Below are 56783 nucleotides of genomic sequence, written 5' to 3'. Positions count from 1 at the left end.
TGACGGTTTCGATGCTGCGATTGCCGACCAGCTGGTAGTCGGCAAGAAGATTTTTTGTCATTTCGTCGAGCGTCACTTTCTCAGCAACGGGACCGATCACCTTACCGCGAGAACTCTCGCGCAAGCGTTTCTTCAGGAGATTCACGGCCTTCTGGCGCGCACGCGCAATGGAACGCGCCGATTCGCGATATGATTTCCCGCTTTTGCAATACTGAATCCACCAAGTGCTGCCGCTCTTGTAGACGGTGCCGTGGCCCCGAAGCTCTCTGCTCATGGCCGAACCTCCCTTCGGAGGCAGGCCACCAGAGCTTCAGTGGACAGGTCCTTGGGAGGAAATTCCTTCCCCGACGCGATGCTGGCGATTCGTCGAAAACTAGCGCGTAGTCGTTTGAGTGTTGGCTTCAGCATGGGGCGCTCCCTTTCGGGCCGGACCTCATGCCATGCAATGCTTGGTCATTGCAACTCGGGAAAGCGGCCGTTCTGCGCCTGCGTCGAATAGCGATTTTCCCAGTATTTTCGCGTATGTAGCCCTCCAGGGCCCTGTTCGAGAAGCGCAGCGTGCCGTCGCCCAATTTGACCGCTAGCCCAAGTCTCTTGCCGCGCCGGTAGAGCCATTCCGGCTTGACGGCGAGCTTGGTTGCAGCGTCGCCAACGGTGAGCAACCTGTCTTCTTGGTTCTGCGCTTCCGCGGACTCGTTCGAAGAAGCGAGTGCTGCGAGCAAGGCGCCCTGCGCGCCCCCGCACTGCGCCAGGAGCGTCGCGATCGTGTCCCGCGATAGTCCCCGAGCGCGCAAGGGTTCGCGCGATAAATCCTCGAGCGTCACGATACCCGCATCTACCCGCCCAACTTCCACTCTCTACCTACGCATCGGCTTGATGGTCCGGGACCGATACAAGCCGATCACCTTGGCCATTCCTATTTTGATCTCGCGTCCCGATCCTGTTCTTCAGCGATGCCATTGCTCGCCCTGTAAAATTCCCGCGTTCCCGCCACTGCCTTGGCGATGGTCGCCTCGCCGTAAGTCTCACCACCGGCATAGTGCTCTACGTCCCACTTTTCTTGACGAAACAAGGCCGAGAGCCTGAACAGCCTATCGATTTGTTGCGCGTCTCCGCCGGTCCAGAATGCCAACAGTCCGCAGAGAGCTAGATCCGCTTCGCTGGCCGAAGGATATGCGCTGATGTCGCCGCGATCGTACAATGCGCAGAATTTCTCGCGGTTCTTTGCCGCCCGTGCTTTCGCGAGCAACTCGTCATCCGTCCGGCTGGTGCAGCTGCGCCTACTGCCGGTCGCCACGCGAGCGCTACGAGCCGCACTGCCAAAGAGGCGCGCGTGAAGTTCGGCCATCTCGTTCTGGCGCTCCTCGATCGTCGCGGGTGCACCGGCCATATGGTTGCCGGTCATCGTCATGTAACGAACGCGATCATAGAGCTCTATGCCGCCGCCGCTTCCCATGCCGCGCTTTCGGCGGCCCGGCGGTAGCATCGCTTTCACGATCACTCGTAGACCCTCGCCCGAAGGTGTGATCTCTGTGTAGCTGCGAAGCTGATCGACAATCTCTGCAGCCCAGGCTTTAACGCTTCCGCTGGCGGAGTCGCGGCAATGGTCGAGGTCGGCCATCGCGTATGGATCATTGTCGGTCAACACGAATCCGACACCGTGAAAGTAGCCGTTTTCGAACGCCGCGACTGCTTCCCGGAAGGAGACCCACGTCGCGGGGTCGTTCGACTTCGCAGGACTGCCGCTTGGCTGGTAAGGCGGTTTGTTCCATTTCCCTTTTCGCTTCTCCCACCGCCATAGGACCCACTGCTCGCGCGATGTGAGTTCTGCGGGAATCGCAGCGCGATCTACGGTTGAGCGTCGTTCTAGTTCACAGAGAGAAGCGCGCGCGGGAGCCTGTGTATTACTTGATCTCTTTGTATTGGTCTCTCTTGTACTAATATGGGGACATATCTGGCCCTGAGTTGGGGGTCGTTTCCGACCCTCAGAGGAGTCACCGCCGTCCCTTAAGGCTCTGAGCTTCGCGGTCACTCGCAATCGACGCCGATTTCTCCCCGTCATCACGATTTGAATCCATCCGCGCGCCGCGAGCCGCGCGATATATCGTCTGATTTGCCGAGGGCTGAGCTGAAAAAACGCCGCGAAATAGTCGTTACTCGCGAAACATCCAAGCGGGAGTTTGTCTAACGATTCAATCTCGCCCAGCAGAGCTTTTTCTGTACGGCTCATGTCGGGGTCGAGCCAGATCTCCCGGCGTGTCCAGACACCTTCGAATCGCATCCGTTGCATGCCTGGACGTTCAGACTCCGCGCTCATCGCCAACATCCACTCCCGCTTCGCGGAATCAACTCGGTCGCAGCGGGCGCCTTCAGATCGCGAATCAGAGTCGACTTTTCTGGATCGGCATGGCTACCCTTTTGCTTTCGGCAAGAGAAATCGCGTGCAATGTCTGCGATGCTGCTTCTTCCTGCTATAGCAACAACTTCCTCTCTTTCATCTCCCGCTTTTCGCATCCCGACTCTCCTGAGAGTCCTACGAGCAGTATGCGCATACGCACCCGCTGCTTGACAACATTCATCATCCTGATTAGTGTTACAATAAAAATGGGTGTTGCTAGACGAAGATGAAAATTACATCGACACGCGAGTCGCGCGGGGCACGTCGAAGTGGACGCCGCTCGGATGCAGACCGGCTCCTATTTGCCGAGCGAACACACAGAGCGTATGAGCGCGTGGGGAAAACGTGGATTGAGGAATTGCAGTGGCTGGTTGATTTTGCACAGCGGCCACGTGAGCGGTTGACCCATGAGCTATGTGATGCGGAATCTACCCTCGTCTACGAAGTTGCTTGGTTCGGCAGAGAAATGGGCATTGGCTACGAGAAGTCGTATCGATCTTGGATTGTCAAAGTCGCAGAGTCTCTAGAACGGGAGCTTAGATCGTTGCTTGAACATGGCCATGCGGTTTTCCAAGCAGCCGAGGTGACGTTTGTCCTGAACAGACGAACCGACGAGGGATGGAAGCGGTCCGGCCGAGCTAACAGACTCGAAGCGTTTCATCGCGCGAAGGACCCCATAACCAGGTTCATACTGGGCGCATATAGGATTCTTGAGATCGAAGGCGTACGGCTGCGAGAATGTGCCGCGCCCGGCTGTCGGCGGATATTCGTTAGGCAGAAGCGAGGAATTTTCTGTAGCAAGAAGTGCTCTCAGCGAGAGCAGATCAGGCGATACCGAGAACGTCACCCCGAACACGCCAAAATTCGGCAGCGTCAGTACTACGAACGCAAATCAACGCGGAAACGGGCGGCGGTCATCGTGCCGCAGAACCCGCGCAGAAACGAATCAAAATGAAAGCTCGTAGACGTGGCCACAACCTATTACCCGTCAGACGGACATCGACGTGAGAGGTGGTGGGAAAGTCGTCCTCGCGCGTCCAAATCAAGCGAAACTGCGGGGTTTTATTTCCGCCCGCGTACCCTTCATCCGCCCTTGTCCAAGCCCGTGGCTGTCAAATTGGCTGTCAAAACCATCGCGCAAGAACGCATCAGATTATCAATGTCGCGGACCAGATACCGGTACCGCGGGTTCGAATCCCTCTCTCCCCGCCAACGAGTCTGCGATTATGGCGAGACACAGGACCCGCTGTGTGGCGCGACACATGGTCTGATCCAAAAACGACACTTAGTTTGATCCAACCCCCGGCCATGTCACAGTTTTGCCGCGTCAAAAGGGCTATTAGCTGCCCTGATTTATCGACGGATCACTCGCGCGCGAGGACCAGGTAAACGTATCGCTCAGCGCAGTGCAAATGTCGTGCGATTTCGACGGGCGTGAGCATCTCGCGCCGGAGCCTTCCGATCTCTTCGTCTAGCGGCACCAATCGCTGCGGGAAGGTGACTCGGCCTCCAAACGCCGCGCAGACCTTGCGCGCGATCTCTTCGCCGAGCCTCGCGGCTAGCCGTGAAAATGCCGGATCTGCGGCCGCCGGAACATCAATTCTCTTGCCGCCGAGTACCTCGACGACGCGCGCGGCGTCCGCTTGACCGAGCGTTCTGATCAGCGCTTCGCGCGAGACCCAACCACGACTACCGCCCCGCTTTCCCGCCAATCTTGAACCCCACCGCGAGGATCGCTTTTCTGCTCGAAACTTTTATCCGCCCGACGCGGGCGCGTCGGAACTGAAGTTCAGCGCGCGCGCTTGCGGCGCGGATGCTCATCCTGCCACGCGGCGTTTCGACACGCGCCGCCCGGACAAAATTTCTGATTCGATCGCGGCCGGCTGATCGCCTTGCCGCATTTCGCGCATTCCCCTGTTTTCCCATCCACTCCACACCATCCCCCATCCGTAGCGTTGCCAACGGCACCTAAGTCACGCTAGCCGCCCGCGCGGGCCATCGCCGGCGCGCTCTCCCATCTCCAAATGAAAAAAAGGCTGGCGGCACCGGAAAGGCCCCGCACTCTACCCCAAGGCCGCCCGGCCGCCTCGTCGAGGCGATGCGCCAATCCCTTAACGCACGCCGCCAGCGAGACCAATGAGAAAAAACGCGCGCGCCGCCGGGGAATCCCCGGAACGTCGGACCGAGCTGGCTGGCAACGGCGACATTTCGACGCGCGACACGGATGCCGGCCGGGAACGAAGATGCGCGCAGCGCGGGCAAGCATTGCACCGCGCGCGCTGTGCGCGGCGAGGGTAGTTCAAACCCTCGTTCCCGCTTCCCGCCGGCAATACTCATTTTCCGATTTAGCTCGCCAACGCCGATTGCCGATCAAAGTTGACCCAGATACCGCCGGCTGCGTCGATTTCCTCAACCCGGCCCGCAACGCTCTGCGTGCCAACGCCGTCGCCGTGCGAGACGGTGTGATCGTCCACGATGAAACACGGCTCACCGATATCGCCCGCGACAACCGGATCGCCGCTCGAATTATTGAACCTGAAGATTCCCCGGCGGCATTCGACGGACATCGCACCGGCCGCATGACCGATTCGCGTGTTGTCGATAAAATTGCCGGGCGTCAGGGGCCCAAAACTGGAATTTCCGGGTTGCGCCTGATAGCCCAACGCCGCGACGCCGACGCATTTCAAGCCCGTCGCGCTGACACCAGGATTGGCGTTGCCCTGCGCATCTAGCACGACCATCGAGCCCAGGTAGACGATCACGTTGTCGGCCAGCGGATAGACGAAGCGTCCGCCGGCATCTTCCGAGATGTTGCGATTTCCTGTGAGTCCAGCCATTTGAATTTACCTCGCGGCTTAGACGCCGAGTTGTTTTGAACCCTTCATTCCTTCTTCCCGGCGCTCTTGATGTCCGCGTAGGCGGGCGCGACCCGGTTGAGAAGGCGCATGAGGTACACCGAACCGTTGAGCAATAGATCGTATGCCTCGTCATCGTCCTTGGTCGGATCGTAGGCTTCCAGCGCCGCGATCGCCGCGTCGAGCAGCTCGCGATCCGAAGTATTTTCCGCCGACGAATGGTAGCCAACCGCGTCGTACGCGGCTTTGTGCGCGCGATCGACTTCCTGATGCGCGCGAACCAATCCGGGTTTGTCCTCGCGGTCCTGATCGCCCGCCGCGATCGCTGTCTTGCTGCGCGTGAGGACGCTCAGCTCGCGGGCGAATGCACGCGGGCTCATACCGGCGGCTCGCGCGACCGCCAACTGATCATCCGTCAGACCATGCGTATTTTTGGCTTGCGACAGCCGGGCCTTTTTCGTCGCAAACTCATCCGCCGACATGCCGGCAGCCGCCGCGACCTTCTTTTCCTGATCGCTAAGGGTACTCATCCTAAACTCCTTCTTAGCAGCTCGCGCGGTTCCGGCTCCGGGACGGCCCGGAAAAAGCGGAATATAGATCGCGTCAAAAGCTGTCTCCCAGTAAATTTCATCGGCTCGGCTCACCCGACTTGCTCCAAACAACCCGCGCGCGGGTTGCTGGCGGCCCGTGCCGCCGTTTTCAGTTCAGGGCGGGGGTTGGGTGCGCCCCGCCCGAGATCAAGCCAGCGCGGGCAAGCTAGGCGGCTTTGCGCGCGCGATCGTGTCTCCTGGTAGATTTCATCGGCTCGGCTCACTGACTTGCTCTCCGCTGCCCTCTACCACGCGCGATGGCGCGGCTCCTCGCCGCGCGCCTTGCGCTCCTTGTTCTCGGCCTCTAGCTCAAGAGCCTCGCGTTCCCGCTGCCTGGACTCCTCCGCTACGCTGGCCATAAGGTTTTTCCGAACCTCAGATCGCAGGATCTCGCGGTCACCCACCTTCACCGACGTGATGCTCACGGCGCTGATCCGGCCGCCGGAGCCCCAGAGCCGTCCGAGCGCATCGATCTCTTCGGGCATCCAGCTCGCGTTACGCAGCACGGGTTCCGTTCGCGCTATCTCCTCTTCGAAGCTGGGCGTCTTTTCGGGAATAGCGAGTCGTCGGCAGTTTTCCTCCAGTTCAGCGACCGCGCGCCGGATGGTATGTAGATCGGCGCCGCTCCGGATCAGCTCGTCGATTGACTTCGAGTGCTCAGCAACTTCGCGCGCGGCTTGCCGCTCCCGCTCGTGGGTCGAAAAGGGCATCTGCGCGATGCGAGCGCGCGCCGCGCAAGCAGTCTCTGTCGGATCGAGCGATTGCCGCAGCGCGGCCGTTTTCGCATCGCATTCCGCCGCGGCCGCTTTGATTACTGTGTTCTCTGGAGCCTGGTTGTTCTCTTTCGCCGTCATAGCGAATCACCTCTCGTATTTTTATTCCGCGAACGCGCGGAGGCGATCGCCGTTTCAGTCTCGCCGGCCTCGGCCTTCAGCGTGGCGCGCATGCCCTCGGCAATTTTCAAATCCAAGTCCGCCACGCGCCCGACGAGCCAAAGCAGCTCAGTCCGCACCTTCCGGTAATCCCATCGCAGCAACGCTTGCCGCGCGCGCTCGCCAAATTCTCTGATCAGCTCGGCGACCTGGGCGGCGATTTGCACATCGCTGAAATTCTGCGAGTCGAGCAGGACCAGGACATTGCGAATCCCGTCGATCGGTCCTCTCGCTTCACCGACCAGGCGCATCGCGTCGAATACGCCGGCCTTCACGATCGCATTGGCCGGGATCGCGACGGCGGCCGGACGATTCTCCGCGAGCGGATGTTTGAGCAGGAATCTTTGCCGCCAGAACTTTAGTCCCTCGATAACCTTGTTGCAGTCCGTCGCGTCCAGCCATTGAAGCGAATCAACGCCGGTAATTTTCTTGACGAACTTGCGAAGCCAAACTTTAGTCGAGCCGGTTTTCACCGCGCCGATCCGCTCCAGCTCGTACGCGCACGCGAGCAACTTCCTCAGATGCGCCGCGCCCGGATGATTCGGGCTGATCGTGATCCAATCGTCCTGGCGCGAGATCGGGGGCGCCGGCCTGAATCCTTTGCGCGCAAACTCGTCGAGCAGCGCGAGCCGCTCCGCCTCGGTCATCTCGCCCGAGGAATCGGTGCGCCCCTTCGTGATGCGCTCGATCACGGCGCGGTAAGTGTCATCGTCCAGGCCGAGCTGCTTTTTCGCTAGATGAATTTTTGCCAGCTCAGACTGGCGGATATTTCCCGGCGCCGTTCTCACGGTTTCGATTCCTTCGAGTTCTCGATCTGCTTGACTTCCGCGCCTTCCACGCTGCGCGATTGCAGCCATTCCAGCACGCGCGTCTTGCTGTACCGCACGACGTGCCCGCTGACTCTGAAGTATGGCGGTGCGGTCCCCGCTCGCCGCATATTTGTCAGCGTCGTCTCTGCCAGGCCAAGCAGGCCCGCGCATTCACGCTCGCTCATAATGCGATCATCGAGCGGCAGCGGCGACGTTTCTTTCAGCATCATCAACAAGCCTGCCTAAGCGTGGATGCCCCGGTAATCGCAAAACTCTTCTTCATCAGTTTTGCCCTCCAAGTTTCTGGCGTTCGACGAACGCGCCCAATCGAGCGAGTCGTTTGTCGCACGCGGTGATCTGTGCCATGAGATTCGCCCGCAGTTCTCTTATCCGCGTGATTTCAAGGTTAGGGTCCAGCGCCAGACCCTTTCGCCCGCACCGCGGCGCGAAAGGTCCGGTGTTTTTGATCAGCACGTACACGCTGCCCTCGCAGCCCCGCACTCGCTCCTCGATTCTGAGATAACCGGCGCCCGTCAGATCCCGCAGGTAGAGCTCGGCCGCCTTGCGCCTCGCGATCTCGGCGACTTGAAGCAGCTCGCCGATTTGGAATCGCCGCAAAATGCGCATCGCCTTCCACATCCGCTCGCGCGCCGCGCTCGGCGCGCCCGCCAGATTCACTCCGGCGCCACGCCCGCGAGGATTTTTGATTGTTTCCATCAAGCCGCCGCCGCGAGATCAGACCGCCTGTTGACCGGCGGTGTTGGCGTCGAATCGTCCATCGGATAGTCGGCCAGCGCGATCTTGTTCAGGCCGCACCGGTGACAGAAAGCTTCCGCCGCCGCCAGCTCTTTGACGAACAGGCCAGCCGAGCCACGCGACCGGCGATGGAGCGCCTCGATCAAGTCATCGGCGAGTAGCACTTCGGCCAGCTCCGCCGCGAGCAAGCGGCTGTCATCCAGGGTCGAAGGCTTAAAATCAACGGCGCGCAAAATCCGGCGCTCTATTTGTGGCCTGCGCATGACCTTCCCGCGAAATTCCGCGGTCCCGCCGATCAGAACCAAAGGAACCGCCGTCATGTCGTGAAGTATGCGCAGCGTTTCGAGGAGACCTTTTCTCTCCGAGAGGAGAGCATCGGCTTCATCTACGTAAATCGGACGCGGGCGCTCGGTAAGCTCCCTCGCGATGAACTCGAACATCGGCGCCAGTTGGCTTCCCGGCTTCTCGCCCATCTCTTCAACGATCTTGCCGAGCATCCAGCGCGCGCTCCAAATCGGCAACGCCGTAAGAAAAATGGCGTGCTGTTTTACAGCGATATGCGCGGTCACACAAGTTTTTCCCCGGCCGGCCTCTCCATGAATCAGCACGATTCCGGGCAATCCGGGATCGCGGCCGGTCGCGGCAGATTGGGCACTCACAAAGGCCCGGTAATTCGCGGTCAGGCAGATTTTAGTGCGCATAACTTTTGCCCTCGTCGTGAGCTTGCCCCTCGTCGGCGCTCCATCGCTCCAAATCGAGTCCGGCCTGATAATCGGACGTGCTCTCGTAAGAGATTGCCCAGCTCTCAGCCGTGTTCCCGAATCGAGAAAGGAACGCCTGCTCACGTTCAGTCAACGGCCGCCCCGCCCGTCGAATTGCAATCCACAAATCCCATAATTGGTCACGGTTCAAAAGGGCCTCGCGCCGCGTCTTGCGATTCATCAACTCTCGCAACGCTTCCGCGCCTTCGCGGAGATCGGATTCGTCGTGCGGTGCCGGTTCTGCCGGCGCGTCGAGAGCCTCAAGCGCAGCCGCCGCCGCGGTCAGCGCCGCCGAACGATACGGCAACGCCACGGCGCCAGCTTCGGCCGGCGCCGGCAGCATCGCTGCCGTTTTCGCGACCGCGTGATCGAGGATCTCGCGATAGAGTTTGTCAGGCCGGTGTTTTCTCTTGAGCGCGCGCAGCTCATCCATGCCTTGGCGCATGACGACGGTCTGCCGCTGCTTGGCGGCGATCGCGAGCACTTCGCGGTCGAGTCCGAGCGCTTCGGGATCAACCGCGATACAGATGAAGCGCGGCGCCGCGTCGGCCGTGTAAACAATCAGCTTGCCGGCGTCGCGCGTGCGCACGAATTGCACCGTCCCGCCGACGTGCTCGACCAGCGCATCATCCCAATAGAAAACGTTGCCGACGCGCAACCCCTTCTTGCCGACGACGGCCGCGCCGTCTTCGCCCAGGATCAGATCGAGCAATCGATCGTCGGCGACGCGCCGGACCTGCCCGCGCCGCTCGGCCTCGGCAAAAACCTCGTTCGGAGTTCGGCCGCCGAGCCCGCGATGCTTCCGATTTCCGTAAAGGTGCTCGAGCCACCGGTCGAGCAGCCCTTGCAGCTCCGGCCCGGTCAGCTCGACGCGGTACAACTTCGCGAGATTCTGGCCGCGGCGCTGTGCGAATGACGCACGCTTGCGGATCGCGCTGGCCTCTGCCGGCGAATGGCCCGAATAGCCGGGCACGTTCTCGAAGAATCCGTGGAGCACGCTGCCCATGCCGCCGCGCTCGATGAATGGCTTTTTTTCGCCGCAATAGGCGCGCACCGCCGTCCACTTGATCCCGAGCCGCGCCATCGCGCGCTGCGTCCGCTCGCTCAGGAACGCCGCGCCGCGATCGGATTTGATCTCGTCGGGAATACCGAGAATCGGAAACGCCTTGATCAGCAGCTCGGCTATCGCCTGACTCGACTCGCTCGGCGCCAGATGCGCAACCATCCGGCGCGACTTCACGTCGAGCACCGCGATCATCTGCATCTTGCCGGTTTTAGTTTCGATCTCTGTCAGAACAAACGCATCGCTCTTCGTGCCGTCGATCTCGAATAACTGGCCGACGCGCGTAATTCCGGCATCAGCATCGCCCAGCGCCAGCATGTGCCGGCTCTTCCACAAGTCTGGATCGGCGACGCGCTGAAACAGCGAGCCGTTCTTCCGCTTCCAGTCGCGGATAAAACGCTCGACCGATCTGAGATCAGGAATGCGATCATTCGCGAATCTAACTCCGATTCCATCGAGCACGAATCGCGCGCGCACGCGCGGGTTATGCGCGATCTGCGCGATGACGAACTCGCGCATCAACGGGATGCGCGCGATTATCGTGTCGCCGCGCCGCCCGCCGTAGCCGGGAATCAGACCCGAAATTCCCGATTTCTCGAATCGCCGCCAGTCGCGCTGCAAGCTCGGCCACTCGATCGTCGGATAGAGCGCGCGCGTTTCTGCCGAAACTTTTTCGTTCTCTGAATTGTACCGCTCGACGAACGATGCGCCCGTCGCGTTCAGCGTCCGGCACGATCGGCCCCGACAAGCGCGGAACGCGGCGACGATCTCCGCCTTCGCGAGAGCGCGCGCGATCAAGGCGCGCGGTATCCCGTCGAGAGGATCAACCGGCGCGGTGACTACTGGCAGCGCCGCGGCGTCCATCAGCGCCGGAACTGCGAGCTGCTCGCTGCGCGCCGCCTCGCTCATGAAACTTTAGCCACCCTCTTTCGATCGCGATTGCGCTTGCGACGCCGCGCGTACCGGCTCGGCCAAATTTTCGCGGGGTGAAGCCCGAGTGCCTTGGCGATGATCGCCTCGGCCTTCGGATAGGATCGATCGAGCGCATCTAAGAGGGTGTTTCGGGCGTAACCATTTCTGAAAGAGAGTGCGCGAAGGCTCAGTCCGCGGCGATGCAATTCGGCGATGAGGTACTCTCTCGGCCAGTCTGTTTCCTCACCGGCCGCCGCTGTGTTATGAATGCCGAACGGCGATGATGATCGTAGAGCGTCCACGGCCCAAATATAGGCAGGAAACCCGAACGAACGCAAGCTATTCCGAACGTTATGCCAAGTAAGGCGCACAAGCCGAAGCGGAGGAGTCCGAAAGTCGCGGCCAAGGATCAGACTCAGACTCGCGAGGCCATGCTGACTGATAGTCGGCGAATCGCGGTCTCGGAATTTGCCGCGCGGCTCAAAGAGGCGATTTCCGGCCGCAGCATCACCGCGATCGCCGCAGAGTTGGGAGTATCCAGGACCGCCTTTCACGACTGGATAGCTGGGCGGGCCGCGCCGGACGTGATCACCACTTCCCGCTTGGCATCAGAACTCGATATTTCGATCGAGTGGCTGATGACGGGCCGCGGTGATATGCGGGCCGGCGCGGCGGGATACATTGTGCCCGCATGGCCAAACGACCGCGCGCCCGTGCTCTTCGAACTCGATTGGTTCCGAAAAAATATCGGTCAAGTCTCCGTGCCCGACGACGTGCGGAACGCTATCGGCTCGCGAGAATATGAGGAGGCATTTCCTCCGCTCCTCTTCGAGGTTCGGGCGGACGACTCGATGGAACCGACCTTACGCAAAGGAGATCTGCTTCTAGCTGGGACAATTGAAATCGATTCGCCTATGAACGGTCTCTACCTAATTGCGCGGAAGGGGGCTGAACCAGGCGAACGGCTCTTTCCTCGGCGCGTCGAATGGTCAGGGAACTCGATTGCCAGGCTCAAGTGCGACAACACGGCCTATCCCACTGTCATTGAAATCAGCAAATCGAACGACAAGGGGCTGTTGATTTACGCTCGCGTGATCTGGCACGGCCGCATTCTCTGAACCCTGTTTTCAAAGAGGGGGATTCCATTGAAAGCAAAACAGGTCGTTAAACTCGCGGCGGCGATCGCTTTCCTGTTGATGGGCTGCTGCACGGCAGCAGCTCGCCGCACGATCGGCTCAATGGCACCTGGACCAGCAACATCATGACCGTGACGATCGATTTTCCCGCCCACAAGTATTCGGGCGTCGCGATGGGCGAGCAGTTCTCGCACTACCTGGACCTGGTGAGCGAGAATGCCAACGTCGTGGTCTTCAAAGAGAGCGACGCGACGATCGTTTGCCAGATTCAAGACGACGGCAGCATCATGATCACCAAGCAGGGCTCCGAAGGCGGAATCCCGCTGATCCTGCACCGCGCCAAAGAGCCCGCGAGCTAAAAAGTGAAATCACGGTCCCGCTCGGGAACCGTGATCCCAAAAATCACGGTCGCCGGCCACGACCGTGATCCGCTTAATCCTCGTGGCCCACGAGTATTTCCTTTAGCCCGCCAAAGCGCGCCTAGAGATGAATTTTCAAATGTCGTGGCCCACGACATTTCTCTTGATGCGCCAAAGCGCGCTTAGAGTTGCATTTTCAAATGTTCCCGCCCGGCGCATTTGAGTTCAAGATCGTGGGCCACGATCTTGAACGGGAGCACAGTTCCGATCCCGGCACCGTGATTTTAGGTGTCGTCGAGCACGACACCTAAAATTAAGTGTCGTCGCCCTCGACACTTATTCGCCGAGCGCGGAGAATGGTCGTGCTCGACGACTATTTCCAAGGCGCGTCTATTTGCTTCAAGGCGCCGTATGTCGCGAGCAACGACATACCGGGGCGCCCGCATCATGTTCCCGAGCGGAACGTGAGTAGCCTATTAGCCTCGCTAATTTATCGTCAGCATTTCGAGCCCCGGCTTTACCGTCCGCCCTGAACCGATTCGGCTTCCAGTCTGGCCAGCCGGCATTTTCGCCCAAAAGCGACGTAAGTAGCTGATTCATCAAGCGAATCGCATCGAATCGCAAAAACGACACTTAGTTTGATCCAACGTCGCGCAAACTCGCGCCTTGTTGTGGCAAGGTTGTCCCTATGTAGCAGCTATCGTGACACCGACCGCCGAGCCGAAATAGCGGGATAGAACCGCGCGCGGCGCGGCGCTGGAAAGTCTGCCCGCGTCGGAAACCCACGTCCAGCGCGGGGTTGGACGCATCCGCCGTCCCATAATATTCCAGGCCAGTCCCGGTAAATCCCGCGAAAGTTGCCACATACGATTAGATCAGACTCGGTGTCGCGTCACAACGACCTGAAAGACCATCGCCAGGTCTAGCGCCTCTTTGATGTTCCCAGTTCGATAGAAAAATCCGAAAGCTGCCGAGCTTTGGGTCGTTGGCGCGACGACCAAAAATTACGAGCCGCGGTCTTTTGGCAGCCGCTGACGGATGCGCGCGGAAAAATCTGTAGAGTTGCCGGCGGCTTTCGCCATTTCCGTGATGTTACTGCGTGCGCGGAGGTCTTCGAACGGCAGGTCCGTGTCGATCTGACCGCGATCGTAGAGCAATTGGTCGAGGTGGCCGTTCGCGAGCAGTCTCCAATCAAGCCGGCCGACGGCGCCGACGTTTCGCGCATGGCCACGAATCGTAGTCGTGCAGTTCTGCGTCAGTGCATTGTACCATTGCGGGTGGTCGGCGAGCCGATTGACTTCGTCGAGGTAGTCAACCAGCAGTGCGCGCGCCTGCGAGGCGGGAACGCGGATGCGATACAGGTAGACCTGCTCGCCGCGGTAGTTCGTTCGCAAGCCGACCAGGTCGCGTTCGTCGGCGACTACGTAATAGAGCTCGTACTGGCGGTAGAAGCCACGAATCGCCGAGTATGATTCGCCCTTCTCCTTGCGTGTCTCGATCGAGATGGCAAGGTGTTGGCCGTCGTCAAACTCCCAGCTCGCGATCGTATGCGCGATTTGGGTCGGTCCCCAAAACGACAGGAACAAGTCCACGCCCTCAACCCGGTCGAGATCGTAAGTCCGCGTTTCCCAGCGCTGGTCGTAATCCGTTTCGGATCGGTAGTTGAAATTTCGTACGTTCTCGATCGTCACGCGGCTGCCGTCAAAGGATGCTCGCGCCGTGCGAGCGACATCGGGAGTCCAATCGCGCGTGTTGCTCGGCGGAATCGCCGTCCACCAGAGGGCGACCACAATCACGGGCATCAGCGCAACCACGAGCCCCCTCAAGAAGGGTCGAACGAGGACAGCTAGAGCGCAGCTCGCGAGGGCCAGTCCTCCAGCCATCGCCCCCGCAATGACGCGCAACTGCGGTCCATCGAACCACAGCGCCATCGCGCTCCACGCGACCGCGGCGACGACGATCACCGACAGCATCAGCGTCGCGATGATGCGGGCTGGGCGCCGAACCATCAGTGGATTCCGGCGTGCTCGTAGAGGATGCGGCGGACCTCCTCGATCGTCTCGGGCGTGGCCTGAGTCGAGTGTCCCGAACGCACGACCAGCTCGGATTCGACGCCCTCGATATGCGCGCTCTTGTACTCGACGACGCCGTCGTTGCCCTCCTCGACCGGGCCTGTCCCTTTCACCGCAATTATCGAGTGAGCGTGTACGCCCTTGGCAATCGGCAGCGCGGCCAGCGTCTTCAGGAACGGATTGGACGCGTCCATGTTGTCGAGCGCGGTCGGGATAGTAAACGGAGTTCCCAGCATGCTGGGCTCGCGGAGCTTTGCGATCTGAACAGCGGATTTGGCAAGGCCCCCCGGCAGGTTGATGAATTTGTTTCCGAACTTAACGAGGGGATTACTCGCCAAAAAACTGCCGCGATGTGGCGTCGCGATGAAAATTACTTCCTTCACGAACGGCAATGGCTTGACAAACCACGCGCGGGCCAGCAGGTCGCGAGTGTCGTGGTCGAGTTGCGCTTTGTCAAACGGGACCTTCGTAATATTCTCCCAGAAGCGGTTGCCGCTATCGACGACCGTCATCTTGGCCATGAGCCCTCCCTGGCTGTGACCGATCACGACCATGTCGTTGAGCGCGGGATCTTTTCCCTCGGGATCGATGTCCTTTCGCGCAGCCTGCAGCGATTTCCGCAGGCGCATCGCCGACAACGCGATGGGATTGCCGCTGTTATAGACGAAGAACCAGAGCTGATAGCGCGAGGCTATGGCGGGATCCCCGAGGAGCTCATTGCCCATCTCAGCCCAGCGTGCGGGACTCGACGCGGTCCCATGAACAAGCACCACCGGAATCATGTTGGGATGGTAGGGATGCAGCATGAAAAGGCCGCTGATGTCGCCGGCGATGCTGGTGCCCAAAAACGGAAAGTCCCCCCGGCGAAACCCCGCAAGTTCGAAATCCCAAACTGGCGAACCTTCCAAACGATAGGCGAGCGCGGCGCTGGGATCCGACTCGAGCGGCACGGAGTAAGCGCCGACTTGTATCTTCTCGGTCCAGTCCTCATCGTAGAGTTCGACCGTGCCGTGCAGCCGCCCGTCGCTCATCGCGCGGCGAGGATCGTCGAAGCGCACGAACGCGGTCATCGGTACTTTCGCACTCGGCAGTATCCAGCGGCTCGCCGGGTTGCCTGGCGAGGGTTCCACTTTTGCCGAGAGCGCGGCGCCGATACCAGCTATGCGATAAGTGTTGCGCAGCCCGCGCACTTTCATGTCCGCGAGCGATACGAAATTTGTCAGATGATATCCGGCGTAGTTGTATCCGTTTGGATTAGCCGACAGAGCGAGCGAACCAAAGGGCAAACTGAATTGCCGCGTACTGAGGTCAACTTTCTTTCCATCCTTGGTCGCAAGTCCCAGGGCGATGCCCCGATTGTAGAGATCAATTGCCATGCACAGGCGTGGATCGTACTCGCCGGGGGCGTTCGCCGGGTTTGGCGGAAACAGGAACGCGTACGCATAAGCCGCGGAGGCCATGTAATACGATCGGCTCCCCGATTCCCCGGCGTACGCGAAGCACAGTTCGGACAGCGCGAACAGGCGCTCTCGTTCGTCAGGCTTGCCGAGCCCTGAATTCAATTCGGCGATCACGACTTCCGGTTCACTCTGGAAGCGCTGGCTGAGCGCGGTGCGCTCGAGAATTTGCGTCGAGTAGGCGCTCGGTTCGCCCGTTGACAGGACGTTAGCGTTCAGCTGGCGTTGGACCGCCTGCTCCTTGAGGCGCGAAACGCCGACGGGAGTGGCACAGCCGCTTGCAAAGAGGACGACGATCGCAAGACCAACCGCTACGAACTCACGATGCAGCCATTTGTCGGCTGCCGCCAGCTGTTGTGGCAAAGTGCTCATGCTACTTGCCGAGATGGGCGATGGCATTGCGCAGCGGTGTGTCGGAAATCTGAATCAGCCCGCCGAATGGCCTGTCCAGCTCCATGATCAGGAAGATCGCACCAGAAACCGATAGCGCACAGAGGAACAGGGTAGCGATGACGGTCGAATTCCGGGGCGCGAACAGACCAAAGCTGAGAAAGATAATAGTCACCCAGAAAACCAGCAATACGAGAAACGGCATAGGGATTGAGCGGCCCCCCTGCTCGAGCAGCAGCAAGCGGGCCTGTCCGATATCGATGCTGGTCTTCAGGGCTTGGGCCTGCAACGAGCGCTGAACTTCGTTTTGCGGAGAAAGTTCCTGGATCTTGTCGAAGAAGACTTCGGCCACAGCCGCGTTCGGCGCCAACTCCGCGCGTCCGGAACGGTTCTCGGGCCAGATCCGATCAATCATGCCAGCGACGGACAGCTTGACTAGATCGCGAGCTTCTTTCGTCTCTGGCCCGTAATGGGCGAGCACGCGATCGAGCAGAATGATGTTGGCGGAGAGTTGCGTAACTTCGTTTCTCTGCGCGTCGTAAGAACTCTTTGCCGAGTTGGTCAGCAGAGCGAGAACCAGGGCCGCCATCGTCGCGGTCAGGCCCATCCCCAGCTTGATTACATCCTTGGACTCGGCGCTCAGATGATGCTCAGGCAGAATCAGGCGAAGAGCCATCCCGAGAAGCGCTCCTCCAAAGACGCAAGCCAACACGATGCAACCGATGGTCATCGGGCTCACGATTGATCCTCCCCGTGTTCAGATGGCCTCCTTGAATGCTGAGGTTCCGCTTTTCGACTCGTAGATTGGCTCATCTGCATTCCCACCAGCCGCGCAACCAGGATCGCCAGGTAGAACTGCCCCGTGATGCCTTCTGCCGCCGCTGCGTAGCGGGCTTGCAGAGTCAACGGAGTGATGTCGCCAAATCCGATGGTGGACAGCGTCGTCAAGCTGAAGTAGCCGAGAACCGGGAAAATGGACTGAATGCCGGCCGGATGGCCGGAAATTGCGGCTCCGAGGCCGCCAAAGGAATCTGGATGCAGTTGAAACATAATAGCGTACAGGAAGACCCAGGTGAACCCGAGCAAGAGGTAGACCGATATAGCCATGCAGATGGTTTCGCCGGTGACCTCTCTATGCTTCAGGACGCTTCGTAACTCGCTCAAGGCAACAAACAGGATGAATAGCAACCAACAAATCGAACCCACCAAGTTGAGCATCCAGCTCTGCACAAAGATGACGGCTATTCGTTCTGCCATGGCAGCCGCGGCGAGCACCCAACCCAGCATTCGCCGCTGCCTGCTTTGGGCCAGCAGGCGGCCTCTTTCACCCACCAACTCATCAACGTTGATGTTGTAAAGGGCCACGAGCAGGATGGTCACCAATGCAACTCCGAATATGGCGAAGCTGGCTCTTGAGTCGCCTATCAGTGGGCGCACCGCAAACGCAGCTATGATCGCCGCGAGCAGAGCGCTGTGCCTGTGCGGCTCGAAATGTCGGTGGATTGCTTCTCGCAACTCCCGCAAGACGCTGGCCTCGATTGACATATGCACGCAGTTCCGCCGCTACAGTTTCTGCTCGGTTTCCGCCCTAAGCCGGCAGAACTCTAGAGTTTGGAAATTCAGTGGCACTCGGAGACCCGGCGCACTAAGATGAAGGGAAACAATGTCGGGTCTACCTGGGGCTTCGCGTTCTCTCATGCGGAGTCTCATTTGATGCTGTTCTGAAGATTGACCATGCTCTGTTGGCTGACCCTGATGAATCCCCTACGGGGGCGATCCAGATCCATGATCACGAGGATTACCAAAGTAATGATCAGGGACATCGTCACCGTCACCGAGAGGTTACGCCAATCTCCCATTCCACAGCCGAATCCCACAATCCCCATGGCCAGAGTCGCCACAAAGAAAAGCAGAAGCAGAACTGCCTCGGGCACGTGATTCTGTCTTGCGATGTCACGCTTCGTGCGAAGATCGATGACTTCGTTGAGCGAACTAATGAACAACCCCGCCGGGATGGAATGAGAATCCTTAGTCGCCGCATCCATCGCTTGTGACCAAAGCTGTGTTTGCAACTGATCGGTCTGATTGTTAACTTCATCCAGCTTCTTCTGGTCCACTCCGGTAGCGTAGTATTCCACGCGGTTGGTAACGTAGTCTTGCAGCAGTTTGACCACCTCGACTCGATAGAGCTCTGCGAGCGCCTTCGAGCGAAGGTAGGTAGTACCTATCGCATTGGCTTCTTCGAGAACCAATTGTCTTCGCGCGTCAAAACGCGATTCTGCCATTGCGAAGGAAAAGGCGAGCAATAGAGCAAGCAGACCAATCATCGCACCCTGCAAGGTCCCGAGTTCCGACTTTGCAGAATCCTCAAGCCTAGCCCGAATCACACGCCCGCGACGAAAGCCCACTTCTGTAGCGACCAGCAGCAATCCGAAAAGCGCGGCGACGACGAGAAGCTCGCTCCGTTGATACAGGAATTCATCCACGGCCATGCACTTCCTATCGAGCAACACCTGTGCCAGGGCACGCCCACAGGTTGATGCCGCATTCTAGCTATTCTCACCTACAGACTTCCATCCAGCTTCCAAACTAATCTCATCATTCGACCCGCTCGGGAAACCCAATGGCGCGAGATGAAGGTGGGGCGCCTCTCGCAATTGCTCCACGATTTCAGCCCCGCGCGATCGCTGCGAGCAGTGATCGCCAATTCCGAAGTCGCAAAGACATGTTACTCCTCCACTTCTTGCCAGGTCTTGTCAGGATTGAACTGTGCTATTTCGCTCGCCAACCTTGCGGTGTTGGGCCCAAGATCCTTTTGTACGATGACGCCATCCTGATTGATCATGAATGTCATCACTCCTGAAGCTCCATATTCGGCGGGGCAGGCCAGGAATGCGAAGCCATTAGTCATTTTGCCATTGACTAAGTAATTCTTTGCATCGCCCGGGGCGTTCTTACCCTGCCTTGTTATTGTCTTGTAGTAGTATCCATGAAACGGGATTGGATTTCCGCTATTGTCCCTCTTGTATCCCTCAGCGGTGGCGCTCGCGACAAGCGGTCCTATCGGACTCTCGGGTTGTCCTTCGGGGGTTTCCCAATACAGACCGTTATGCTTACCGGTATCGCTCAGGATTTTCTGGGCAAAGTGAGCTGTATCTTCGCCATCACGCGCTTCGCTTGCGTATTCCGTCTGCGCATCTGCCAGGTCTTCGAGAACCTTGATCGTAAATAGCTCGTTTCGACCTATTCGTCTGTACAGTAGCTCCTCTTTGCCGGCGGCCGTATCGAAAACCCAACCGCCATTCTTCTTTACGAGCGGGATTGGAACCGGCCAGTTCTCGGCGCCGACATATAGAATGACGCGAGCTTGATCGTCGTAAGCGAGCCGATGCATCTCTTCATAGCGGTTGACGAAGTCGTTGCGAGCGTTGTTGTCGGCAACTGGATCTCCCGATGAAAGGACCTGATCCGCATCTGGGCCGAGTATCGAGCTCAGGGTCTTCATGTCGTCCGCTTTGCTAGCGGCGACCAATGCGGTGACGGCGGCGTTCGGTGACGGGAACACTTGCTGCTCGGCCGCTTCTTGCGCCGACGCGAGAGGCGGGAAGAACAGGAGCGCCAAAAGCAGCGCTGAGAGAACGGCCGCTGGACGGGCGCGAGAGATCTTCACTCTGGAATAGTCGAAAAAATTAGGCATGAGTCTTTTCCCTGTCGCGTTCGCGGCGCGGCGTGAGTTGATGTCGAGGCACTCCCTGGTCATTTCGTTCGACGTCATTGGAATTCCTCATTGACCCTTTTTTCGGCCGCCTTGATTTCCTCCGCCTCCACCATTTCCACCGCCCCCGCCGCGTTTGGCATTACCGCCACCACCGCCGTTACCGCGTCCGCCAGAGGCATTCTGGTTTCCCTTAAGGCTCGCTTGTCCGCGGTCGCTGGATGCCCGCGTAGCTCCGCCGGCCTGATATCCACCCAAAGCGCTATTGCGGCCGCCCGTGCTGCCAGGGTCTTTGGAGAAGCCTCGTGCCGGGTCTGCTGCACGATTGGCAGTTTTGGTATTAGCGGGCCGATTTGCGGCGACGGGATTACCAGGCTGATTGGGCCGATTCTTTCCAACATTTGTCATACCAGGATTGGATCCTGCCGGATTGTTGGGAAGCGTACTCGGCTTGGGAAAGTTGGGCTTTGCGATATTGGGATTGGCCGGCCTCGCGGTTGCCGGGTTGTATGGGCGCGTTGCCGGAATTTCGCCGTTGTTTGGACGATTGATTCCGCCGCCACCGTTGTAGGGCGGCCTGTTGCCCGGAGATGGCATCGGTCGTGCCGGGTTTCCTGGGCGTGGGTTTCCCGCGTTCGGCGGCCGGTAAGCGGGAGGTCGTCCCGGGTATACGATGTTATTGGTGACGTAAACATTGTTGTTGTACCTGACCGAGCTGCCGCCGTACCCGTACCAGCTGCAACCCCAGTTGTTGTGGCCATTGTTGATAAGCATCCCGAGCAAAATCCCGGCTCCGAACGACAAGACTCCCGTGAGGAGCAAATCACTACCGCTATATCCCGGCGGCGCCTGCATCGGCGCGCCGTAAGCACTGGTGGGATTGTACTGTGGGACGTAAACCGTGTTCGGCTGTGCCGGCTGGATGATTATCGTCTGCTGCATCGAGGGCTGCGCCCCGCCTTGAGCGGCAGGAGGTGCAGGCTGGACTTCAACTTTCTGTTGCGATGTGGACTTCAGCGTTCCCGCGTTGATCGCCCTGTTGCGCAGAACCTGGATCGCGTTCATCACGTCGGCGGGCTGGTTGTAGTACGCTTCGCCGAGCGCCGAAGTCCACGCGAGGCTGTCGTTCATCGTTTGAAGCACAGAAGGGAACTGAGTCAGCGACTTGATGCTGGGATCCCACGGTTGCTGATTCACTTGCCCGGCCAACTGGTCGCCGGTCAGCTTGGGATTCTGCTTGAGCCATCTATCTGCTTCCACGATCTGCGTCGGATAGGTGGACCCGGCCAGGATTTGCGCCACCAGCACGTCAGGATAGAGGGCGATGGGTGTTGCGAGTTCCTGCAACTCTTGCGCGGTGGCCGCCCCGGGCGGCGGACCGGGTTCAACGGCCGCAGCGGGAGGAGGAACAGCCGGTGCGGCACTTGCGGCGACACCCGATTGCGCCTCCGACGCCGACGCGGCCGACGGTTGGTCATCACCGTACGAACAACCGGTGACCATCGGCGATGTGGACATTAAGACTGCCGCGGCAAGTATCAACGGCAACGATCGGCCCTTAGGCCTGGCTAGTAACTTCATCGTCGATAAACCTCGGTGTCAGTTGTAGTCAGTTCGCTCATGAGATCAGTTTGCATTTCGCCTCGGTGAGATCGGTTTCCAGAAAAGCGCTACGGCTTCTTTTCGGCTTCCGCGCGGATGGCGGCGGCGATGTCGGCGCTCATCTTCGCGATTGCGCGGCTGTGCGCTGCCGCGAGCGCGTCGAAGCCTTGACCCTGCACGGGCTCGCGCGCGACGGTGCGGCCCGAGCGCGTTTCCCCGCCCGCAGTCTTGCGCACCGTCCACACTGCCTCGACGAACGCCGCGTCGCCTTGAATCGACTCGAAGCGCTGAACGTCGATCGTGATCCTGTAGTCGGGGGTGAAGTTCGCGAGCGTCTCCGTGGCCACCTCCGGTGTACCGAGCAGCACCACGAGGTCGCCGGCGACTGCGCGCGCGATGGCATCATTCAGCGGCGCGACCCACCGATTGAACTCATCTACCTCATCGCGGTTGGGCGCGACCTGGACCACGAACTCCGGCCGGTCGACTGCAGCGGGGACGGTAACCGGGCCGACCATGACGGCGGCGTGCGCGGCCGGCGCGCCGTCGGCGATCGCCGTGGAGTCGAGCGCGTAAAACCGCGAGGGCACCGTGCTGCATCCGGCTGCTACCATTACGACCAACGCGATCGAGATCAGATATGCGATACGGCCTGTCATCACTTCGCCTCCCCGGTCTTGCCGCGAATGAGCGCTTCGGGATGACGCTCGAGATAGTCTGCGAGCACGCGTAATGACCGGGCCGCACGGCTGACCTCCCGGAGCGTATCGCCCAGTTGCTGGATTTGTACGGAATTCGGCCCAGTAAGATTGCTGGTGTTGTCGAGCGTACCTTGCGCACTCACAAGCGTACCGCGCGCGCTTACGATCGTCAGATCGAGATCCGCGATTGCCTTGCGCAGGTTGTCGCCGATCTCCTGCAAGGGCATCTTGTCGAGCTTCTTGATGATGTTCTCAACGGTGGCCTCGGTCGCTTCGAGCTGCCCCGGAGTGGTCGGTAGCTGCACTGGTTTCTGCGACCAGTCAACCGTCGCCGGCGGCGCGCCCGGGAAAAAGTCGAGCGATACGTACACGGCACCCGTCAAAAGGTTCCCCGTTTTCAGTTGCGCACGGACCCCGTGGGACACCAAGCTGTCGATCATCTTCCTGCGCATGGCCTCGAAATTTTCACCGGGCTTCAGGTCCATGATCTTGACTCCAAGTCTCTGCGCGTCCACTTGGATAATTACCGGCACCGAGAATTCGAAGGTCTTCAAGTCGACTTGCGCGCGAACATCCGTGACCTCGCCTACAGGAATGCCGCGAAACTCGACCGGCGCGCCGGGTGCTAGCCCCCGGACCGAGTCCTTGAAGATGACCTGATAAGTCTGCGGATTTCGGGGAGGCGGGTTGAACGCCTGGGCCCGGTTGGCGAACAGCCTGAAGACGGCGTTCTCCTCGGCCGGCGGCAGGGCCGGATCGGTCGCGGCCGTCTCGAACGCGATACCGCCTATCAGAATCGATAAAACCGACTGGGTCTGCACGGTGAGACCGCTTGCCGAGAGCGATACGTCGATTCCGCTCGCGTGCCAAAAGCGGGTGTCCGGGTTGACGTACTGGTCGTACGGCGTTCGCACGAATACCTTGACAGTCAGATTCTTACCGTCCTTGTCGAGTTCGTACGACGCGACCTGGCCTACCTGCAGCCTCCGGAAGTATATCGGCGTGCCGGTATCCAGTGAACCCAGGTCGGGGGTCTTCAGGATGAAAAAGCGGCCCGGGATATCGCCGGTTATCACCGGCGGCGTTTCGAGCGCCACGAAGTCGCTTTTGGTCTCCTTCGAAGAGCCAATCTCCGCGCCGATGTAGGCCCCTGAGATGAGAGTGCCCAGCCCCGTCACGTTGGCGCCCGATATCCGCGGCCGCACGACCCAGAACTTCGTGTCTTCGACCAGAAAGCCTTGCGTCTTGGGAGCCATCTGCACGGTGGTGATCACGCGCTGGTGGTCCTCCGACAGCCGGATATCTGTGACGGTGCCGATGTCAACGCCGTTGTAGTGGATCTTGGTTTTGCCGGCTTCCAGCCCTTCCGCAGATCGGAAAACGATCGTGATCTTCGGCCCCTCGCTCAGGACCCTCGTCACTGCCACCCATGCGCCGACAATCGCCGCCACAATCGGGATGAACCAAACCAGAGAGAGCCGGGTGCGTTTCTTGGGCACATTCCTCGACTGAGGGACAGAAGGGAGCGGTGGATCGCGATCAGGCATAAGTAACCTCTTTCGAACCTGCCTCTTTCGAACTTGCGGAATCCCAGATCAGCCGCGGATCGAACGACTCGACCGCGAGCATCGTAAACACCACCACCGCCGCGAAGAAGATCAAGCCGGGTCCCGGCTCTACCGACATAAGCGGCTGGAGCTGGATCAGCGCCGCGGTGAACGTATCGACAAACACGTCCACCATCGACCATCGTCCGATGAATTCGACCATCCTGTACATCCGGACCCGCTGCTCATTGTTCGCGACCGAGCCCCGCTGCGCGGTGATTAGCAGATATGCGAGTGCCAGAATCTTCGCGCTCGGGATCATGATGCTTGCGACGAGCACGATGATCGACAGCGGCCATCCCGTCGGCGACCACAGCAGCACTACGCCTTGCATGATGGTGTCGGACTCGGCGCCTGCCGCCGTGGTCGTCGTCAACACGGGAAGCACGTTCGCCGGGACGTAACAGATCACCGCGGCGATCAGGTATGCCCAAGTGCGCTGGAAGCTCGCGGGCTTGCGGAAGGCAAGCTCCTCGTCGCAGCGCGGGCAGCGTCCTTCGACCTCACCGGGCGCGGGACGCGAGAGCAGGCCGCAGCCTTCGCAGCTTTGCAAGCCTTGCTGCATCGCGGTCATGGCGATCGGACTCACGACATTTCCTCCGCCACCCTGTTCCCGTCGGCGTCGCACCGCGCTTCGTCCGCCCACTGGACCCTCTCCCACACTTCCCGAGAGTCGAAACTGGCCGACATTCCGGCCAGGATGAAAACGAGCACCCACAGCACGAACAGCGCCATTCCCGGAATCACCGTCGCGTAGTCCGCGATCTTGACCAAAGCTACCAGCACGCCGACCATCATGACCTCGATCATGCTCCAGATGCGGGTCGTCGGGTGATAGCGCATGAGCATCCCCACCCATCTCGGCGGTCGCCCGCGCATTGCTCCGAGCACAATCGCCAGCATCAAGCCTATTTGCAGCGCCGGCGCGATGACTGCCGTGAACAGCACCAGCACCCCGACGATCTTCTGTCCGTTATCCCACAGGTGCTGGGCGCCTCCGATTACCGTGGTCGAGGCGTCGCGCCCGACGATCGTCAGGCCGAGCATTGGAACGGTGTTCGCGACCACGTAGAGCACCACGGCCGCGAGCGTCAGCGCGAGCGTCCGGTTGAGCGAGTCCTCACGATGCCGCCACAGCTCCTTGTTGCATCGCGGGCAGCGCGCGGACGCGCCCGGCGCAAGTTCCGGGATGCGCTGCAACAGGTCGCAATGCAGGCATGCGATGAGCGAGGTGTCTCCAACCGGCTGGTTATAACTCATTGCGGGATTGCTTTTGACGGAGATTCTCTGGCCTTTCGGCGATGCCCGGATATCGAAGGCTCATGATGCACCAGATGGTCATGGCCGCGTGCAGCACCACCGCCGGCCACAAAACGATACCGACCGGCTGCGACCGGATGCCGGCAGCCCCAAGGATAATAGCTGCACCGAGATTATACAGCACCATCGCTGCCACCAATCCTCTCGCGGCACGGCTTTGCGTGTCGCCGCGCGCAAGCCAGAATGCTGCTCCCAGCGTAAGCAATGCGGCCCCGCCGACGCGCGCCACGGTCAAGGCGCCGGGTGTCTCCAACGGCGCGCCGAGCAGGAGCGCCACCGCTGCCGAGGGGAAACTCAGCAGCGCGAGGCCAGCTCCTGCTTCAATCACCGCGGTCGTGGTTTGCAGAGCGTCCACTGACGAGGAACTGCTGGACAGGACGCCCGCGGGTTTCATGACTGCTATTGCCTGCTCGCCTAGTCCCTTGCCCGGGCGAGTCGCTCCGCAATGATTTTTCGATCCGCGTCAGTCAACTGCTCGGGGCCAAGGTTGAAAGTCAGCTTGTCGATCGTGCCGGTGAAGCGGAACGGCAGCTTATAGTCGTTGTTCACCGCAGTGTAGGTATCGCTACCAACGTCGAAGGTCTCATCTACAGTCATTAGCAACGGAATCGTGTGTGGGATCTTCTTGCGGGCTATCTCATTGCCATCGACTGTTAGCACTCCTTCGCCGCCCTTGCCGGGGCCAGGTCCGTCGTATTTGAAGTCGAACACAATTGTGTGTTTGCCCGGCTTGAGCGCATCGGCCAACAAGCCGCGGCCTAACGGTCCCCCCTCCCAGCGGTAGTGCTTCAGATCAAGAAGGTTGTAATCGAAGACCGGCTTGCCTTTGAGGAGGTAGAGGCCGTAGCCGCCGAAGCGTCCGCCCAGGGTCACGATCATTCCTTCCGCCCCGCCTTTGGGGATCGCCACGTCGGCGGTGATGGTGTAGTCCCTGTCTAAGATGCTCGGAGCATTACCGGGCGGGATTCCGGAAATCTCGCCGGAGTAAGTGAAAACGGTTCGCCCGGCGACCGCGCTCGGTCTCGGGGTTACGGCGCGCGCGAAGCCCGAGTTATCCAGGGGCAGGACCTGATATTTTGCGGCTTCTGTCATGAACAACGCCTGCATTTCCTTCAGCTTGTCCGGCATTTTCGCGGCGAGGTCGTTGTATTGCGAGTAGTCGTCGGCGATGTTGTAAAGCTCCCACTTGTATTCGTTCATGGAGGGCATTGACGCGCCCAACATCCACGGCGGAACCGGTGGCGTCGTGGATGCGATCCAACCGTCGTGGTAAATACCGCGGTTGCCGATCATCTCGAAATACTGCGTCTCGTGCTTCGACGGTGCGTTGGCGTTTGCCTTGTCGAACGTGTAGGCCATGCTCACGCCTTCAATCGGCTTCTGCTTGATGCCATTGACATCGTCAGGCGCCTTGATGCCGGCGGCTTCAAGGATCGTCGGCACTATGTCGATGACATGGTGGAACTGGGCGCGGATGCCACCGACATCGTTGATGTGGCCGGGCCATGAAATAGTCAGACCCTGCCGGGTGCCGCCGAAATGCGATGCCACCTGCTTGGTCCACTTGAATGGAGTGTCGAACGCCCAAGCCCATCCAACCGACATGTGCGGGGAGGTTTTCTCCGAGCCCCAGTCGCCATAGTGCAGTAACTGCAAAGGCATGGGAACGTTCAGGATGCCGTTGTAGGCGGTCATTGTGTTAAACGTGCCCTCCAGCGTGCCTTCGGGGCTGGTGCCGTTGTCACCGCAGATATAGATGATAAGAGTGTTATCCAGTTTGCCCTCGTCCTGGACCTCCTGGATCACGCGACCTATCTCGTTGTCGGTGTATGCGGTGTAGCCAGCGAAGACCTCGGCCTCGCGCGCGTACAGTTTCTTTCGCAAGACTGAAAGCGAGTCCCACCTCGGCAGCTTTGCGCCATTATACTCGGCCTGCCCGTCCGGCCATGGGGTAAGCTGGGTATCCGCCGGGATCACGCCGAGCCGCTTCTGATTGGCGAAGATCTGCTCGCGCAACTTTTCGTAGCCCATGTCGAACTTGCCCTTGAACTTGTCTATCCATTCCTTGGTCGGCTGGTGCGGCGAGTGGCTGCCGCCGGGTACGTAGTAGAGAAAGAACGGCTTGTCGGGCGCGGCTGCGTTCAGATCGCGCATATACCTGATGGCGTCGTCCGCCATATCGGTGGTGAGGTTATAGCCGGATTTGCCGATCCACGGAAACACCGGGGTCGTATTTCGAAAGAGATAGGGCGTCCACTGGTCGGTTTCTCCGCCCATGAACCCATAGAAATACTCAAAGCCCATCCCCACAGGCCATTGGTCGAAAGGCCCCGCGACGCTGTATTGAAAACCGGGGGTGTTATGCTCCTTGCCAAACCATGACGTGGCATAACCATTCTCTTTCAGGATCTCGCCTATGGTGGCGTTGTCCGGCCCTATGATGGAGTCATAACCCGGGTAGCCCGTGGACAGCTCGGTGACCACGCCGAAGCCCACCGAGTGATGATTGCGCCCCGTGATGAGAGCAGCGCGTGTCGGCGAGCACAGCGCCGTGGAATGGAACTGCGTGTAACGCAATCCCGCCTTGGCGATGCGATCCATCGCGGGCGTCGGGATGACGCCGCCGAAGGTGCTCGAAACCCCGTAGCCCTGGTCGTCGGTCATGATGAGCAGGATGTTGGGCGCGCCCTTGGGAGGCACAACGCGCGGCGGCCAGTACGGCGTGGAATCCTTGGCGCTTTCCTTGATCACGCCGCCGAACGGCATCGGTGGCGGCGGGAGCTGCTTCCCGTCAAGCGTCACGGTAGCGCCCGGCGAACCCGGTACGCCGGTGATTTGCTGGGCCAAAACACTGGTTGAGCCGAAGCCGACTGTGATCAGCAGCGCAAGTACCGTCAAAGTCAGAACAGTCTTCTGGCGTCGAGCGTTCATCATACGATGTCCTCCCTCGTCAATCGCTTCGAAATCGGATTCGTTCTGCGCGACAAATTCATTCGAATGCGCGTCCAAGGCCACTCTGCACTTTGCATCACGTCCCTGGCGACCCCCGACAGTCCGCTGCCCGCATAGTCGGCCGTGCTCCCTAAGCACCCCACCCTTGCTTCGCGTAATACCCGCTCACTTGGTCGACAATCTGCTTGGCCGTCTTATCAGCTAAAAATCCCGTAGATGATGTCACATTCTTTACGCCGCCGGCCGCCACGTTCACGGCCAAGCTGGCCGCTGCTGTGGCTCCCCCTGCCGCTGCGCCTGCCGGCCCGGTGATTCCCGCCCCTGGCATATAGCCACTGTCCGCATGAGTGCTAAAATCCATCAATTGTTGGGAGCCTTGGTCTGTCCTCTGGTAGGCTTGAACTGCGGTATCAAGCGTAGATTGACCAGCACCCAGGCCGATAACCATCCTGCGAAGTCGATTGCCTTCATTGATGTCGGTGAAATTGCCATCGATGATTAGTACGTTACTTCCGGTAGGTGGCGTACCGCGGCCCAGGCACGTCGTCGTGATGCCCTTGTTTGTGAGGTTTGCCGCAACCTGCACACATACATTCTGCGCTGTCTGGTCAGCGAGCTGAACTTGTTGGTCGGTCTGATTTTCACCCGACATCGCTACATATGCCTTCTGGAAAAAGCCCTGGTTCAGAGTCACTTCAGAAGGGCTGACAGCAAACGGGTAGATGACGACAGCGGACGGTCGTGCAGTGCCAATTGGCGCCTGCTCGGATTGTCCCGTCACTTTGGCGCCAGCACAACCCGCCGCAATGATCGCGAACGAAAAGAGCACTGTCCTGAAGGTCATTGAGTTCATCGATTTTCTCCTCACTAGAATAATGTTAATTTCGATCAGTCCGATATCAAACTGGAGGTAGCACCACGCGATAATAAACGCCGTTCGCGCCGAATGATGGCTGGAACCACGTATTGCGGGACGGGTAGTAGTAGTACGTGGTGCCGCCGACATCGGATTGGGCGCAGCCTGCAGGCACCGTCGGATAGATCGCCCCAATCGGGTACGCGGTGTTGGCGCTGCCAGCGGCGTAGCCCGAGCTGTAGGCGTTCGACGCGGCTGCGCTTGAGTTGGCACTAGCCAATGTCGCACCGACAGCCATGCCGACCGCGACGCCCGCAGCAGCGGCGCCAGCGGTCTGCCAGCCCCCGCAGTTGGAACAACTGCTGCCGTAGTAGTTCACAGTAGTAGGTGGATGGTAGGTGCTATAGCTACCTCCATAGTAGTGGCCGTACGAGCTGTACGTAGTCGTAGCGTAACTGTTGCTCGCGTGGTAGGTGCCGCCTCCGCCCGATGCGCTGCCACCATAGGCGCCATGGGCGTTCCAAGAGCCACCTCCGCCCGATGCGGAGCCGCCCTCCGCGCCATGGGCATTCCAGGAGCCCCCGCCGCCCGACGCGGAGCCGCCCTCCGCGCCATGGGCGTTCCAGGACCCGCCGCCGCCCGACGCGGAACCGCCATAGGCACCATGACCGCTCCACGAGCCACCCCCTCCCGATGCCGAACCACCGCCGGCACCCCTGGCGTTCCAAGAGCCGCCCCCGCCGGATGCAGAGCCGCCGTACCTGCCCGCATGCGACCAAGCCCCGACCGGTCGAGGCAAAAGCGCAGCTATCAATATGCCCATCAAGCCAATGACTGTTTTTTTCATTACAATAATCCTCAATTTGCCTTCGATGAGGTGGCTCTCTTTGGAGGTTTGATGCCCGGCGGAAGTTGCGGATCCGGGCGATTGAACGAGATTCGCTTGGCCGATGCGAGGCCAGGCGAGGTGAAGGCGTCCGGAGCGACGACCGGGTCAATTTGCCAATTGGAGAACTCGATCTGGTGGCGTAAACCGACCGGGTCGGCGTGGAACACCGCGCGAGCCATTCGGGGCAGCTTGTCGTCGGCTCCAATCCAGAGTTGTTCAAACACCCAGTTGTTGCTGACTGCGACCATGTCCGTGGTCGTCCCTCCCATCACGTGCGATTGCCCGATGTAGAAGGCGGTCGTCATCCCGTCGGAGATTCCCTCGTAGGGGTCGGCGACAATCACGTCAGTGAATGGGAAGTAGGTGGCCGCATCTTTGTAGGCCGCCTCCAACGCGCCGTCGATCGTGGGCGGGGCGCTGGCCACCGCGACCAGGTTCTCGGCCGGTGCGAAGGCCGACATCGTCTTGCCGTCGTAATAGAACTCGCTGGCCGGACCGTCACCCAGCGTGAGCACCCGGAGCTTATCGGGCCGCTGCAGGGTGACGTCATCCCGCACCATGTAGATGAGGGGAGGACCGAAGCGGCTCGGGCTCTCGTAGCTGATCACCGCGGTGAACGACATCGAGTGGGCTGCGGCGAGTCGGGCGCATGCGGCCTTTAGAATCTCTATCGCCTTGGGCTCGAGCACCGGCGCGGGCGCTGACAGCGCCTGGACCGACGCCTTGGCAGGCTTCGAAGCCTTGGGTGCCGGCTGCGGCTGCTGGGCATTGGCCGTCGCGGTCACAAGCACACCCAACGTCAGTAGCAGAGCGCACCCGGTGGGCTTGTATCGGTTCATCGCATCAAACAGCAATGAACCAAATCGAAGGGCTTTTTTGGCGGCGATCATGAGATTATGCCTCATTCAAATATTTTGTTGGCGATCGGCGCTGCTACTCCGTCGATGAAGGCGGCGCGCATCTGTGGATCGTTGCGCAGAAACTGTACGGCTTCCTCTTCCCTCTTCACTCCCATGCAGATCGAACATCGCCAGGACTAAACGCTGCAGCTTCGATTTCGCATTCCACATAAGTTGTTCTCGCTCATTCTCTCTTCTGTTTGCAAATGGTTTCAGCGCCGCCGAAGGTTTGACGCTCGGGTCTCAAGAGCAGATTCTGCATCGGGCGGGCGGATGCGACTATTGTACCAAAGTACAATGCACGTCAGCCGTGAGGGTGGTCGTTCAGCTCTTTCAGCATCTGGCGAACTTGTGGATTCCCCGGCTCGAGCTCATCGAGGCGCTGCGCATAGGTCAGCGCTTTAGCGTGATCGCCGGCCTGTTCCAGGAAGTTTGCCAGCGCGGCGAGTGATTCGCGGTCGTAAGGATGCGCTTTGATCGAGCGCTCGAGCGTCTCGATTGCAGCGCGAGTCTGGCCAGCACCGTTTAACGCGATCGCATACACGTAAACATAACGGGCATTGCCCGGTTCGATGCGCGCGGCAGCCGCCAGCAGGTCGAGCGCTTGCACACTGCGCTTCTGACGCACCATCAACAGACCGAGCGCGTGTTCAAGCGACGCGTCGTTTGGCGAACGACTGATGGCGTCCTTGAGCACGCGTTCACCCTCTTTATCCCGGTTCTGTGCGCGATAAAGATCAGCGAGGTTCACCGCCGCAGGCGCAAAACCCGGCTCGAGCGATAATGCGGTTTTGAGTTCCGCCTCCGCCTTGTCGAAGTGATTCTGCCTGGCATACAGCAATCCCAGATTCAGATGCGGCTCGGGACGGTCCGCGTTCAATTGCTGTGCGCTGATGTACTCATCGGTGGCGCGGCTAAAAGCGGTGGCAACATCTGCTGGAAAGTTGTCCGCGGGCAACCCAGCGATCACTTCTGCCACTTCGATCCGCACGGCACGAATTCGATCGGAGAGAAGTGGCGCCAATGCATTTGCGCTGGCGCCCGGATCGGAGTTTGACAGAGCGTGGGCGGCAGCGCGTCTCACCAGCGCCGAATCGTCGGTGACTCCGGCACGAACCGCCGCGTCGGTCGGAGGCGGAGCGTAGTTGGCGAGCATGGAAAGCGCAGTGGCGCGAGCGATAGCCGGCTGCTCACGATCCGCGATCAGTCGTTCGAGCGATTGCTGTGCCCCGGGTGCGCCGGCTGACCCGCCATCCAGTGTCTCAGCAAAACGCTGAAACCCCTGGGCCGCATGCCCATACCACTTGTCCACGGAATCCAACGCCCACTGGGCCGACTTGTCCGTGTGGCAATTGTTGCACGCGTTGGGAGTGCCGAGCTTTACCGACAGGTCGGGGCGCGGAATGCGGATGCTGTGATCTCGACGCGGATCGACAACCATGTATGTGCGCGTTGGCATGTGGCATTCGACGCATCGAGCGCCGGCCGATCCGATTTTGTGGAAATGATGTTTCGGCGAATCGTACTTTTGTGCGGAATGGCACTGCATACAAATGTTGTTGGCGATGGCGCGAATTTTGCCACTGTGCGGTTCGTGGCAATCGCTGCAGGTCACGCCGGCATGGAACATCCGGCTCTGGATAAAAGAGCCGTATTCGTAGTCCTCCTCCTTTATCTGCCCATCCGGGTAGTAGAGGTCCTGCTCGAGAAGCGCCACGCGATAGTCATCTCCCGCCGGCTGGCTGTGCACGTAGTCCTCGTGAATCTCGCCGCGCCGCGAATGGCATCGCGCACACATCTGAATCTCCCGCTGTGACCGACGCGGCGAGCTTCGACGCGCGTTACCGGTCGCGCGATCGATCCGCCATGCAACGCCTTTGCGTTCGTCAAGCGCGATCGTCAGACCCTCGGTTGTGTCGAATTTCTTCCAATCACCCTTCTTCTTCGCCCACACCACATGATTGGAACCGGGACCGTGGCAGGCCTCGCACGACACATCGATCTCCGAGTAGGAGGTGGAAAAGGTGCGAGTACGAGCGTCGTAGTTCTTGTGCAGGTTGGTCGAATGGCAATCGGCACACATGTAATTCCAGTTCTGATCGATACCGGTCCAATGCCGAGAGTCCTCATATGTGATCTTCTCGCCGGGATACAGAGCGAACCACCGCTGTCCCCCGCGCTCGGATGGGCGGCTGTCCCACGCGATCCCGAGCGCTTGCAAGCGTCCGCCGGGCATGGCGATAAGAAATTGCTGCAGCGGATATATGCCGAACGTGTATTTGATTTCGTAATCATGAAGTGCCCCATCCGGACCATCGGTGCGCACCATGAACTTCGGGCCACTCCGAAAGAAAGTTGAAGTGATGCCGTTGTTGTTGAAGCTGGCGTGGTTGAAATCGCCCAACACCGTGGGATTTGATGCCGGCTGCATAGCCAGTTGGTGATGCGAACCCAGCCAGCGAACATTTTCCTGCTCGTGACAGGTCACGCATTGGTTGGCTCCAACGAATTTCACGCCGAGCATCGAGAGTGTTGTCAACGGAAGTGCCGGACGCACGGATTTACGCATCCATCGCGTCAGGAAGACGACGGCGACGACGGTTGCGATCGCTATAGGGAGGAGCCAAGCGCGAGTCCGCGACGCGGTCGGTCCGCTTCCAGATCGGTTCGCCGGTTTTTTTCGGGCCTTTTTTTTCTTACTCAACGGTCGACTCTCGAAAACGAGTCTCGGAAGCCGGTAATCGGCAGTTCTCGCAATGGGAAGTATAGAGATCCGAACGTATCGCTTGAATCATCAATGGGGCTGCCATGCGTCGTCATTTTACGTGCGAACGCCATTTGTGCCGCAGATAACCACAGTCCAATTGCTCTATGCCGTCAATGATTTGTAGTATTTCGACAGATCTTGCAGCGAACGCCTGGGAGGAAGGATGGCAACCGCAAAGACTCGCGTTGGACCTCAAAGCGGCAGCGCGGAAGACGGCGAGGACATCAAAACTGTTAAGACGACCGGACCCATCAGGGTCGCAATAATCGAAGATAACGAGCGGGTGCGGCAGGCCCTTTTCTTCCAACTCAGCACTGCCGGCTTTGAGGTCACTCCTCACTGCTGCGCTGAGGAACTTCTCGATGCCGTTGATGCGAAGGAATTTGATTGTGTCGTGGCGGACATTTACCTGCCGAGAATGAATGGGCTTCAGCTTCAGGAGGAACTCAACCGCACGGTTCCCTACGCATCGATCGTTTTCATCACCGGTCACGGCGATCTGTCGCTCGGAATGCAGGCGATGAGGAGAGGCGCCGTGGATTTCCTCGAAAAGCCGGTTGACGATCAAGCTCTGTTGAGCTCGATAGCACGCGGCGCCGATCTTTCGCGCAGACGGCGCGCTGAACAATTGCAGCGGATCGAACTTGAAGACCTCCAGCGCTCTCTGACCTCCCGCGAACGCGAAGTTTTCGGCCTGGTAACCGACGGTTTGCTGAACAAACAAGTCGGCACCGAATTGGGAACAACCGAACGGACCGTGAAGGCGCATCGCGCAAGTGTAATGAGCAAAATGGGCGCCGGCTCACTCGCCGACCTAGTGCGCATGGCTGGAAGCCTCGGGATTCACGCCGTTCGAACGCTGCCCTCTTGAGTTCGATCAACCCGCGCTTCTCGACGCGCTGGCGCGTTTCCCTTCGGCAACCGGAAGCGTGAAGGTGAACGTGGCGCCGCGGTCGGGATTTGGCGTCGACCAGATTGCGCCGCCGTGACTCTCTACTATCGATCGGGTGACGAGTAAGCCCAATCCCATACCTTCGCTCTTGGTCGTAACAAATGGCTCGAACAGCCGGTTCGCGACGGCAGGGTCAACACCCGCGCCGCTATCGCTTACGCTTACGCCGACCCATCCGGTCTTCTCCGGAGCGACCTTGATTGTTACGCCGCGTCGATCAGATTTGGCCTCTGCGATCGCATCGAAGGCGTTCATGAGCAGATTCAGTACGCACTGCTGCAGCTCGATGCTATCGCCGATGACTCGATCCACGGAAGGCGATACCTCGATCTGCACTGAGATCTTCCGAACCGCGGCCTCGCCGGCAGTAAGCTTCACCACTTCGTTGACCAGGGCGCCGATGTCGATTGCGGTTTTGTGCTCCACGTGTTTCTTGAACATGAACCGGATGCGCCGAACGATTTCAGCCGCTCGGTTGGTGTCTTCAATCGCATTGTTAACCGCCTCCAAGGCCATAGCGGGCTGCGGATTTCCTTTCGTCAGCAGGCGCGCGAGACCTCCGAGGTTGCTCAGAATTGCGCCAAGGGGCTGGTTGATTTCGTGCGAAAGCGAGGCGACGAGTTCGCTCATCAAGTTACGGCGCGAAGCGGTCCTGAGTTCAGCGCGAGCTGCTCGCATTGCTGTGACTGACTGCTTGCGCTCGATCGCGCTTCCAAAGAGTCGCACCGCGAGGGCCAAGTGATCGAGCAGTTCAGGCGACCATTCCCGAGGCGAGCGGAACTTGCCGAAAGTCGCTGCTCCGATGACTTTGCCACCGGCCCACATTGGGATCGCCGCAGAAGCCTTGGGTCCATATCGCTCTACGAAGCGCCTCACATCCGCCAGTTCAACCGGTATATCGCTTGGACGCGAGAACATAAGATGATTGCCCGCCATGATCCAGTCGGCGGTCTTCGGAAAGAACTTGCCCGGATCATAATGCCGAGGAAAAGGCGGAGAATTCGCTCGAAGCCAGGTATGCGTCGTGCGTACCGGCTCGCCCGGCGCATCACGCTCATATACGGCGCTTCGGTCGAGACCCAGGGCTTGGCAGATATTGCCCAACCAGGATTCGATTTCGCGATCGACGGCGTCAGCCGGCGCCCGCGCCATTGCCGCCGATAGTTCGACCACCAGCGACTCGAAGCGATCAAGCTCGCGCCGTTCGCGACCGACGCGCGCGGCCCTAGTACGCTTTGGCTCGATTGTGCCGATCGTCGTTGGTCGTCGCATCAGCGAAACCTGCGCATGGGGGTTGGATCTCCGCGACTGGTGCGGCGGAATGCAGATTCGACCCTCGCTGCGGACCATACAATAGGGAGTCGCATTGAAGCGAGCGTGGCGCGCTAATGAGAAGAACTACTTGCTGGTATAGCGCGTTTGGTAGCGCTTAGTGCAGCAAGCTCGACTGGTTCGGCAACGCCTTCCGAATCGCCCGTAGCAAGGTTTTTTCGTCGAAGGGCTTCAGCAAGCTCGCAACGGGGTTCGCGTCGCGCATCATTTTCTTGGTCTGCTGATCATCGCGGCCACTTATCAGGATCGTCGGCAAGCGCCGGCCTGACTCAACCATCCTCCGGCATAGTTCAATTCCGCTCATTCCCGGCATGTAGACGTCCAACAGCAGGCACGCGTCGCCAGTTGGGAACTCGCTCGCCAGGAACTCTTCCGCGCTTGGAAAGTCCAACACGTTGAATCCCAAAATCTGCAGCTGCGTTCGCAGCGCGCGGCGGACAGACGCGTCGTCATCTACCACAATGACTGTGGCCGTCGATTCTTTAAACAACTAACGATACCAACTGCGCGGGAGAATGGTGCGGATCATCCGCACCATTGCTCGCAAGCATACTGTGCATCGCGCGGCGGCCGTTCGGCCATTGTACCAAAGTACAATATCGCTGCCCGGAAAAAGGGACCAAGCTTCACCCGTCATCGAGTTGCGCGAACACACTCCAGGCAAGAGCCGGTTGTCCGGCATTGCAGTGCGCCGATTCACAACGCAGCGATGAGAAGAAATAGTCCAAGGAGAGACTGAACTAGCGGGAGCCAACATTATGAAGGAGATCGTGATGAACAACAGTTTGCGAAGGAAAATGCTGACCACTATGACCGCAACCGCGGCTCTCGCGGCGGTGCTGCTGGCTGCAGGATGCGCGACTACGGTCCAGAGCGCGCCAGCGGCAGAGAAGGCGCTCGAGGCGGGCGGCCCATTGCCTTCTTCGGTTACGGGATTTCTCGGCCCCGATGCGTCCAAGCTGGCTCCCGGGCCAGAGGGTGGCGCCGCGCTGGCCTGGATAAGTCCCGACGCTCAATGGAGCAGCTACACCAAGATACAGCTTGTGCCGGTTGAGTTCTGGGCCGCTGCCGATTCGAAGGTGTCGCAAGCGGATCAACAAACGTTAACCACATACTTCTACAACGCGCTGCAGACCAACCTTTCCAAGAGTTTCACCCTTGTCGAACAGCCGGGACCCGGCGTTATGACCTTGCGGGTGGCGCTGATGGACGCGACGACTGCAGTCCCGGCACTTCGCACCATCTCTGTAATTATCCCGCAAGTGAAAGTCATCAACGTTGCCCAATCGATGGTTACCGGCAGCTATGCGTTCGTTGGTTCGGCCGAGGCCGAGATGAAGGCCACCGATTCGGTCACCGGCGCGTTGCTGGCCGAAGCAGTCGATCAGCGTGCGGGCGGCATCGGAATGAAGGGGGCAGCGTCATTCCAATGGGGCGACGCGCAGAACGCGATGGACTATTGGGCGCAGAAAATCCCAAATCGCATCTTGCAACTGCAGGGGAAACCCGCGCAGAGCTAAGAGAAGACGAAAAACCAAATGCAGCAGGAGCGTTCAAATGCTTAGTCGGAAAAGGACACACTTCAGTATCGCGCTCATGATGGGCGCAATCATAGGCTTGTCGGTCGCACAAGCGGCGTGGGCTCAGGACAAGAAGCCTAACATTCTCGTCATCATGGGCGACGATATCGGCTGGTCCAACATCGGCGCTTACCACCAGGGTCTCATGTATTCGACGACTCCGAATCTGGACAAGTTGGCCACCGAGGGCATGCGCTTCACTGACTACTACGCGGAGCCGAGCTGCACCGCCGGTCGCGCCAACTTCATCACCGGGGAACTGCCGATCCGCACCGGCATGACCACGGTCGGCCAAGCCGGCGCCACAGTCGGTATACCCGACCAGGCGCCGACGATTGCTACCGCGCTGAAGGCGATGGGTTATGAAACCGGCCAGTTCGGCAAGAACCATCTGGGCGATCTGAATCAGTTCCTGCCGACCGTGCACGGGTTCGACGAGTATTTCGGCTATCTCTATCACCTCGACGCGATGGAGGACCCGTTCTGGCACTCCTATCCGGCAGGACTCAAAGATGTCGTCGGACCGCGCAACCTGATCCACAGCTTCGCCACCACGACCGACGATCCGACCGTGCAGCCGCGCTGGGGCAAGATAGGCAAGCAGCGGATCGTGGATGAGGGGCCGCTGCCGCCGCATCCCATGCCCGGCATCAAGTACAACATGGAGACGGTTGACGAGGACATTCTCGACTACTCGGTGAAGTTCATCGACAAGGCCAAGGCGGACGGCAAGCCGTTCTTCTTGTGGGTCAATCCCACCCGCGCGCACATCGTTTCGCACCTGTCGCCGAAATATGCCGCCAAATTGAACGGGCAGAACGGCTGGTATCTGGAAGAAGGCGTCATGTCCCAGCTCGACGACGTCGTCGGCGGTATCCTGGCCAAGCTGAAGGCCGACGGTCTCGACAACAACACGATCGTCGTGTTCACCACCGACAACGGCGCGGAGAACTTTACATGGCCAGATGGCGGCAACACGCCCTTCGCCGCCGGCAAGGGAACGATCATGGAAGGCGGCATGCGTGTGCCGATGATCGTTTGCTGGCCCGGCCACGTCCCGGCTGGAAAGGTCGAGAACGGCATCATGTCCGGTCTGGACTTCTTCCCGACCCTGCTCGCCGCCGCCGGCGATCCTAGCATCAAGGACGAGTTGCTGAAGGGCAAGCAGTTGGGCAACACGACCTACAAGGTACATCTCGACGGTTACAACCAGTTGGACCTGCTGACCGCTAAGGGACCGTCCAACCGACATGAAGTCTTCTATTTCGCCGAAGGCACCCTGGGCGCCGTCCGTATTGATGACTGGAAATTCCGATTGATCGATCAGCCCGATGGATGGACTGGGAGCACTGTACATCTGGATATGCCGCTCCTAACCAATCTCCGGCTCGATCCATTCGAGCGGATGGGGATCTGGAAGGGCAACATGGGTTCCGCCTACTACATGCCGGATTTCTACATCCACGAGTTCTGGCGTTTCGTCTTCCTGCAGCAGGAGGTCGCCAAAGAAGCGCAGACCTTTATCGCGTTCCCGCCGATGCAACGCGGAGCGAGTTTCAATCTCGAAGCACTCAAGGCAGAACTTCAGGCACGGATCGCGGCGATGAAAAGAGGGACGGAATAACCCGATGAGCTTGGCGTCGCCGGCTGCGGCACGCAAGACATATGAAAAAGTGATTGGAGGTAGGTTCAATGGTAAATAGAAACTCAGGAACTAAGGCAGAACAAATGGCAAAGCGGATGGTTTTAGCGATCGCAGTGATGGGCATGGTGGGGTTTGGTGGATGCTCGTCGTCCACTCCTCCGCCGGCCCAGGATGCGGCAATGAAAAGGACCGAGTTGCATTTCGATCTCAATAAGTGCGAGCCGCTCGAAGCGGGTTTGTACAAGTGTCCCGCTTCTGACAAAGCCATATGCAACCCCGATTACAATGGCCAGGCCGAATGTGTCCGAATCGGACCGAAGGGCAGCGTCTTCGTCCAGAGCGGATACTAGCGGGGGCGCGATGGCTGTGGCTTGAGCCCGTGGCCCTCCAACGGCTCAGGCCACGGTAACGGTATCGGTAGGAGCGAGTGCGCCGACCCGGCGCTGATGGAGCAAGGAACCTGATGGGAAAGTTTATAACCATATCGCTCGGCTTTTTGCTGCTGGTTTCAGGGGCTGCGCGCGCGCAAGGTGTCGTGCTGCCTCTGCCTCCGGAAGATCAGCAAAATATAACCGCCCAGCTTGGGCCAGGCGTGGTGGGCATCGCGTTGCCGAGCCAACCTATCGCGGACCCCTCCGTCTACTTCCCGCTTCAAGAGAAGTCACAGCAGTACCAGGTCGTCGCCGGCCCCCACGCGGGGACCACGCAGACGCTTGGACTTTGGAAGGCCAGGCGCCCAGGCGGGAAAAAGGCCTGGCGGTTTCAGCTCACGCCCTCGCTCGCCGGCTTCATGCGCGAGACGCCAGAGGGCGACATCATAATGGCCGCTCTCACCGACTCCGGCGAGGGCGTGGTGGTCGTCACCACGCCTGCTAATCCGTTCGTGCCCAAGGGCATGCAACCGGGAGAGACGCGAACATACACGCAACAAGTTTCAGTAAACTATCTGGACGACCCGAGCGACCAGAGATACTCCGGATCTATCAACGGCACCTACACCTACATCGGTACTTACCAAGTGACGGTACCGGCCGGCACTTTCCCGGCGGTCCTGTTCCGCGTCAAGTGCGAGGGCAAAGTTGGTCCGGCCCATACGCAGAACATTGGCTACAATTTTTTTGCACCTGGCGTAGGCATGGTCGCGATGATCCTGGAGGAAGACGTGACGGCCTTCTGGCTGTTCAACATCGATAGCACCACCGGCAAGGTGCTGATGTCGAAATAAATTCTCCGGTGTAGCGAACTAGCGTCGTTGGCCAGCTTTGGCAGCGAGCCGCGATGAATGTGAGGCGCCATGAAAAATCGATTTACGCGATCGCTCATTCTCATAACGCTTTTGGCCTTCGTACATGTACCTTCCGCTGCTGCGCAGACGACGGAGGACAAATCACTCGACGAAGTTAATAAAGAACTGTCGAACCCGATTTCGAGCATTTGGGCTCTTCAGCTTCAAGAAAATACCTACTGGCTGAACAAGCCGGATCGCAACGTTGTGAACCTCCAGTTTCAGCCTGTTCTGCCACTGGCGCTGACCGACGATTGGAACCTGATCACTCGGCCCGTTTTCCAGGTGATGAACTCGACGCCTTACGTGAACGAGAGCCTGCATCTTCATCGCGTCACGGGCTTCGGCGACACGATCCTCGCGACTCTACTCTCGCCCAGTCCGAAGCTCGCCGGCCCATGGCTCTTGGGCGCGGGCCCCAGTTTCATTTTCCCTACCGCGAGCAACTTGAGGCTTGGGCAGAACAAATGGCAGCTTGGACCCGCCGGCGTATTCGGATACCTGGGTGGAAAGTGGCTGGCAGGAGTATTTCCTCAGCAGTGGTTCTCGACCGGCGGCCCAGGCTCGCAGACTGTGAGCCAGATGAACCTTCAATACTTCTTCGTCTATCTGCCGGGCGATGGATGGGGCATCGGGACATCGCCCAACATGCTGGTTAACTGGTACGCGAACAAGAGCGGAAACGAGGTGACGTTTCCTATCGGCCTTAATGTGAGCAAGGTAATCAAGATTGGCCCGCTTCCTGTGAAACTTCAGGTTCAAGGTCAGTACATGCCGGTTCATCCCGATGTCTTCGGCCAGAAATGGAACCTCCAGTTCGCGATTACTCCCGTCATCCCGAAATTGATTAAGGGACCTCTTTTCGGAGGCTGAAGCACTTCGTGATAGGACGGATCGTCAAAATATTTCTTTTTATTTTCCTTGCGATCAGCGGTAACGCGCGAGGCCAGAGCCTGCTGGCTGGTTCTGCCGGCGCCGAGTCCGAAGAAGATCGCCTGGCGCGAGAGGTAGATGATCCGACCGCGATTCTAATGCAACTGCAACTTCAGGATCTGTATACTCCGAAGAATTTTCAGACCTCGGCACAGACGAATACAATTCAGCTGCGTGCAGTTGTACCGATAGAAGCATTTTCGGGGTTTCCGTTTCAGCAAGTCATTCGCCCGACGTTCAAGGTCGAATCGATAGCGACATCATCCAGCAGTTCGACGATAACCGAATTCACCGATATGGAGCTATTCGACTTATTCATCTCCAACTGGCCCGATCCCAAGGAGACCGGATTCGGCTGGGGAGTGGGACCGACGTTCGTGTTTCCGACGGGAAGAGACCCAACTGCGGGAAAACACGCGTGGGAGGTGGGACCCGCAGCCGCAGCCAAATACCTGGGCGTTCCGCACTTGATGATCGGCTTCCTCTTCCAGAATCCCATATCGCTTGGGTACACCAATTCCTCAGCGCCAGCGCAAAGCCAGATGGAGTTCCAGCCGATAATTTCGTATACATTCGGCCACGGCTGGTACGTAAAATCATCCGACTCGACGTGGACGGTCAATTGGCGTCACGGCGGTTCGACGACGATCCCGATCAGCCTTGGCTTTGGCCGCGTTTGGAAGTTCGAAGGAATTGAGCTCAATCCATGGGTGTCGGGCGAGTGGACGGCCTACCGCCAATACTCAAAGATCACGCCGATGTATACCGTCAGGTTCGGTCTGACGCTGCTGCTCCCTGATTTGAAGCTATAGATGGAAACGACTTGTGTGCATCGAGACGATCGCGCCACGTATCGGGCTAAAGAGAGGAATCTTCAAATGAAGGACCGAATAGTGCAGCCTACCGCTAAAGCCATGCCGGAGGTAACCGCGCAACCGCCATTGCATAAGGTTTATAGGACTATTTCTCTTGCAATAGTCGTCTCACTCGCATTTGTCTCCTCCGCGCGAGGTGCCGCGCTAGAGTTGTATGAAACGGGAGCTCCCGATCTCGGCACGGCAAGCGCCGGACGAGCCGCTATGGCATCGGACGCCTCGACCGCAGCCGCCAATCCCGCCGGGATGACTCTACTCGACCATTCACAATTGCTAACCGCGTCCGGCGTGCTCCTGCCCTCGACTAACTTCGACGTTGCCCCTCAAACGACGACGTCAGGCGGTGGCGGCGGCAATGCAGGGGTGTTTTTTCCGCTCGGGTCGTTCTTCTATGTCCACAAACTCTCTGAGAAGTTGCGGCTCGGCGTGGCGGTTTTTTCAGATTACGGACTTGGTGGAGACTACGGCAAAACGTGGGTCGGACGCTATTACATAACCGAGGCGTCACTCATCACTGGCAAAATCAACCCGTCAATCGCCTACGAGGTAAGCAACTGGCTGTCAGTGGGAGCAGGTTTCAACTTTGGAGTCGGGCGTCTCACGTTTCAATCGAAGATTAACAACGCTCTTCCGCGCGTGCCCGATGGCGGCCTCGCGCTCGAGTCGTGGGACGAAGCATTTGGCGGTAATGTCGGCATTTTGCTCCGGCCGATTTCCAAACTCCGCATCGGGCTCACCTATCAATCACCGGAAGACTACAAGTTCGGCTTTCGGCCGCACGTCACGGGTCTCGGTCCAGGTCTCGACTTTATTCGCAAGAAAATAGACGGAGTAAAAGCCAACATCCCTATGACAGAGCCGCAGCAAGTGATGTTCAGCACGGTCTACGAGGTCCTACCCAACTTCAGTCTGATGGGTAATGTTGGATGGCAGAATTGGTCGGCATTCGGGGAGTTCCCGGTCGGAATCTCTGCGAAAAACCAGAGGAGTATCGAGGCTAACCTGCATTTCTCGGACACCTGTCAGATTGCGATCGGGCAACAATTGCGAATCGGTGAAAAATGGCTGTGGTCCGCGGGATTTGCGTATGACAGCTCGCCGGTTTCGACAGCGAATCGGATCGCAGTCCTGCCTGCAGATCGCCAGCTGCGATATGGCACAGGCGTCCAGTACGAGATCAATCGCGACGTAACAGCCGGGGCTGCGTTTGAGGTAATGGACGCTGGCCCCGGTCCCATCAGTAATAGCCGCGGACCACTCGCCGGAACGCTGCAAGGGCATTACTCAACGAACCTTCTTAACTTCGTTGCGCTCAATATCATCTGGAAATTTTAGAACCCGCCGCGGCAGTGTTTGCACGGCGATGCTCCAGCCGGTCGCTCTTTACCGCAGCGAGGTCCATCAAAATTCGGGAGGTAAAAGCGCTGACGATTTACGCTAGAATCTCGGGGACTCCGGTATTGGCCTTCGTCCTTGTCTTCGCCATTGCAAGCGGCGCGTATGGTCAGGACGCTGTTAGTGGTTCGTCGGGCATAGAATCGGAAGAGGACCAACTAGCGCGAAAGGTCGATGACCCGACCGCGATTCTGACGCAGCTGAAATTCCAAGATCTGTATACGCCAAGGAATTTTCAAACATCGGCGCAGACCAACACACTTCAACTTAAGGTAGAACTGCCGGTAGAGCCTCTTTCATTCCTTCCTTTCAGACAAGTAATAACACCTACGTTCAGGCTGCGAACGCTGGCAACATCGCAGAGCAGCTCTACAATAACCGAATTCGCCGATACCGAGCTGTTCGATCTGTTCATCTCCAACTGGCCCGACCCCAAAGAAACAGGGTTCGGCTGGGCAGTGGGACCGACATTCGTGTTTCCGACGGGGAGGGTTCCAAGTGCGGGAAAACACGCGTGGGAAGTTGGACCTGCCGCTGCGGCCGCATATCGCGGCATTCCGCGGTTGATGGTGGGATTCCTATACCAGAATCCCATCTCCTTTGCCTACACGAATTCTTCTGCCACCCCGCAGAACCGAATGAAGTTCAAGCCGCTGATTTCGTACACGCTGAGGCGTGGATGGTATATCAAATCCTCCGACTCTACATGGACTGTCAATTGGCGCCATGGGAGTTCGACCAGGATTCCGATCAGCTTCGGTTTCGGGAAGGTGTGGAAGTCCGAAGGGCTCGAGCTCAATGCCTGGGTCTCAGGCGAATGGACAGCATACCGACAGTACACAGGGATTACGCCAATGTACACGGTGCGGTTCGGGCTAACGCTGCTGTTCCCGCATTTCGAACTGTAATAGGAATGGACCCAGCCCCGAGCGCAAAGCCGGTTGCCGTAGTAAGGGACAAGATCAAGATTAGGAGCCGCGGCGTTCTGGCAGCCCTTGACGGATGCGGGCGGAAAAATCAGGAGAGTCGCCGCAAAGTAGGCGGTGCTTGCCCCCCCCAGTTGCCAGATTTGGCCCAAACGCGCCACAGGGGTTACCGGAAGCGCGGGAATCGCGTCCTGTGCCGCTTCACGGGCAATGCCGGCCGTGCCGTCGAGCAGTTCGCGCAGCTCGGCGCTATCGGTCTGAATCAGACCGGCGAGATCCTTGAGCGCGAGTTTGTCGGTCTCGGCCATTGCTGCCAGCGGATCAAGTGTCGCAAGCAGCTTGTTGGCTTCGGCGTCGTCGACGTCAAGTACCAGCACCGGCACCAGCTGGTCCGGCGTGGTTTCTGCGCGAAGATGGCCGTCAATCAGCATCAGTCCATCAGGCGTCTCGCGCGCCAGCAGGGCATCGGCGTAACCGACCTCGGCCAGGATTCCCTGCAGCGCGGTAGCCTGTTCGCGGGGGTGCCGACGCCAATTGCGTGGGTTCGGAAGCAGTTCTTTGGCCGGGATCCGCCGGAGTTCACGAATCCGATCCCGAATTGCTGGCGTAACTTCTGGCTTTTTTCTCCCCATCCTGCCCCTCCTGCCCGTTTTGCTTAATTTCGCGACCACACGCGCGTGGCTGGCAACGCGGTCGCGCGCCGACCCGGTCTAGAGATCTGACCCGCCCCCCTATCGGTCACATTGTTCCCCGTCAGCACAAGTTGGACAGATTGAAGCGATTATGGAAAGCGGCGGCGGGCGAGAAAGCACTGGTAGTGATGCGAGACACGGTCCCGGCACGGAGACGCGCGCCGGCGCCCTTTCGAGTGGGACTTCGTCGGGCGCTCGCCACGATTCGCCCAAGCGCACGTCCGCAGGCGCGGGAGGTCGGCCATTCATTTCCTACGTTGGCGTGCGCCCAGATGAGGAAGATCCGAGCCTCGACGCGTTGGATCACCAAGCCAGGATGGCGCTGGAGGAAAAGGCGATCACGTTCATTCTCAAGAGTGAGCCTCAGTTGCAGCGGACGCCGCCCTTCAATGAAGGATACGACCTATTCGAATATGGTGACGACGGCAAGCCTGCTCGATGGATCGAAGTAAAGGCAATGAGCAGTAGCCTGCACGACCGGCCCGTTGGGCTTTCGCGCCCCCAGTTCGAGTGTGCCCGCGAGCACGGAGAGGCGTACTGGCTTTACGTTGTCGAGCATGCAGACGATGACGGCGGTCGGCGCATCGTGCGTATCCAAGATCCGGCTTGCAAGGCACGAACCTTCACCTTTGACCACGGCTGGCTCGATGTCGCAAATGTGAATGCTGGGAACGAGCCGGCATCGTAGGGGTCTCTCCACCTAATCAATTTATGAAACGACCTCTTCGTTGCTATCGAGAAAATCGCCGAACAAACTGCGTTGTTTTGGATTCGCGGTCTTGACCCTCGAGCGCGAGCTTGGCGTCATTCCGAACTCCGTGCAAAACGCACGCATTTCCTGCAGCGCGGTGTTGAGAATCGCGAGGTACGGGGACTGCATCGGGTAGCCGTTGGGCGATTTCACGATGAGGCCGTACTTCTGGAGCTGGCGTGAAGCTTCCGCCGCGCGGGCGTACGCGTCGCAGTATCCGGCTAACGCTGCGCGATCAAGCTGGGTCATCAAGCCGTTCGCAAACAGCAGCTTGCTAACGCGGCGCCACTCGCGGCGCGCCTCCTTGTTCAGGAATGAAGGACACGAAGGAATCGCGGGCTCCGGGTCCGGCTCCCTGTTGTTCAGTCGCCGCTTGCCAGGATTCCCAAGGAGCTCCTTCAGATTAGTCGGCGTTGGCGGCGGTCCCGGTGTTTTCATCCGCAGCACCCTCCTCCACTACTTCGGCCTTTTGACCGGTGAGTTTCTCCCAGCGCGAGATCGCTACATCGACGAAGCGGGGCTCCAGCTCGATCGCGTAGCAGCGGCGCCCGAGCTGCTCTGCCGCTATCAGCTGCGATCCGCTGCCGCTGAACGGTTCGTAACAGAGGTCGTTGGGCTGAGTGTGCAAGTGCATCGGAATCGCGAACAGCCGATTTGGCTTCGAAGTCGGATGCTCGTTGGTTTCAATCTCGGCGCTCGGGACTTCCCAGACCGTTGATGGATACCCGCCCTCCTGCTTGCGTTCGACCTCGGGCTTCTGGCCTTTGATCCAGCCGAAGAGGCATGGCTCGTGCGCCCACATATAGACCGAATAGGTCAGGACGGGTCGGCTCTTGAACCAGATGATCTGCTGATGATGGAACGCGCCGACTTCGTTCCAGACGCCCTCGAGCATCGCCTGCCTGGTGGAGGCGTGCCACCAATACCATACTGCGTTGGGTGCGATCGCGCATTCGATCGCGACTTTGTAAAAGGCGAGATAGAACGATCGCCCGCTATCGCCGCCGACGCCCTCGTTCTCGAACGCGGTTCGGCCGGCTTCGCGGTAGACCTTCGACCAGTCCTTGTCGCGGTTGGCTTTGGCCCGGTTCGCCCTAGTGGCCGGATGGGAGCCGCCAGCGTACCCGATCGCATACGGCGGGTCAGTCGCGAACAAAATCGCCCTTTCATCGCCCATCAGGCGTGAAACGTATTCCGGGCGCGTAGAGTCGCCGCAAAGGAGCCGATGCTTACCCCAACTGCCAGATTTGGCCCAAACGCGCCACAGGGGTTACCGGAGGCGCAGGAATCGCGTCCTGTTGAGCCTCCCTTGCAATGCCGGCCGTCCCGTCGAGCAACTCGCGCAACTCGGCGCTATCGGTCTGCACGAACCCGGCTAGATCCTTGAGCGCGAGCTTGTCGGTCTCGGCCATTGCTGCCAGCGGATCAAGTGTCGCGAGCAGCTTGTTGGCTTCGGCTTCGTCGACGTCAAGTACCAGCACTGGCACCAGCTGGTCAGGCGTGGTTTCAGCGCGCAGGTGACCGTCGATCAGCATCAGACGACCGTCTGGCAACTGACGTGCGAGAAGCGCGTCCGCGTATCCCACTTCCTCGAGCACGCCGCGCAGCGCCGCGGCCTGCCGCGCCGGATGCCGCCGCCAATTTTTCGGATTGGGAACCAGCTCGCGTGCGGCAACCCGCCGCAGTTCCACGATTCGATCGCGAATGGTTTTGCTTGTGATTTCCATCATCCCACTCCCCCTCCCCCCGAACCTGCGGCCACACGCGTTTGGCCAGCACGCGGTCAACGCTCGCCGACTCCCAGTGATTTGACCCCCCTACCCCGGCAAACGAAGTTGTTCGGCCGAAGCGACGCCGCGGTGATCGATAATCGATCCCACGAAGCGTCTTGAAAGCGCGCCAGAAACTGCAGTTGCGACCGATTGTTGGAAACAGTGGCGAGGCGACGAAACGGCTGCCGCGCCCGCTTCTGACACAGATCTGACACAGCAGATGACTGCGTCCGTCACTTATTCGAAATCGAGCCTTTGAAAATATTGAGGAATTTGGTGGACGCACCTGGACTCGAACCAGGGACCTCTTGCATGTGAGGCAAGCGCTCTAACCGGGCTGAGCTATGCGTCCACCGGAGGGTGGAATTATCGCGCCGCGCGCGCAACCTCGCAAGAGTCGTCCCGGATAGAGACTTAAGCTCGAGCGGGTACCCCCTTAGCCGGCTGACATGAGGCGGATAACTTCCGCGCGGCCCCATTCCACTTCGGCGCGATGCCGATTCGCCATCGCAGTCAGGTAGTCGTGTATGGGGCCATCTTCGGGGGCGAGTGCGAGCGCGACTTCGGTTTTGCGCGCGGCCCATTCCTGACCGCGTGACATCAGGTTCAGGCGATCGCGAATCGACTCGAGCGCGGCGACTTTGGCCGCGAACGGCCCGATGCCGCTGGACGGATCGCCGCCGTTGTCGCGAATCAGAGCCTCGAGTTCCTCGGCGTTGCGCTGTTCCATCGCACGCGAGCCGGACAGGAACTTCTTCAGTTCGTCCTGCTTGACGTCGGCGATGAGCGTGCCGAGAGCAATCACTCCGGCGCGCTCGGATTCGAGCAAAAGGTTGAGTGCTTTTTCAAGCGCCGGGTCCATATCGCGAACTTAGTAAGGGCAATCCGGCAGCGCAAGGAAATCGAGTCGCGGGCGATCAGCGCGATAAATCTATTTGTACAGCATCCGAAGCGAGGTCAGCAGCAGGAATACTGCGAAGATGCGGCGAAGCGTCGTCCCGGGCATTCTGACGGCGTACACCGCGCCGATGTAAGCACCGACCAGCAAGCCCAAGCCCAGCAGCAGCGCATACGTGACGTTGAGATGGCCGTGCTTGTAGTACTCGTACGCACCGAGGATTCCGACCGGAGGCAGCAGCGCGCCCAGAGAGGTGCCCACCGCGAGATGCTGATCGAAGCCGAGCACCAGCACGAGCACCGGGACGATCAGGACGCCTCCGCCCACGCCGACGAATCCGCCGAGTATGCCCGCGGCAAGCCCGAGTGCAAGAACGATTACGATTTGACCCATTATTGGTTTGTCTCCTGCGCTCAATAATTTTGCGAGCGTATCAGAACGCCGGCCCGAGATTGAAGATGGAGACGCGCGCCGCTAGTTGATCGCGTGGCGTTCGGGCTCGTCGTCGTAAAGAGGTTCGACCAGCTTGAGCCGTGCGGGAGGTTTGCGGAAGTTGCGGAACCAATTCTCCATATCGTCGAACAGCGAGAAAGCGACCGGGGTAATCAGCAGGGTGATCAGAAGGCACAGAGTCTGACCTCCGATCACGACCAGCGCGATTGCGCGAATCGAGCTGTCGCCGGCGCCCTGCCCAATCGCGACGGGGATCATGCCCGCGACCAGCGCCGCCGTGGTCATCAGGATCGGCCGCAACCGGTCGCGATTCGCGGTCAGGATCGCCTGGCGGCGCGGCAGTCCCGCGCGGAGCAGGTTGAGCGTTTGATCGAGCTGAAGGATCGAATTCTTTTTCACGATGCCGAACAGCAGCAAAATGCCGAGCGTCGAGAACAGCATCAGATGCTCGCGAAAGACGAACAGCGAGATCAGCGCGAACGGGACGGCCAGCGGCAGCGACAACATGATCGTGATCGGATGGACGAAGCTCTCGAACTGCGCCGCCAGCACCATGTACATGAAGATGATCGAGAGCAGGAAGGCGACCACGAAGCCGGCGACCATCTCGCCGTACATCTTGCTCTCACCGCCGAACGCCGTGATATAGCCGGGCGGCAGATGAATCTGGTTGACCTCGCGCGTGACCGCGTCCATCACCTTGTTCATCGCGAATCCGGGCGCGAGGTTGAAGACGATCGAGATGTTGCGCTGGCGGTCCTGCCGATCGATCTGCACCGGGCCCGTCCCGTGCGTAAGCGTCGCCACGTTGTCCAGCCGCACCTGCCCAACCTTGCTTGAAGGAATCGTCAGCCCTGCGACCACGATCGGATTGTTGCGGTCCTTCTCGGCCAACTGCAGGCGCACGTCGTAGGTATCCTGACCTTCGCGAAAACGCGTGATCACGTCGCCCTGCACCATCGTGCGCATCGTCTGTGCGATATCGTCCACCGACACGCCCAGGTTGGCCGACTTGCTGCGATCGATGTTGACTTGAAGCTCCGGCAGCCCGCCCTCGTAGCTCGAATCGAGATCGACGATGCCGGGGATTTTTGTGAGCCGCGCCATCAGGTTGTCGGCGTACGTCCGCAGCGTTTCGAGGTCGGGACCGCGCATGGCGTATTCGACCGCCATTTCGTGATAGCCGCCCTGCTCCCACGGCTTGATCGGATCGACGCTCACGCGCAGCGCCGGAAACGCGTCCATCAACTTGCGCGCGTCCGCCATCACCAGTTCCTGGCTGCGGCGGCGCTGCTCGAGCGGGAAGAGTTTCGCGTCAACTTGAGCGACCGTCACGCGATCGTCGCCGTTGGTGTCGCCGACGGTGGTGAACAGATCGCGGACTTCGGGGATGGTGCGCAGCCGATCCTCGATCTGCGCGGCTATCTGATCGGTATGCGCCAGCGAGTATCCGGGCGGCGTGCGGATGTTAACCGCGAATTCGCTCGAGTCGTCGTCGGGCATGAAAGTCGCGCCGACCAGCTTGCCCAGGAACGGGATCGAGACGACCAACGCGACGGACGCGACGACCAGCACCCATCGATGATCGAGCGACCAGCGCAGCGCCAGCGCGTAGTAGTCCTCGATCCACCGGAAAATTTTCCAGTCCTTCGAGCTGTTGTGTTTCGCGCCGCCCGCCGACTTGCCTTTCAGATAACGCGAACACAGCATCGGGGTCAGCGTAAACGAGACCAGCAGCGACACCATGATCGCGAACGCCATCGTCAGGCCGAACGAATTCAGGAACCGGCCCATCACGCCGTGGATGAACGCGACGGGTACGAAGATGACCACCAGCGACAGCGTAGTCGCACTGACGGCCAGCCCAACCTCGGCGGTGGCCGCTTTCGCGGCGGAGAACGGGTCCATGTTCTTTTCTTCGATGAAGCGGAAAATATTTTCGAGCACGACGATGGCGTCGTCGATTACTATTCCGACCGCGAGCGTCAGCGCGAGCAGAGTCATGCGGTTGAGCGTGAAACCCATCCACAAGATCAATGAGTAAGTCGAGATGATCGAAACGGGTATCGCGACCGCGGCTATGAGCGTCGAGCGAATCGAGCCGAGAAAAAAGAACACCACGATCGCCGCGCAGATTCCGCCCAGCACGAGATGCTCCTGCACGGTGCGGACCGCCTCGCGGATGAACGCCGACGCGTCGCGCGTGAAGATCACCTCGACCCCGGGCGGGAGCGTGCCCTTGATCGTCTCGTAGCGCTCCTTGACGTGATCGACGACCGCGATCGTGTTCTCGCCCGACTGCTTGCGCACCACCAGCGACACCGCATTCTTGTTGTCCCAGCGCGACAGCGAGCGCGGTTCCTTGACCCCATCCTCGACCGACGCGATGTCGCCGACCGTCACCGGCCGGCCCTCGACCTCGCTGACTATTACCTTGGCGAAATCGGGAACCTCGGTGATACGGCCCAGCGTGCGCAGCGTCTCCTCGGACATCCCCTGCTTCATGTGGCCGCCGGGGTACTCGACGTTTTGCCGTGACAGAGCGGCGCCGACCTGCTGAATCGTCACTCCCGTCGCGTGCAGTTTGTCGGCGTCGACGTCCACGTGAATTTCGCGCTCGCGTCCGCCGACGATATCGATCGAACCCACGCCGTCAACCGATTCGAGCGGTTCCTTGAGGCGCCGGCGCGCCAGCTCGGTGAGTTCTTTCAGGCTCTGGTAGCCGGTGATCGTGATCGTCACGACCGGCACCGCGTCGAGGTCGAACTTCTGCACCATCGGCGGCTTGGTCCCGTCGGGCAGCTGATCGAGCACCGTCGAAATCTTGTCGCGCACGTCCTGCATGGCGGCGTCGAGGCCGCGCTCGAGCTTGAACTCGATAATGACGCGGGACACGCCTTCGAGCGTGTTCGAGCGCATCTCGTCGATTCCGCTGACCGTGTTGACCGCCTCCTCGATCGGCTTGGTGACGCGCGCCTCGGTTTCCTCCGGCGCGGCGCCGGGCAGGAACGTCGTGACCATCACGGTCGGCACATCGACCTTGGGAAACAGATCGACGCCCAGCCGCATGTAGGAGATCCATCCGAGCACGACCAGCGCGCCGACGAACATCGTGGCGAAGACCGGCCGGCGCACGCACAGGTCGGCGAGAATCACGACTGCGCCTTCGCGATCACCGCGGTGCCGTCGGCCAGGCGATCGACGTCGCTGACCGCGACCTGCTCGCCCTCCTTCAGCCCTGCGGTGATTTCGATCTGGTCGCCGACGACGCTGCCGGTGGTCACCTCGCGCGCGCGAACGACTCCCCCATCGACGATGAATACGCGCGCGACGCCCGCGTAGCGCAGCACCGCCAGGCTGGGCACGAACAGCGCGCGATCGCGGCCGAGATCCATGGTCACGTGGGCGAAGAATCCCGGCTTCAGCGCGCCGTCGGGGTTGGCGACTTCGGCCTCGATCAACAGCGTGCGGCTGCTTTCATCGAGCGCCGGCGCGATGCGCGTGATTTTTCCCGGGTACCACGCACCGGGCTTGGCGTCGATCGTAAGCTTCACCGGCATCCCGACTCGCGCCAGCGGCACGAACCGCTCCGGCATCGGGCAGCGCAGCTTGATCGGGTCGGTCGCTATCAGTTCGTAAATCTCTTTGCCGGGTGAGACGTACTCGCCGAGCGAGACCATCCGCTTTTGCACGGAGCCGCTGAACGGCGCCTTGATCTCGGTGTCGCCGAGTTTCTTGCGCGCCATCGCGAGCGCCTTTTCCGCCCATTCCGTGTCAGCCTGATCGACGCGCATCTGCGACGCCATTAGATCGAACTGCTCGGGCGAGATGGTCGCCTCTCGCCTAAGCGCCTGCGCGCGATTGTAGCGCGCGGTCGAGTTGGCAAGCTTGGCGCGCTCCTGGTCGAGCGAAGCCTGCTCGGTCTCAACCCGCAGTTCATATTCGCGCGGGTTGATTTTCATCATCACCTGGCCGGCGCTAACCTTGTCCCCGAAGTCCGCGGCTACCTGGACGACCGCGCCCTCGACTTCCGACGACATCACCGCGTGCTCGCGCGGGAAAAGCGCGCCCTGCACCTCGGCCGTGCGATCGAGACTCTGCTGATGCGCCGTGGCGACCGCGATCGAAATTGGCGCCGGCCCCGTCTTATCCTTTTCGACCTCGGCCGCAGCCGGTTGATGGCATCCGCAAAGCGCCAACGCGCCCAGCGCGGCCGCCAGCCCGGCGAAAGCCGGAACCCTGAGAGACTTCAGTCGCATGGAATCGCCGCAATCCCTTTTAGAAAAAGTTCCACGACCGCTTCGGCATCCGATTCGAGCGGACTCGACGCCAGCTTGAGCAGCCGCCGCCGCAGCGATCCGGTCAGCATCTCGCCGAGCATGAACGCCGCGAATTGCGGATCGATGGGCCGAATGGCGCCGTGGTCGATCGCGTCCTGCAGCACCGACGCGACGAAATCGAGATGGCCGGCATAGACTCGCAATTCTCGCTGGCCGGTCTCGGATTCGAGCTCGATATCCAGCGAATTGCCGATGATAAATGTCTTCAAAAAATCCTGGTTCGAGGCCAGAATTCGGAACTGGGCCAGGATGAGTCTGCGGATTCGTTCCAGCGGCGGCATCGACGGATCGTCCGAAGCAAGAACCTCCGCCGTCATTTCGCGCAGACCCTCGATCACCGCGGTATGGACCAGCTCGTCTTTGGTATCAAAGTAGAGGTAGATGGTGCCCTTGGCGACCTTCGCTTCCTCGGCGACGCGATCGACGGTCGTGCCCTGCATACCGTATCGAGCCATCACGCGGCGTGCGGCTTCAAGGATCTCCCGCACCCGGAATTCCTTGATTACTTCTTCCTTTGTCATGAGAAAACTGGACAGTCAGTCAAATGAACGTATGGTCAGTCTAGGCAAATCGTCAAAGTTGACGCAAGGGGGAGTATCGAGCAGGGAAATGCAAACCGGCGCTGCTGGAAGGCCGCTGCGCGTCAGCTCAGACGGGCGAGTCCTCGCCTCTGGCGCGAGTGAGGGACATCCGTGCGGCGCCCGCGCGCTCGAGGTTCTCTTAATACTGGCCAGCCGTGCCAACGGCCAGGGGCCGCGCGCGACAACGGAGCGCGGCGTTAACATTGGGTGCAGGGGTCACCCCTGGCCGTGGCGACGGCAGCGCAGTATTAAGAAAGGAAAACACGGCGTGCCAACGGCCAGGGGCCGCGCCCGCCAACGGCGGGCGGCCTTAATACTGGGTGCAGGGGTCACCCCTGCGGCTCACCTCTCATTCTCGATGTCCGCACTCGCCGAAGCCGATCCGCCCGCTCCCCAAATACCCTTGGCCTCACCGCTGAACTTCTTGATCGCGCTTTGTTCGTCTGTTGGAAGCGCAGGAACGGCGCAAGCACCATTTCGGAACATTTCAGGGGAAATCAGTAATTCGCCACACACGTGCCTTTTCTGCCCGGCCTTACAAATGGCGGCGCGCTTCTCGCCGCTAGTACGCGGTTGCCGTATGCAGCTTCCGCGCGACGTTCATGCGGTTGCCGCCGAGCGAGGCATCGGTAGTCAGGGTGAATTTGTTCGTCACGGGATCGAAGATCTCGGCAGTATTGAGAGTATTTCCGCTTCCATCTTCGCCGCCGGTGATGAGCACCTTGCCGTTCGGAAGTATTGCGGCCGCATGATTGAATCTCGCGCTATGCATCGAGCCGACCGCCGTGAACGAATTCGTCGAGAGATCGAACACCTCTGCAGTCGATAGCGCGTTATTGGAACTGTCAAGGCCTCCCGCAATCAAGACCGTTGTTTCCCCAAAAGCTGTGGCCGTATGCTTCTCGCGCGCGACGGTCATGTCCGTTCCGCTGAGTGCTGTCGTCAGCGTGAATTTGTTTCTCCCCACGTCGAAGATCTCTGCGCTCGCCTGAGCAACCCCAGCGACGCCTTCGCCGCCCGCCACCAGGAACTCGCCGGAGTTGGGCAGCAGCGTCGCGGTATGGAACGCACGCGCTGCGTTCATCTGACTGCCGCCCAGCGAAACATCATCGGTCAGAGTAAAGGTGTGGGAACCGGGGTTGAACAATTCCGCAGTTTGTAGCGGGATTAGCCCGTTCGAGCCGCCTGTGATCACCGCGTTTGCTGGACACGTGTTTGAGAACGGCTCTGCCAAGAGCACGGTAGCAGCGTTTACGCGCGGCGTACTCATTGGACTTGTAGCCGTGCCACTGATCTCGGCTGTATTGAGAACGGTGCCGCTGGCATCCTGCCCGCCCGCAATCAACACGTTGGTAGAATCGTCGTTGAACGCAGTTGCCGTGTGGCCTTCGCGCGAGTCGGTCATGCTTGGGCCAGCGACAAATGTAGAGCCGGTGAAGATCTCGGTAGATTGCGCGACGCCAGTCGGATCGAAGCCACCTGTCACCAGGACATCGGCTCCTGCGCTCGTGTTGATCGCCGCTGATGCGTGGCCGTACCGAGCATCATTCATCGCACTGGTCGTGAGGCTGAATATATAAGTGACCGGGTTGAAGACTTCCGCGCTGTTCAGTGGAGTGCCATCGGAGGCTTGACCTCCCGAGATCAAAATGAGATGCGCGATATCCGGAGTCGCTGAGGGCCGTGGCGTACAGGTAGCCGTTGCGGCAGGCGTGGGGGTCACGCTTACAGTCGGGGTCGGCGGGGTAGGAGTCGGAGCGGGCGGGGTCGGAGTCAGCGTAGGGGTTGCCGTCACTGTGGCGGTCGCTGTCGCAGTTGCGGTCGGGGTCGGCTTCTTCTGCCTCGCTTTCCCCTTCAGAGTCACGGTCGCCGTGCTCTTCCCGCTGGTCGCACCGCTGGTGATCGCGATCCTCCCGTCGTAGGTCCCTTTTCCGATAGGTTTGAACTCAACGACAACCGGGAGGCTTCCTTTGGCAGCAATCGTGCTCGAACCGCCACCCAAGGTGATTTTGTAGTCGGGACGGGTGGGCACGCCAACGGTTACGTCCAACGCCAGCGTTCCGGTGTCTTTGATGTTGAAATGCTTGGTCTCGGTGGTCGCTTTGTCGAGGTTGACGCTGTAGCTCAGCTTCGTGGGCGAGATGGAAAGTTTACTTACGGGCGTCTTGGTCTGTCTAGCGACCCACCGTCATCTGACTGCGCCAACGCCGGGCGCGCAAACGCGGTCAGTAGAAACAGCAGTGCGAAAGTGAGCCTGGCGATTGATCGCATGAAGGAGTTAAGCGGAATTCCCATTTGAATCACGAGTCAGACTCGCACCAAGCCCACGTGGATTGCAAATGAGAGGTTCCCGGACTTGAGTCCAAAGGCTTTTCAAGCCGCAAACGCCGCCTTCTCGCGCGCCATCGCCCGACCTACCGATTGTCGCACCCGGACGAGGCTAACATTGCCCCCTAGGGAACCTCTGCATAAGTTGATCGATTGGTGTACAAAGGAACTGGTTGAGTGGCGGATGAGGAGGTGCGGTGATGGGTAATCAGCGGACGTTTGCTTCGGTGGCTTGGACGCAGAAAGG

At 59.8% G+C, this 56783-nt stretch carries 55 protein-coding genes, 1 tRNA gene and 1 pseudogene (1 of these 57 running past the window's edge); 14 read left to right on the top strand and 43 right to left on the bottom strand.

Features of this window, described 5'->3' with window-relative positions:
• The 3 genes and pseudogenes from ABR989_RS10705 to ABR989_RS10695 all read right to left on the bottom strand — a co-directional run.
• On the bottom strand, positions 1-274 hold the start of the coding sequence (locus ABR989_RS10705) for a tyrosine-type recombinase/integrase (RefSeq protein WP_428128293.1). 851 nt of this gene lie to the left of the window's left edge; only the first 274 of its 1125 coding nucleotides appear in the window; the start codon lies at positions 272-274; its stop codon lies off the left edge, out of view.
• Between the two features lie 642 nt (positions 275-916).
• Positions 917-1621, bottom strand: coding sequence for a phage NrS-1 polymerase family protein (locus ABR989_RS10700; RefSeq protein ID WP_428128437.1), 705 nt, complete (start codon positions 1619-1621; stop codon positions 917-919).
• Positions 1622-2083: 462 nt separating this feature from the next.
• A pseudogene (locus tag ABR989_RS10695) lies at positions 2084-2230 on the bottom strand (helix-turn-helix domain-containing protein); the annotation flags it as partial.
• Positions 2231-2624: 394 nt separating this feature from the next.
• On the opposite strand from ABR989_RS10695, the gene ABR989_RS10690 reads away from it, so the two are divergent.
• The gene (locus ABR989_RS10690) at positions 2625-3353 is read left to right on the top strand and encodes a CGNR zinc finger domain-containing protein (protein WP_428128291.1); all 729 of its coding nucleotides are present in this window, start codon (positions 2625-2627) and stop codon (positions 3351-3353) included.
• A gap of 409 nt (positions 3354-3762) precedes the next feature.
• Here ABR989_RS10690 and ABR989_RS10685 read toward each other — a convergent pair whose 3' ends face one another.
• The 10 genes from ABR989_RS10685 to ABR989_RS10640 form a co-directional block, all read right to left on the bottom strand.
• Complete coding sequence (locus ABR989_RS10685) at positions 3763-4110, bottom strand: hypothetical protein (protein WP_428128289.1); 348 nt, start codon at positions 4108-4110, stop codon at positions 3763-3765.
• A 633-nt stretch (positions 4111-4743) separates the two neighbouring features.
• Positions 4744-5235 carry a hypothetical protein gene (locus ABR989_RS10680; RefSeq protein ID WP_428128287.1) on the bottom strand — a complete coding sequence of 164 codons (492 nt, stop codon included), beginning with the start codon at positions 5233-5235 and terminating at the stop codon, positions 4744-4746.
• A 44-nt stretch (positions 5236-5279) separates the two neighbouring features.
• Positions 5280-5783, bottom strand: coding sequence for a hypothetical protein (locus ABR989_RS10675; RefSeq protein WP_428128285.1), 504 nt, complete (start codon positions 5781-5783; stop codon positions 5280-5282).
• 305 nt (positions 5784-6088) lie between these two features.
• Positions 6089-6697 (bottom strand): hypothetical protein, encoded by a 609-nt coding sequence (locus ABR989_RS10670; RefSeq protein ID WP_428128283.1) that lies wholly within the window; start codon positions 6695-6697, stop codon positions 6089-6091.
• The gene (locus ABR989_RS10665; protein WP_428128281.1) at positions 6694-7563 is read right to left on the bottom strand and encodes a phage protein GemA/Gp16 family protein; all 870 of its coding nucleotides are present in this window, start codon (positions 7561-7563) and stop codon (positions 6694-6696) included. Before ABR989_RS10665 ends, ABR989_RS10670 begins: the two co-directional genes overlap by 4 nt.
• Positions 7560-7814: a helix-turn-helix transcriptional regulator gene (locus tag ABR989_RS10660; RefSeq protein WP_428128279.1), complete on the bottom strand. Its 255-nt coding sequence runs from the start codon at positions 7812-7814 to the stop codon at positions 7560-7562. Before ABR989_RS10660 ends, ABR989_RS10665 begins: the two co-directional genes overlap by 4 nt.
• A 52-nt stretch (positions 7815-7866) precedes the next feature.
• The gene (locus tag ABR989_RS10655) at positions 7867-8301 is read right to left on the bottom strand and encodes a hypothetical protein (RefSeq protein WP_428128277.1); all 435 of its coding nucleotides are present in this window, start codon (positions 8299-8301) and stop codon (positions 7867-7869) included.
• Positions 8301-9041: an AAA family ATPase gene (locus ABR989_RS10650; RefSeq protein WP_428128275.1), complete on the bottom strand. Its 741-nt coding sequence runs from the start codon at positions 9039-9041 to the stop codon at positions 8301-8303. Before ABR989_RS10650 ends, ABR989_RS10655 begins: the two co-directional genes overlap by 1 nt.
• Positions 9031-11073 (bottom strand): DDE-type integrase/transposase/recombinase, encoded by a 2043-nt coding sequence (locus tag ABR989_RS10645; RefSeq protein WP_428128273.1) that lies wholly within the window; start codon positions 11071-11073, stop codon positions 9031-9033. The genes ABR989_RS10650 and ABR989_RS10645 overlap by 11 nt, the downstream gene beginning before the upstream one ends.
• Positions 11070-11378, bottom strand: a complete 309-nt coding sequence (locus tag ABR989_RS10640) for a helix-turn-helix domain-containing protein (protein WP_428128435.1) — start codon at positions 11376-11378, stop codon at positions 11070-11072. Before ABR989_RS10640 ends, ABR989_RS10645 begins: the two co-directional genes overlap by 4 nt.
• Before the next feature lie 51 nt (positions 11379-11429).
• Between ABR989_RS10640 and ABR989_RS10635 the strand changes: the two genes are divergently transcribed.
• The 3 genes from ABR989_RS10635 to ABR989_RS10625 all read left to right on the top strand — a co-directional run bounded on the left by ABR989_RS10635 (position 11430) and on the right by ABR989_RS10625 (position 12882).
• A complete protein-coding gene (locus tag ABR989_RS10635; protein WP_428128271.1) occupies positions 11430-12194 on the top strand; it encodes an XRE family transcriptional regulator in 765 nt (254 codons plus the stop codon).
• Positions 12195-12337: 143 nt separating this feature from the next.
• Complete coding sequence (locus tag ABR989_RS10630) at positions 12338-12571, top strand: hypothetical protein (RefSeq protein WP_428128269.1); 234 nt, start codon at positions 12338-12340, stop codon at positions 12569-12571.
• A gap of 188 nt (positions 12572-12759) precedes the next feature.
• Positions 12760-12882, top strand: coding sequence for a hypothetical protein (locus ABR989_RS10625; RefSeq protein WP_428128267.1), 123 nt, complete (start codon positions 12760-12762; stop codon positions 12880-12882).
• Between the two features lie 693 nt (positions 12883-13575).
• Here ABR989_RS10625 and ABR989_RS10620 read toward each other — a convergent pair.
• The 17 genes from ABR989_RS10620 to ABR989_RS10540 all read right to left on the bottom strand — a co-directional run bounded on the left by ABR989_RS10620 (position 13576) and on the right by ABR989_RS10540 (position 33588).
• A complete protein-coding gene (locus ABR989_RS10620; RefSeq protein ID WP_428128265.1) occupies positions 13576-14580 on the bottom strand; it encodes an Lnb N-terminal periplasmic domain-containing protein in 1005 nt (334 codons plus the stop codon).
• Positions 14580-16472 (bottom strand): esterase/lipase family protein, encoded by a 1893-nt coding sequence (locus ABR989_RS10615; protein WP_428128263.1) that lies wholly within the window; start codon positions 16470-16472, stop codon positions 14580-14582. The genes ABR989_RS10620 and ABR989_RS10615 overlap by 1 nt, the downstream gene beginning before the upstream one ends.
• A gap of 1 nt (position 16473) precedes the next feature.
• Positions 16474-17220, bottom strand: a complete 747-nt coding sequence (locus ABR989_RS10610; protein ID WP_490338419.1) for a bestrophin-like domain — start codon at positions 17218-17220, stop codon at positions 16474-16476.
• A 5-nt stretch (positions 17221-17225) separates the two neighbouring features.
• Positions 17226-18035: a potassium channel family protein gene (locus ABR989_RS10605; protein ID WP_428128259.1), complete on the bottom strand. Its 810-nt coding sequence runs from the start codon at positions 18033-18035 to the stop codon at positions 17226-17228.
• Between the two features lie 161 nt (positions 18036-18196).
• Positions 18197-18982, bottom strand: a complete 786-nt coding sequence (locus tag ABR989_RS10600; protein WP_428128257.1) for a bestrophin-like domain — start codon at positions 18980-18982, stop codon at positions 18197-18199.
• Between the two features lie 236 nt (positions 18983-19218).
• Entirely contained in the window at positions 19219-20265 is a 1047-nt protein-coding gene (locus ABR989_RS10595) for a DUF2950 domain-containing protein (RefSeq protein WP_428128255.1), read from the bottom strand.
• Between the two features lie 9 nt (positions 20266-20274).
• A complete protein-coding gene (locus ABR989_RS10590; protein WP_428128253.1) occupies positions 20275-21723 on the bottom strand; it encodes a DUF3300 domain-containing protein in 1449 nt (482 codons plus the stop codon).
• Positions 21724-21875: 152 nt separating this feature from the next.
• On the bottom strand, positions 21876-22466 hold the full coding sequence (locus ABR989_RS10585; protein WP_428128251.1) for a PqiC family protein: 591 nt from the start codon (positions 22464-22466) through the stop codon (positions 21876-21878).
• Positions 22466-24055 carry a PqiB family protein gene (locus ABR989_RS10580; protein WP_428128250.1) on the bottom strand — a complete coding sequence of 530 codons (1590 nt, stop codon included), beginning with the start codon at positions 24053-24055 and terminating at the stop codon, positions 22466-22468. The genes ABR989_RS10585 and ABR989_RS10580 overlap by 1 nt, the downstream gene beginning before the upstream one ends.
• Entirely contained in the window at positions 24048-24704 is a 657-nt protein-coding gene (locus ABR989_RS10575; protein WP_428128248.1) for a paraquat-inducible protein A, read from the bottom strand. The genes ABR989_RS10580 and ABR989_RS10575 overlap by 8 nt, the downstream gene beginning before the upstream one ends.
• Positions 24701-25375, bottom strand: coding sequence for a paraquat-inducible protein A (locus ABR989_RS10570; protein WP_428128247.1), 675 nt, complete (start codon positions 25373-25375; stop codon positions 24701-24703). Before ABR989_RS10570 ends, ABR989_RS10575 begins: the two co-directional genes overlap by 4 nt.
• Positions 25365-25829, bottom strand: a complete 465-nt coding sequence (locus tag ABR989_RS10565) for a hypothetical protein (RefSeq protein WP_428128245.1) — start codon at positions 25827-25829, stop codon at positions 25365-25367. The genes ABR989_RS10570 and ABR989_RS10565 overlap by 11 nt, the downstream gene beginning before the upstream one ends.
• Before the next feature lie 20 nt (positions 25830-25849).
• Positions 25850-28366: an arylsulfatase gene (locus ABR989_RS10560; protein ID WP_428128433.1), complete on the bottom strand. Its 2517-nt coding sequence runs from the start codon at positions 28364-28366 to the stop codon at positions 25850-25852.
• A 151-nt stretch (positions 28367-28517) separates the two neighbouring features.
• Positions 28518-29240, bottom strand: coding sequence for a DUF4410 domain-containing protein (locus tag ABR989_RS10555; RefSeq protein ID WP_428128243.1), 723 nt, complete (start codon positions 29238-29240; stop codon positions 28518-28520).
• A 46-nt stretch (positions 29241-29286) separates the two neighbouring features.
• Positions 29287-29622: a hypothetical protein gene (locus ABR989_RS10550; RefSeq protein WP_428128241.1), complete on the bottom strand. Its 336-nt coding sequence runs from the start codon at positions 29620-29622 to the stop codon at positions 29287-29289.
• A 479-nt stretch (positions 29623-30101) separates the two neighbouring features.
• On the bottom strand, positions 30102-31037 hold the full coding sequence (locus tag ABR989_RS10545; protein WP_428128240.1) for a DUF2092 domain-containing protein: 936 nt from the start codon (positions 31035-31037) through the stop codon (positions 30102-30104).
• A 298-nt stretch (positions 31038-31335) separates the two neighbouring features.
• Positions 31336-33588: a tetratricopeptide repeat protein gene (locus ABR989_RS10540; protein ID WP_428128239.1), complete on the bottom strand. Its 2253-nt coding sequence runs from the start codon at positions 33586-33588 to the stop codon at positions 31336-31338.
• Between the two features lie 373 nt (positions 33589-33961).
• On the opposite strand from ABR989_RS10540, the gene ABR989_RS10535 reads away from it, so the two are divergent.
• Positions 33962-34669 carry a response regulator transcription factor gene (locus ABR989_RS10535; protein ID WP_428128237.1) on the top strand — a complete coding sequence of 236 codons (708 nt, stop codon included), beginning with the start codon at positions 33962-33964 and terminating at the stop codon, positions 34667-34669.
• Between the two features lie 6 nt (positions 34670-34675).
• Here the strand turns inward: ABR989_RS10535 and ABR989_RS10530 are convergent, their stop codons facing one another.
• Positions 34676-36022, bottom strand: a complete 1347-nt coding sequence (locus ABR989_RS10530; protein ID WP_428128235.1) for a GAF domain-containing sensor histidine kinase — start codon at positions 36020-36022, stop codon at positions 34676-34678.
• A gap of 157 nt (positions 36023-36179) precedes the next feature.
• Positions 36180-36572, bottom strand: a complete 393-nt coding sequence (locus ABR989_RS10525) for a response regulator transcription factor (protein ID WP_428128233.1) — start codon at positions 36570-36572, stop codon at positions 36180-36182.
• Between the two features lie 283 nt (positions 36573-36855).
• Here ABR989_RS10525 and ABR989_RS10520 point away from each other — a divergent pair, with 283 nt between their 5' ends.
• From ABR989_RS10520 to ABR989_RS10490, 7 genes are all read left to right on the top strand, one after another.
• Positions 36856-37602, top strand: a complete 747-nt coding sequence (locus ABR989_RS10520; protein ID WP_428128231.1) for a DUF3313 domain-containing protein — start codon at positions 36856-36858, stop codon at positions 37600-37602.
• Positions 37603-37681: 79 nt separating this feature from the next.
• Positions 37682-39286 (top strand): arylsulfatase, encoded by a 1605-nt coding sequence (locus ABR989_RS10515; protein ID WP_428128229.1) that lies wholly within the window; start codon positions 37682-37684, stop codon positions 39284-39286.
• Positions 39287-39390: 104 nt separating this feature from the next.
• Positions 39391-39657, top strand: a complete 267-nt coding sequence (locus tag ABR989_RS10510) for a hypothetical protein (protein ID WP_428128227.1) — start codon at positions 39391-39393, stop codon at positions 39655-39657.
• A 113-nt stretch (positions 39658-39770) separates the two neighbouring features.
• Positions 39771-40532: a hypothetical protein gene (locus ABR989_RS10505; RefSeq protein ID WP_428128225.1), complete on the top strand. Its 762-nt coding sequence runs from the start codon at positions 39771-39773 to the stop codon at positions 40530-40532.
• A 69-nt stretch (positions 40533-40601) separates the two neighbouring features.
• Positions 40602-41465: a hypothetical protein gene (locus ABR989_RS10500; RefSeq protein ID WP_428128224.1), complete on the top strand. Its 864-nt coding sequence runs from the start codon at positions 40602-40604 to the stop codon at positions 41463-41465.
• Between the two features lie 8 nt (positions 41466-41473).
• Positions 41474-42337 carry a hypothetical protein gene (locus ABR989_RS10495; protein ID WP_428128222.1) on the top strand — a complete coding sequence of 288 codons (864 nt, stop codon included), beginning with the start codon at positions 41474-41476 and terminating at the stop codon, positions 42335-42337.
• Positions 42338-43735 carry an OmpP1/FadL family transporter gene (locus ABR989_RS10490; protein WP_428128221.1) on the top strand — a complete coding sequence of 466 codons (1398 nt, stop codon included), beginning with the start codon at positions 42338-42340 and terminating at the stop codon, positions 43733-43735. It abuts the gene before it with no gap.
• 664 nt (positions 43736-44399) lie between these two features.
• Here the strand turns inward: ABR989_RS10490 and ABR989_RS10485 are convergent.
• On the bottom strand, positions 44400-45392 hold the full coding sequence (locus ABR989_RS10485; RefSeq protein WP_428128219.1) for a ParB N-terminal domain-containing protein: 993 nt from the start codon (positions 45390-45392) through the stop codon (positions 44400-44402).
• Between the two features lie 337 nt (positions 45393-45729).
• Here ABR989_RS10485 and ABR989_RS10480 point away from each other — a divergent pair, with 337 nt between their 5' ends.
• Positions 45730-46101, top strand: a complete 372-nt coding sequence (locus ABR989_RS10480) for a protein NO VEIN domain-containing protein (protein WP_428128217.1) — start codon at positions 45730-45732, stop codon at positions 46099-46101.
• A gap of 21 nt (positions 46102-46122) precedes the next feature.
• Here the strand turns inward: ABR989_RS10480 and ABR989_RS10475 are convergent, their stop codons facing one another.
• The 10 genes from ABR989_RS10475 to ABR989_RS10430 all read right to left on the bottom strand — a co-directional run bounded on the left by ABR989_RS10475 (position 46123) and on the right by ABR989_RS10430 (position 55760).
• Positions 46123-46602 carry a phage terminase small subunit P27 family gene (locus ABR989_RS10475; protein ID WP_428128215.1) on the bottom strand — a complete coding sequence of 160 codons (480 nt, stop codon included), beginning with the start codon at positions 46600-46602 and terminating at the stop codon, positions 46123-46125.
• Positions 46568-47341 (bottom strand): DNA-methyltransferase, encoded by a 774-nt coding sequence (locus ABR989_RS10470; RefSeq protein WP_428128213.1) that lies wholly within the window; start codon positions 47339-47341, stop codon positions 46568-46570. The genes ABR989_RS10475 and ABR989_RS10470 overlap by 35 nt, the downstream gene beginning before the upstream one ends.
• A 52-nt stretch (positions 47342-47393) precedes the next feature.
• On the bottom strand, positions 47394-47894 hold the full coding sequence (locus ABR989_RS10465; protein ID WP_428128211.1) for a ParB N-terminal domain-containing protein: 501 nt from the start codon (positions 47892-47894) through the stop codon (positions 47394-47396).
• Between the two features lie 316 nt (positions 47895-48210).
• Positions 48211-48288 (bottom strand) — tRNA-Val (locus tag ABR989_RS10460).
• A gap of 84 nt (positions 48289-48372) precedes the next feature.
• Positions 48373-48798 (bottom strand): DUF6306 domain-containing protein, encoded by a 426-nt coding sequence (locus ABR989_RS10455; RefSeq protein ID WP_428128209.1) that lies wholly within the window; start codon positions 48796-48798, stop codon positions 48373-48375.
• A gap of 69 nt (positions 48799-48867) precedes the next feature.
• Entirely contained in the window at positions 48868-49227 is a 360-nt protein-coding gene (locus ABR989_RS10450; protein WP_428128207.1) for a TSUP family transporter, read from the bottom strand.
• 81 nt (positions 49228-49308) lie between these two features.
• Entirely contained in the window at positions 49309-52443 is a 3135-nt protein-coding gene (locus ABR989_RS10445) for an efflux RND transporter permease subunit (RefSeq protein WP_428128205.1), read from the bottom strand.
• Positions 52440-53546, bottom strand: a complete 1107-nt coding sequence (locus ABR989_RS10440; protein ID WP_428128203.1) for an efflux RND transporter periplasmic adaptor subunit — start codon at positions 53544-53546, stop codon at positions 52440-52442. The genes ABR989_RS10445 and ABR989_RS10440 overlap by 4 nt, the downstream gene beginning before the upstream one ends.
• Positions 53537-54148: a TetR/AcrR family transcriptional regulator gene (locus ABR989_RS10435; RefSeq protein ID WP_428128200.1), complete on the bottom strand. Its 612-nt coding sequence runs from the start codon at positions 54146-54148 to the stop codon at positions 53537-53539. Before ABR989_RS10435 ends, ABR989_RS10440 begins: the two co-directional genes overlap by 10 nt.
• Positions 54149-54770: 622 nt before the next feature.
• Positions 54771-55760, bottom strand: coding sequence for a Kelch repeat-containing protein (locus ABR989_RS10430; protein WP_428128198.1), 990 nt, complete (start codon positions 55758-55760; stop codon positions 54771-54773).
• 97 nt (positions 55761-55857) lie between these two features.
• Between ABR989_RS10430 and ABR989_RS10425 the strand changes: the two genes are divergently transcribed.
• A complete protein-coding gene (locus ABR989_RS10425; RefSeq protein ID WP_428128196.1) occupies positions 55858-56130 on the top strand; it encodes a hypothetical protein in 273 nt (90 codons plus the stop codon).
• Positions 56131-56783 lie beyond the last annotated feature (653 nt).

This window comes from Binatus soli (SeqCode), assembly GCF_050015535.1.
In the GTDB taxonomy this organism is placed as follows: domain Bacteria; phylum Desulfobacterota; class Binatia; order Binatales; family Binataceae; genus Binatus; species Binatus soli.
Note: the sequence above shows the minus strand (reverse complement) of the source record. Positions and strands in the feature narration are given on the sequence as shown.

Bases quoted from the DNA above. Each gene is read 5' to 3' on its own strand.
- ABR989_RS10700 (WP_428128437.1), bottom strand. From the start codon at position 1,621: ATGGCCGACCTCGACCATTGCCGCGACTCCGCCAGCGGAAGCGTTAAA.
- ABR989_RS10690 (WP_428128291.1), top strand. From the start codon at position 2,625: ATGAAAATTACATCGACACGCGAGTCGCGCGGGGCACGTCGAAGTGGA.
- ABR989_RS10680 (WP_428128287.1), bottom strand. From the start codon at position 5,235: ATGGCTGGACTCACAGGAAATCGCAACATCTCGGAAGATGCCGGCGGA.
- ABR989_RS10675 (WP_428128285.1), bottom strand. From the start codon at position 5,783: ATGAGTACCCTTAGCGATCAGGAAAAGAAGGTCGCGGCGGCTGCCGGC.
- ABR989_RS10670 (WP_428128283.1), bottom strand. From the start codon at position 6,697: ATGACGGCGAAAGAGAACAACCAGGCTCCAGAGAACACAGTAATCAAA.
- ABR989_RS10660 (WP_428128279.1), bottom strand. From the start codon at position 7,814: ATGATGCTGAAAGAAACGTCGCCGCTGCCGCTCGATGATCGCATTATG.
- ABR989_RS10655 (WP_428128277.1), bottom strand. From the start codon at position 8,301: ATGGAAACAATCAAAAATCCTCGCGGGCGTGGCGCCGGAGTGAATCTG.
- ABR989_RS10650 (WP_428128275.1), bottom strand. From the start codon at position 9,041: ATGCGCACTAAAATCTGCCTGACCGCGAATTACCGGGCCTTTGTGAGT.
- ABR989_RS10645 (WP_428128273.1), bottom strand. From the start codon at position 11,073: ATGAGCGAGGCGGCGCGCAGCGAGCAGCTCGCAGTTCCGGCGCTGATG.
- ABR989_RS10635 (WP_428128271.1), top strand. From the start codon at position 11,430: ATGCCAAGTAAGGCGCACAAGCCGAAGCGGAGGAGTCCGAAAGTCGCG.
- ABR989_RS10630 (WP_428128269.1), top strand. From the start codon at position 12,338: ATGACCGTGACGATCGATTTTCCCGCCCACAAGTATTCGGGCGTCGCG.
- ABR989_RS10620 (WP_428128265.1), bottom strand. From the start codon at position 14,580: ATGGTTCGGCGCCCAGCCCGCATCATCGCGACGCTGATGCTGTCGGTG.
- ABR989_RS10615 (WP_428128263.1), bottom strand. From the start codon at position 16,472: ATGAGCACTTTGCCACAACAGCTGGCGGCAGCCGACAAATGGCTGCAT.
- ABR989_RS10610 (WP_490338419.1), bottom strand. From the start codon at position 17,220: ATGACCATCGGTTGCATCGTGTTGGCTTGCGTCTTTGGAGGAGCGCTT.
- ABR989_RS10605 (WP_428128259.1), bottom strand. From the start codon at position 18,035: ATGTCAATCGAGGCCAGCGTCTTGCGGGAGTTGCGAGAAGCAATCCAC.
- ABR989_RS10600 (WP_428128257.1), bottom strand. From the start codon at position 18,982: ATGGCCGTGGATGAATTCCTGTATCAACGGAGCGAGCTTCTCGTCGTC.
- ABR989_RS10595 (WP_428128255.1), bottom strand. From the start codon at position 20,265: ATGACGTCGAACGAAATGACCAGGGAGTGCCTCGACATCAACTCACGC.
- ABR989_RS10590 (WP_428128253.1), bottom strand. From the start codon at position 21,723: ATGTCCACATCGCCGATGGTCACCGGTTGTTCGTACGGTGATGACCAA.
- ABR989_RS10585 (WP_428128251.1), bottom strand. From the start codon at position 22,466: ATGACAGGCCGTATCGCATATCTGATCTCGATCGCGTTGGTCGTAATG.
- ABR989_RS10580 (WP_428128250.1), bottom strand. From the start codon at position 24,055: ATGCCTGATCGCGATCCACCGCTCCCTTCTGTCCCTCAGTCGAGGAAT.
- ABR989_RS10570 (WP_428128247.1), bottom strand. From the start codon at position 25,375: ATGAGTTATAACCAGCCGGTTGGAGACACCTCGCTCATCGCATGCCTG.
- ABR989_RS10565 (WP_428128245.1), bottom strand. From the start codon at position 25,829: ATGAAACCCGCGGGCGTCCTGTCCAGCAGTTCCTCGTCAGTGGACGCT.
- ABR989_RS10560 (WP_428128433.1), bottom strand. From the start codon at position 28,366: ATGAACGCTCGACGCCAGAAGACTGTTCTGACTTTGACGGTACTTGCG.
- ABR989_RS10555 (WP_428128243.1), bottom strand. From the start codon at position 29,240: ATGAACTCAATGACCTTCAGGACAGTGCTCTTTTCGTTCGCGATCATT.
- ABR989_RS10545 (WP_428128240.1), bottom strand. From the start codon at position 31,037: ATGAGGCATAATCTCATGATCGCCGCCAAAAAAGCCCTTCGATTTGGT.
- ABR989_RS10535 (WP_428128237.1), top strand. From the start codon at position 33,962: ATGGCAACCGCAAAGACTCGCGTTGGACCTCAAAGCGGCAGCGCGGAA.
- ABR989_RS10530 (WP_428128235.1), bottom strand. From the start codon at position 36,022: ATGCGACGACCAACGACGATCGGCACAATCGAGCCAAAGCGTACTAGG.
- ABR989_RS10520 (WP_428128231.1), top strand. From the start codon at position 36,856: ATGAACAACAGTTTGCGAAGGAAAATGCTGACCACTATGACCGCAACC.
- ABR989_RS10515 (WP_428128229.1), top strand. From the start codon at position 37,682: ATGGGCGCAATCATAGGCTTGTCGGTCGCACAAGCGGCGTGGGCTCAG.
- ABR989_RS10510 (WP_428128227.1), top strand. From the start codon at position 39,391: ATGGCAAAGCGGATGGTTTTAGCGATCGCAGTGATGGGCATGGTGGGG.
- ABR989_RS10505 (WP_428128225.1), top strand. From the start codon at position 39,771: ATGGGAAAGTTTATAACCATATCGCTCGGCTTTTTGCTGCTGGTTTCA.
- ABR989_RS10500 (WP_428128224.1), top strand. From the start codon at position 40,602: ATGAAAAATCGATTTACGCGATCGCTCATTCTCATAACGCTTTTGGCC.
- ABR989_RS10490 (WP_428128221.1), top strand. From the start codon at position 42,338: ATGGAAACGACTTGTGTGCATCGAGACGATCGCGCCACGTATCGGGCT.
- ABR989_RS10480 (WP_428128217.1), top strand. From the start codon at position 45,730: ATGGCGCTGGAGGAAAAGGCGATCACGTTCATTCTCAAGAGTGAGCCT.
- ABR989_RS10475 (WP_428128215.1), bottom strand. From the start codon at position 46,602: ATGAAAACACCGGGACCGCCGCCAACGCCGACTAATCTGAAGGAGCTC.
- ABR989_RS10470 (WP_428128213.1), bottom strand. From the start codon at position 47,341: ATGGGCGATGAAAGGGCGATTTTGTTCGCGACTGACCCGCCGTATGCG.
- ABR989_RS10465 (WP_428128211.1), bottom strand. From the start codon at position 47,894: ATGATGGAAATCACAAGCAAAACCATTCGCGATCGAATCGTGGAACTG.
- ABR989_RS10455 (WP_428128209.1), bottom strand. From the start codon at position 48,798: ATGGACCCGGCGCTTGAAAAAGCACTCAACCTTTTGCTCGAATCCGAG.
- ABR989_RS10450 (WP_428128207.1), bottom strand. From the start codon at position 49,227: ATGGGTCAAATCGTAATCGTTCTTGCACTCGGGCTTGCCGCGGGCATA.
- ABR989_RS10440 (WP_428128203.1), bottom strand. From the start codon at position 53,546: ATGCGACTGAAGTCTCTCAGGGTTCCGGCTTTCGCCGGGCTGGCGGCC.
- ABR989_RS10435 (WP_428128200.1), bottom strand. From the start codon at position 54,148: ATGACAAAGGAAGAAGTAATCAAGGAATTCCGGGTGCGGGAGATCCTT.
- ABR989_RS10430 (WP_428128198.1), bottom strand. From the start codon at position 55,760: ATGAATGATGCTCGGTACGGCCACGCATCAGCGGCGATCAACACGAGC.
- ABR989_RS10425 (WP_428128196.1), top strand. From the start codon at position 55,858: ATGAGATGCGCGATATCCGGAGTCGCTGAGGGCCGTGGCGTACAGGTA.